The following is a 56,513-nucleotide window of genomic DNA, read 5'->3' as shown; positions in this document are numbered from 1 at the left end:
TCCGACCCCCGTTAGTAGTTAGACAGAGAAAAAATTTCCTTAGCGTAGGGAATGTTTGCGGCTTACACTTCGTTAACCCTGTACAAGGAGAAACACTGACGAAGGGAGAAGCCCCATGCGCTTCGAGATTCTGCGCCTGGACGACGTCGACGGATCTGCCGTGGACAGCACCGTCGTGGACGCGGCCTCCGTCAACCGGATCGTGCAGCAGGCCGCGGCCGTAGGCCAGCGCATCCTGATCCGACCGGCTGAGACCGTGTCCAACTGACCGCGTCCACCTATTCGCCGAACGCCCCCGCACCGATCCCGGTGCGGGGGCGTTCGCATGCGCGGCGGGTGGCGCTACGAGGTGTGGATCACCTGGAGCACGCCGTTGATGATCTGCTGGACGGCGATCGCGGACAGCATCATGCCCGCCAGGCGCGTCACGAGGACCACGCCACCGTCCTTGATCACGCGGATGATGACGAGCGAGTAGCGCATCACCACCCACAGCACGATGTGCATCGCGATGATCGCGGCCCATACCGAGACCTGCCCGGTGACCCCGTCGGCCTTCTGCACGGCCAGGATCACCGAGACGATCGCACCGGGCCCGGCGAGCAGCGGCATGCCGAGCGGGACGAGCGCGACGTTCACGTCCTTGGTCTGCTTCGGCTCGTCGGTCTTGCCGGTGAGCAGGTCGAGCGCGATGAGCAGGAGCAGCAGCCCGCCCGCGATCATCAGGGCCGGCACGGAGACGTGCAGGTAGTCGAGGATCTGCTGGCCGCAGATACCGAAGACCGCGATGACGCCGAAGGCGACGCAGACGGCCTGCCAGGCCATGCGGCGCTGCACCTTGGCGGGGCGGCCGGAGGTCAGCGCGAGGAAGATGGGCGTGATCCCCGGAGGGTCCATAATCACAAAAAGCGTGAGAAAGAGGGATCCGAAGACGGCGAAATCGAGCACAGTGATGCCTTGCAGGAGAGGGGTGTCACGAAAAAGAGGGGGCAAGCGAAGCAGAGGGGGAGGGGCGGCGGCAGCGGTCAGCCGCGTACGCGTCCGCCGGCGCCGGGGACCGGGAACGCCCCGGTGGCACGGCGGGTGATCTCGCCGTAGATCTCGGGGTCGGTCGTGTACTCCCCGAGGCGGCAGGTCTTGCGGCTGCCGTGGTAGTCGCTGGACCCGGTGGTCAGCAGACCGAGGTCGCCGGCCAGGCCGCGCAGGCGCGCGCGGGTGGGCTCGTCGTGGTCCATGTGGTCGACCTCGATGCCGTCGAGACCGGCCGAGGCGAGGGCGGCTATCGCGCTCTCGGGCACGCAGGTGCCGCGCTTGACGGCGGCGGGGTGGGCGAAGACGGTGACCCCGCCGGCCGCCTTGACCAGGCGGATCGCGTCGAAGGGGTCGAGCTCGTGCTTCTCTGCGTACGCGCGGCCGCCGTCGGCGAGCCAGTCCGCGGTGAACGCGTCCGACACGGTGCGCACGACGCCCAGCTCGACGAGCGCGGCGGCGATGTGCGGGCGCCCCACGGATCCCTCACCGGCGATCCGGGCCACCTGCTCCCAGGTGATGTCCACCCCGAGGTTCTGCAGCTTGCCGATCATGGCCTGTGCGCGGGGTGTGCGGTCGTCGCGTACGAGCTCCCGCTCACGGAAGAGCTCGGGCTCCTCGGGGTCGAAGAGGTACGCCAGCATGTGCATGCCGATGCCGTCGAGGCGGCAGCTCAGCTCGGCGCCGGTGACCAGGGTCAGCCCCTGGGGCAGCGCGGCGATGGCCTCGCGGTACCCGGCGACGGTGTCGTGGTCGGTCAGCGCCACCACGTCGAGCCCCGCGCCTGCGGCATTGCGCACCAGCTCGGCGGGGGTGTCCGTACCGTCCGAGGCCGTGGAGTGGGCGTGCAGATCGATGCGCACAGCCGGACTCCAGGGTTCACACGCGGACGGGGGACGCTCCAGGATACCGTCCGCATTTCCCCGTACGGGCCCTCTGCACGGGGCAGCCTGTGCCGGGGCTGCCGGGACCGCCCGCGCCCCGCGCCGCCGGACGGAGTCCGGCGCAGCGCCGCGAAGCCGGGGAGGCCCGCCAGGGCCGAGCCGCGCGAGCGGCGCGTCAAGAAGGCCTGCGGCGCGTCAGGAGGACAAAATGCGGGGGCTCAGGGCGCCGCAGGGCAGCAGCTCCACCTCGGCTCCCGCGTCGCGCAGGTCGGTCAGGACCAGCTCGTCGTACATCAGCAGGCCCGACTGCTCCGGCCAGACGATCGCCCACAGCCACAGCCCGCGCGCCTCGCCGGCGAAGACGGCCCGGTCCTCGGGGACGCCGGTGACGTGCCAGAGGGGTGTCGGGCGCCCGGCGGCGACCACCTTGGCGTGCGGCGGCGCGGAGACGTTCATGTAGCGGCCGGGGTCGGGGGCGTCGAGGCCGGCGAAGCGCGCGCCCAGGCCGACGCCCAGCTCCTCGGCGATCAGCAGCAGCTCGCCGATGCCGCCGAGCGGGCCGGGACCCGAGCAGGCCACGGCGGTGGCCCGGCCGCCGCTGCGGTCGTCACCGGCGGAGGCGACTCCGGTGAACAGCCAGCCGACGGGCAGCGGCCAGGGCATCCAGACCGGTACCTGCGCCCGGTTCACCACCACGCCCAGGCCTTCGACGCTCGGCGGGATCACGGGCTGCAGGGGATGGACGGTGCCGTGCACCGCACACTGCCAGGAGTCGGCGAAAAGACCGGGCGCCCTGACCCGGCCACCACACTTCGGGCAACTCGGTTCGCCCCTCATAAGAAGCCACGCTCCTCCCCGCCGCGCGCCCCGTCAAGACGCGCTCACCCGTCCGGGCGGCCGGGCGGCGGCCGGATGCTCAGTCCAGTGCGACTGCCGTACGCAGAGGGTCCCGCAGATCGGTGCCGCGCGCGAGCCAGCGTTCCTGCAGGGCGGCGGCGCCGTGGACCCTCTTCCACGCCGCCTCGTTCGCCGTCATCGGCAGGAGCGGGAAGAACGAGACGGGGTCCATGGGGTCGTCCAGGGCGAGGTCCTCCACCAGACCGCCGGGCTCCGCCACGAGGACGGAGGTGAACGGCGCCCCCTCCCAGAGGGGTTCGCCCACGTCCAGTGAGGCGCCGGGCGCCACGATGAGCCCTTCCACCTGGGGCGAGGCCGCCAGTACGGCCAGCGGCCGCAGCAGCCTGTCGGTGGGCGCCAGCCCGCCCCGTACGGTCAGGACGAGCTCCGCCCGCGGGCCGCGGACGGGGTCGGAGACCACCGCCGTCGGATCGGTCATGGGCTGGGCGGACATGCCGAGGGTCGCGTACCGCACGAGGTCGCCCTCGGTGAAGCGGAGGACTTCGAAACGGTCGGTGCCCAGGAAGGTGACGGCGGCGCGGGCATCGGGTTCGCCGAGGGCGGCGCGCAGCCGGGCTTCCACAAGGGCCAGAATTTCTGCCATGGACCGAGCATAGAACTCGTATCAGCCGGGTAAAGAGCGGCTCTTGACCATCCGTCGGCTGATATCGTTGACCGCTGGTCGGGGACGCTCTCAGAAGAGAAGTTTCAGTGCCCCGGCGACAGGACGTCCCTTACGGGGGACCGGCCGGAGGAGGTGGGGCTGCGGTGCATCGAAGTCGATCGCACAGTACGTGCGGTACCTCTCGCTCTTCCACTTCGCCGACGGGCGCGCCGCGCCCCCTTTGATCCGCGGGTCTTTGGATCCACACGCCGGATCGGTCGAAGAGCGACGGAAGAACTGTGTCCTCCCGTCCTGATCCTTCCGCCTGCCCGCCCGGACTGCCGACCGGGTGAGCGTGCCGTCCGGAAGGACCTCCCACCCGTACGGTCCGCAGCCGTGCGCGCGAAGGAGCCTGCCATGTCGATGCTGCCCTACCTCCGTGCCGCCGTCCGCCCCGCGCTGCGCAGGTCCACTCCGGCCCAGCCCGGCTACGACACCACCCGCGACCCGTCCGCGAACAGCGCGGTGGTCGACTGCGCCGTCTACCGGGACGGGCGGCGCGCCGTGCGTGCGCAGGGGGCCTCCTGCCTGACGCCCCGTGAGGCGCTGCGCGAGGTCCGCGAGGACGGCGGTTTCGCGTGGATCGGTCTGCACGAGCCGACGGAGGCCGAGTTCGCCGGGATCGCCGCCGTGTTCGGGCTGCACCCGCTCGCGGTGGAGGACGCGGTGCACGCGCACCAGCGGCCGAAGCTGGAGCGCTACGACGACACCCTCTTCACCGTCTTCAAGACGATCCACTACGTCGAGCACGCCGAACTCACCGCCACCAGTGAGGTGGTGGAGACCGGCGAGGTGATGTGCTTCACCGGCCCCGACTTCGTCATCACCGTCCGGCACGGCGGCCACGGCTCCCTCAAGGGCCTGCGGCACCGCCTGCAGGACGACCCGGCGCTCCTCGCCAAGGGGCCGTCCGCCGTCCTGCACTCCCTCGCCGACCACGTGGTCGACGGGTACATCGCCGTCGCCGCGGCCGTGCAGGACGACATCGACGAGGTGGAGAGCGAGGTCTTCGCCGCCCCCGCCAAGGGCGCCGCGCGCGGCGGCGACGCCGGCCGCATCTACCAGCTCAAGCGCGAGGTGCTGGAGTTCAAGCGGGCCGTCTCCCCGCTGCTGCGTCCCATGGAGCTGCTCAGCGAGCGCCCGATGCGGCTGGTGGAGCCCGACATCCAGAAGTACTTCCGCGACGTCGCCGACCACCTGGCCCGCGTGCACGAGCAGGTCGTCGGCTTCGACGAGCTGCTGAACTCCATCCTCCAGGCCAACCTGGCGCAGGCGACCGTCGCGCAGAACGAGGACATGCGCAAGATCACCTCCTGGGCGGCGATCATCGCCGTGCCCACGATGATCTGCGGGGTGTACGGGATGAACTTCGAGCACATGCCGGAGCTCCAGTGGCGCTACGGCTACCCGATGGTGATGGCCGCCATCGCCGGGACCTGCTTCACCATCCACCGTGCCCTGCGCCGCCACGGCTGGCTGTGAGCGTGCGGGGGGCGCTGGCTACCCTGTGCGCATGACTCTCAGCGCGCTCGATCTGGCCCTCGTCGAGGAGGCCACCAAGAAGTCCGGCCTCATCTGGGTCCGCGGCTCCGGGGCCGACCGCGGCCTGTGGCACGCCTGGGTGGACGGCGCGGCGCACGTGCTCGGCGACGGGCCCGGGGAGCAGCCGTTCCCGGGGCTCGCGGACGGGGCGGCGGCCGAGGTCACCGTGCGCAGCAAGGACAAGGGCGGCCGGCTCGTCGCGTGGACGGCGACCGTACGCGAGCTCGTGCCCGGCAGCGAGCCGTGGGAGGCCGCGGTGGCCGAGCTCAAGGGCAAGCGGCTCAACGCGCCCGACTCCGCCGAGATGACCGAACGCTGGGCGCGGGAGTGCCGGCTGCTGCGCCTGGAGCCGGAGGCGGTCCGGGCCGCCCTCCCCGAGGGTTCGCTTGCGGCGGCTCCGCTGGGCTCCCCCGCGACGACCCGCCGGCCCATCCCGGCCGGGCTGCCGAAGCTGCTGCTGAAGCGGAAGAAGAAGGCGTCCCGCTAGGGACCGTGGCCCGCCGGGGAGGGCGGCCTAGCCCTGAGGGTTCGCGCCCTGCCCCGAGCCCTGGCCGGTGCCGCCCGCCTGCTCCTTGGTCGTGGGCAGCTCGGAACCGTAGTCCACCGTCTGGTCCGGCGCGGGCGCGGTCAGCTCGACCGGTGCGCCCCATTCCGCGAGGGTCACCCGGCCGGCGCCGCCCGCGCGTTCCATGAGGAGCGGGTAGGGAGTGCCCTCCAGGGAGACCGAGAGTTTGCCGCCCTTGCCCTTGTCCGCCGAGACCTGGACGGCCCGGGTGGGCCCGACCTTGGTGTAGTCCTCGCCCTTGGTGAGCTTTCCGTCGAGCCCGAGCAGCCCGTCGAGCATGACCTGCATGTCGGTGAACCCGCGGAACTGCTTGTACGAGGGGTCGCCCTCGGGCACCTTGACGAACTTGTCGCCGAGCTTGCCGGCCGCCTCGGACTGCCCCCAGAACGCGGCGCCCGCCTTGAGGTAGAGCTGCTCCCCGACCCGCAGCAGCTGGAAGGTGGTGTCGTCCTGGGACTTCACCTCGCCGGAGCCGCCGTCCGCCCCGAGCCGCATGTCCAGCGTGAAGGACTTGCCGCCGCTGACGAGCGTGCCGGAGAGGTGGACCGACTGGGCCCCGGTGACGGCCGACTTCGCCTTGTCCTCGATCTGGTCGGCGGAGAGTTTGCCGACCCCGTTCGTCCCCTCGTCGGGGTCCGCCCCGCACCCCGTGCCGACGACGGCCAGGCCCGCGCAGAGGGCACTGACGAAGGCGGCCCGGCGCAGCCGCGGGGCGGGGAAATAGGCGGTCACGGGCAGGTGCCCCTCTCGTTGCGTCGGCGAGCAGCTGGCAGCGTACCCGCCCGTACGCGGGCCTCCGCGCGGCGCCCGTGCGGAGCTCGTGGGGACGCGCGTACGGAGGGCGCGGGGGCACCGCGGGGGCACCGCGCGGACGCCGGGGGGTGCACGGGGGGATGCGGGGGGGATGCCCGGGCGGACGGCCCCACCAGGAGGTTGCGTGCGGTACGGGCTAACCTGAGGGCGGCAGTACCGGTGATCGACGGATGACGCAGCTCGTAGGAGGCGCTCGGATGGCGGCAGGCGCCCCACGGATCTTCGTCTCGCATCTGTCGGGTGTGCCCGTCTTCGACCCCAACGGCGACCAGGTGGGCCGGGTACGCGACCTCGTCGCGATGCTGCGCGTGGGCGGGCGGCCGCCCCGGCTGCTCGGTCTGGTGGTGGAGGTCGTCAGCAGGCGGCGGATCTTCCTGCCCATGACCCGGGTGACGGGCGTCGAGTCCGGCCAGGTGATCACCACCGGCGTGGTCAACATGCGGCGCTTCGAGCAGCGCCCCACCGAGCGGCTGATCCTCGGCGAACTGCTGGACCGGCGGGTGCGCCTGGTCGCGGACGACGAGGAGGTCACCGTCCTGGACGTGGCCATCCAGCAGCTGCCGGCCCGCCGCGACTGGGAGATCGACCGGATCTTCGTACGGAAGGGCAAGTCGGGCGCGCTGCGGCGGCGCGGCGAGACCCTGACCGTGGAGTGGTCGGCGGTGACGGGCTTCTCGCTGGAGGAGCACGGGCAGGGCGCCGAGAACCTGGTCGCCACCTTCGAGCAGATGCGTCCCGCGGACGTGGCGAACGTCCTGCACCACCTGACGCCGAAGCGGCGTGCCGAGGTGGCGAGCGCGCTGGACGACGACCGGCTCGCGGACGTCATGGAGGAACTGCCCGAGGACGAGCAGGTGGAGATCCTCGGGAAGCTGAAGGAGGAGCGCGCGGCCGACGTCCTGGAGGCGATGGACCCGGACGACGCGGCCGACCTGCTCTCGGAGCTGCCGGAGGACGACAAGGAACGCCTGCTGACGCTGATGCGGCCGGACGACGCCGCCGACGTGCGGCGCCTGCTGTCGTACGAGGAGAACACCGCGGGCGGTCTGATGACCACGGAGCCGATCGTGCTGCGGCCCGATGCCACGGTCGCGGACGCGCTGGCCCGCGTACGGCAGTCGGACCTGTCGCCGGCGCTGGCGGCGCAGGTGTACGTGTGCAGGCCGCCGGACGAGACCCCGACGGGCAAGTACCTGGGCACGGTGCACTTCCAGCGGCTGCTGCGCGATCCGCCGTTCACCCTGGTCAGCTCGATCGTGGACACCGGGCTGGCGCCGCTGCGGCCGGACGCCTCGCTGCCGGTGGTGACCAGCTACCTGGCCGCGTACAACATGGTCGCGGTCCCGGTGGTCGACGAGAGCGGCTCGCTGCTGGGCGCGGTCACCGTCGACGACGTACTGGACCACCTGCTGCCGGACGACTGGCGGGAGACGGACTTCCACTCGGAGGGCCCCGGCGGTCCCGAGGATTCCGAGCGTGCGGAAGGGGCCCTCCGTGGGAACTGAGCGGGGGCGCGGCGAGCAGCCGCGCGAGCGGCGCAAGGAGCAGATCCGGGAACGGCGCGAGCAGGCGCGGGCGCAGGCCCGCGAGTACGGGCTGGCGGAGGCGGCCGCGGAGCGGGCGGAACGTTCCTCTTTCGAGCGCGGCGAGCGGGCGAAGGCCGGCCAGTCGACAGGGTCGAGCGCGCTGTCGCGCTCGCGCACCCGCCTCGACCTGCCGCGCCCGGCCCGCCGCCGGCTGCTGCCCGAGTACGACCCGGAGGCCTTCGGGCGGCTCTCGGAGCGGGTCGCGCGGTTCCTCGGCACGGGCCGGTTCATCGTCTGGATGACCGTCGTCATCATCATCTGGGTGCTCTGGAACATCTTTGCGCCGGAGAGCGTGCGCTTCGACCAGTACCCCTTCATCTTCCTGACCCTGATGCTGTCGCTCCAGGCCTCCTACGCGGCCCCGCTGATCCTGCTGGCGCAGAACCGCCAGGACGACCGGGACCGGGTCAACCTGGAGCAGGACCGCAAGCAGAACGAACGCTCGCTGGCCGACACCGAGTACCTGACCCGGGAGATCGCGGCGCTGCGGATGGGTCTGGGAGAGGTCGCCACACGCGACTGGATCCGGTCCGAGTTCCAGGATCTGATCAAGGAGATGGACGAACGGCGGCTATTCCCGCTCGAGAGTGACGAAGGCGACCGCTAGCGGGCTTTCCTGAGGCCCGCCACCGCGCCGTACCATCGGGGCATGGCTACCGACACAAGCTCCGCCGACGCCGCCGCAGTGCCCGAGCAGGACGCGATCCTGGACGCGCTGGCGACGGTGAACGACCCCGAGATCCACCGGCCCATCACCGAGCTGGGCATGGTCAAATCGGTGGAGATCGGTGAGGGGGGCGAGGTCGCCGTCACCGTGTTCCTGACCGTGTCGGGCTGCCCCATGCGCGAGACCATCACCAACCTGGTCACCGAAGCCGTGCGGGGCGTCCCCGGCGTCACCTCGGTCGCCGTCACCCTGGACGTGATGAGCGACGAGCAGCGCAAGGACCTCGCGGCGACCCTGCGCGGCGGCACCGCCGAGCGCGAGGTCCCCTTCGCCCAGCCCGGCTCGCTGACCCGCGTCTACGCGGTCGCCTCCGGAAAGGGCGGCGTCGGCAAGTCCTCGGTCACCGTGAACCTCGCGGCGGCGATGGCGGCCGACGGCCTCAAGGTCGGCGTCGTCGACGCCGACATCTACGGCCACAGCGTGCCGCGCATGCTCGGCGTGGAGGGCCGCCCCACCCAGGTCGAGAACATGATCATGCCGCCGTCGTCGCACGGTGTGAAGGTCATCTCCATCGGCATGTTCACCCCGGGCAACGCCCCCGTGGTGTGGCGCGGTCCGATGCTGCACCGGGCCCTCCAGCAGTTCCTGGCCGACGTGTACTGGGGCGACCTGGACGTCCTGCTCCTCGACCTGCCGCCGGGCACCGGTGACATCGCGATCTCCGTGGCCCAGCTCGTGCCGAACGCCGAGATCCTCGTCGTGACCACCCCGCAGCAGGCGGCGGCCGAGGTCGCGGAGCGGGCCGGCTCGATCGCCGTGCAGACCCACCAGAAGATCGTCGGCGTCGTCGAGAACATGTCCGGGCTGCCCTGCCCGCACTGCGACGAGATGGTCGACGTGTTCGGCTCGGGCGGTGGCCAGAAGGTCGCCGACGGCCTGACCAAGACGGTCGGCGCGGCGGTACCGGTGCTGGGCTCCATCCCGATCGACGTCCGCCTGCGCGAGGGCGGCGACGACGGCACCCCGGTCGTCCTGTCCGACCCCGACTCCCCCGCCGGCGCGGCCCTGCGCGCCATCGCGGGCAAGCTCGGCGGCCGCGCCCGCGGCCTGGCCGGCATGTCCCTGGGGATCACCCCGCGCAACAAGTTCTGACGCACACGAAAGGGGGGCTCAGCGAGGGAATTCCCTCGCTGAGCCCCCCTTTTTTCGTGTCCTGCTCTCGTGTCCTGCTCTCGTGTGCCGCTTGGGCGTCCTACTCGTACGCCGCCAGGTCCCCGATCACCGAGAAGCCGAGCCCGTACGCGCTCATCCCGCGCCCGTACGCACCCAAGTGCACCCCGCTCCCGGTCGAGCCGGCGAGGACCCACCCGAACTCCGACTCGCGGTAGTGGAACGGCGTCGGCTCCCCGTCCACCGGCAGCGACAGCGTCGACCAGTCCGGCCCCGCGAGGTCGTCCGCGAGTTCCCACGCGGCCTCGGTCTGCTGGTCGAGCCAGTCGTCGCGCAGGCTGTGGTCCATCTGCCCCGGCCAGCTGTAGGCCAGCAGCCCCGAGCCGGCCAGCCAGGCCGCCGAGGAGACCGAGGTCGCCTCCAGGACGCCGGTGCCGTCGGCGGTGCGCCGCAGCGGGTTGCTGGCCACGGTCACGACCACCGCGAAGCGCTCCTTCTCCCCGGTGGCGATCTCGCCGCGGGCGGAGGGCTCGTCCCCATGACCGGTCGAGCCGTGTTCGACGCTCCCGTCGGCGCCGGCGGCGACCTGCATCAGCCAGCGGGGGCCGGTGAAGGCACCGTCCAGCCCGTACCAGGGGAAGTCGGCCCGCAGGTACCCCTCGGCCGCCCGGCGGGCGGCAGGGACGGGCGGGGCGGCCGCGTCCGGGGAGTGCGCAGGGTCTGCTGCCAGTGCGGGGGCTGGCGTCTGTGCCTCGGCGGGCTGTGTGCCTACCCGGCTACTGCTCGTCGTCTCCATCTGAGCGGCCTCTCGTTCCGTGGGATCCGGAACGGCCCACCCCCCTCGGGCGTCCTGGGTCCGGACTCAAAGGAGGATAGCCATCCGACCGCGGTTCACCGGGCAGGCAGGCGCGCGCGTGGTCCCGGGTGGCGTCAGGTCGCGTCGGCGTCGAAGCGCGTGAGCTGCTCCTGCGCCGGGGTCGCGGGCTTCTTGAGCATGTCCGGTCCGGCGCCCGGCGTGGCGGCCGGGAGGGCCCCGCCGGCGGCGGCCGCGTCGGACTCCTTGCCGTTGACCGCGTCGGTGACGTCGTTCAGTTCCTTGCGGAGATCGAAGCTGCTCCGGATCTCCTTCAGGTCCTCGTTCTCGGTCAGCTGCTTGCGGATGAAGTTCTTCGGGTTCAGGTCCTCGAACTCGAAGTCCTTGAATTCCGGGCCGAGCTCGGAGCGGATGTCCTGCTTCGCGCTGTCGGAGAACGCGCGGATCTTCCGGATGACGCCCGTGACGTCCTGGATGACCTTGGGCAGCTTGTCCGGGCCGAAGATGAGAATGGCGAGCACCACGATCGTGACCAGCTCGAGTGCGCCTATGTCGTTGAACACCTTGCCCCGCTCCTCGGCTCTCTTCACGTCAGGCCTGTCACACGGTACCCGGCCCGGTCCGCAGGCCAATACACCAGGACCGGCTGATGACCGGACGGATTCGGCTTTCACCCGCCCGTCACGATCCGTTCGCCGATCCGAGGACCACTTCCAGCGTGCGCTCCCGGCCCTCGCGCAGCACGGTGAGGGTGAGCCGGTCGCCCGGCCGGTGGGCGCGGATCTTGATCACCAGCTCGTCGCCGCCGTGCACCCGTACCCCGTCGACCTTGGTGATCACGTCGCCCGGCCTGATCCCCGCACGGGCCCCGGGCCCGCCCGCGGTGACGGTCGGCTTCCCGTCCTCGCCCTTCTTCTCCCCCACCCGGGCCCCGTCTCCGGGGTAGTCCATGTCCAGGGTGACGCCGATGACGGGGTGGGTGGCGCGGCCGGTGCGCATCAGCTCCTCGGCGACGCGCTTGCCCTGGTTCACCGGGATGGCGAAGCCGAGGCCGATGCTGCCGCGCTGCTGTCCGGAGCTGTCCCCGCCGTCGCCGCCGCGGATGGCGCTGTTGATGCCGATGACCTGGGCCTTGGCGTCGAGGAGGGGTCCGCCGGAGTTGCCGGGGTTGATGGGAGCGTCGGTCTGGAGGGCGTCGACGTAGCTGACGTCGCTGCCGTCGCCCTTGTCCCCGCCGGCGGTGATGGGGCGGCCGGTGGCGCTGATGATGCCGGCGGTGACGGTGTTGGACAGGTCGAAGGGGGCTCCGATGGCCACGACGGGGTCGCCGACCTCGACGTTCTCGGAGTTGCCGAGCGCGAGCGGCCGCAGGCCCCGTACTCCGTCGACCTTGACGACGGCCAGGTCGTATCCGGTGTCGCCGCCGACCAGCTCGGCGGCGACGCTCTCGCCGGTGCTGAAGGTGACCGTTATGCTCCGGGCCCCGTTGACCACGTGGTTGTTCGTGAGGATGTGGCCCTGCCCGTCGAGGACGAAGCCGGTGCCGGTCGAACTGCCCTTCGCGCCGTTGACGTGCAGGGTGACCACGCCGGGCAGCGCGGTGGCGGCGATCCCGGCGACGCTCTCGGGAGCACGGCCCCGGTCGGCCCGGGCCGCCTGCGGGAGTTCGAGGCGGGTGCCGGCCTGCCGCTCGGCGAGGACGCCGGCATAGCCGCCGATGCCCCCGGCCAGGAGCGCGGTCCCCAGAGCGAGGACGATGCCCTGACGCAGCCGGACCCGGCGGGACCCCGCCCGGCCGCGGTCCACCGCCTGGAGCGGCCGCGCACCCCACGGGTCGTACCGCGGCTCCGCGTCCGCATCCGTGTCCGTGTCCGGCTCGGTCCGCGGGGGCGGTACGGATCCCTCGTGCGCGCCGACGGGATCCGCGGGGCGGCTCCACCACTGGGGCACCGGGGCAGGGGCCGGCGCGGCCACTGGATCCGTGTCCGTGCCCGGGGCCGGATCCGGGTCCGCGGGCGGCTCGGCCCGCGGGGCCGGTACGGATGCCTCGTGCGCGCCGACGGGATCCGCGGGGCGGCTCCACCACCGGGGCAGGGGGCCGGGAACCGGATCCGCCGCCGGATCGGTCTGCTGACTGTCGGACATGGGTGCTCCCCGCCTGCCTGTCGCTCTCCGCCGACCGCCCGGGGCGGCGCATCTGGCGGAGATTCAACCAGGTCGCCCGCGCCGCCCGCCCCGGCGGGCCGTACAGGCGGGACCGGGGCAGCACCGAACAGCACGCAGCAGCACGAAGGCAGGACCGACAGGCGGGCCGGCCCAAGATCCGAAAGGGACGGCCTGGACGGCCCGGGGCCCGTCGGCTAGCGGTACAGGGACACCGGGCGCGTGGAGCCGGCCGGACGGGAGGGCGTCGGGGACGCCGCGAGGGGGGTGACCGAACGGAGCGTCGGGACGGTGCCCGGCTTCGGCAGCCGGTTCTCCCGGACCACCGCGTCGGCCACCGGGACCACGGGTCCCGTGCGCGCGGCCGGGGCCTCGCCCCGGGCGTTGGGCTCGACCGCTTCCATCGGCAGCGAGCCGCCCAGCGCGATCGCGGCGAGCGACACCGCTCCCGCGGCCACGACCGCGAAGCGGCGCCGCTGCCGGCCCACCTCGTGTATCCGGAAGCCCTGTTGCTGCGGCGCGGCGGCCGCCGCGGGCGACGCGTAGCCGAAGGACCCGAAGGGGTCGGCTCCCGCCGGCGGGCCGAAGGGACCGGAAGGCCCTGACGGGCCATCGGAGCCGCTTCCCGGCAGCCCCTGCAACCGCGCCAGCAGCCCGGCCGACAGCGGAGGCGGCGCGCTCTCCACGAACATGGTCTTCAGGCGCCGCTGCGCATCGGCCTCGGCCTTGCACTTGGGACACGTCGCCAGGTGCGCCAGCACCCGCTCGCGCGCGTCGTGGCCCAACTCCCCGTCGACGAGGGCGGCGAGCCGGTCGCCCAGATGCTGTTCGGCGGAGGAAGCCTGTTCGGCGGGCGACGGGGACGGACTGATCCCGCTCACTCGGCTCCGCCCTCTCCCCCGGCGCCGGGGGCGCCCACGGCCACACCGGCCAGCGCGCGCTGCTCGGCACGGGCCTCGGGAGACCGGTGCTTGAGCGCCTTGCGCAGGTGCGAACGGCCCCGGTGGATACGGCTGCGCACGGTGCCGAGCTTCACGCCGAGCGTGGCGGCGATCTCCTCGTACGACAGGCCTTCGATGTCGCAGAGCACCACGGCCGCGCGGAACTCCGGCGCGAGGGTGTCCAGCGCCTGCTGCACGTCCGCGTCGAAGTGGGTGTCGTGCAGCACCTGCTGCGGGGAGGGCTCCCGGCTCGGCAGCCGCTCGGCGGCGTCGTCGGCGAGCGCGTCGAAGCGGATGCGCTGCTTGCGGCGGACCATGTCCAGGAAGAGGTTCGTGGTGATCCGGTGCAGCCAGCCCTCGAAGGTGCCGGGCGTGTACGTGGACAGCGAGCGGAAGACGCGGACGAAGACTTCCTGCGTCAGGTCCTCGGCGTCGTGCTGGTTGCCCGTCAGCCTGTAGGCGAGACGGTAGACCCGCGCACTGTGCGTGCTGACGATCTCCTCCCACGAGGGAGGGGTCCACGCCTGGGAGCCCGCATCGGCGGCGAAGGTCGCGGTGGTTGCGGTGTCTACGGTGCGGAAACGGTCAGCAATGTTGGTCACGGATTTCGGCTCACCGGCCGACCAGAAGAGGCGTCGGAGGACACCCCCACGATCCACAGGCGCAGCCGCACCTCCCCTGTCGGCTCTGGTGGTGTCCAGCGGAATCCCTACCATAGCCACCCCTCCCGTCAGCTCTGGATAAGCTTTTTTGCAGTAACTTTGCACGGGTCCTGGGCCCCGGGCCGCTCTTGCGTCTCTACTGCTCTCAACGCCCGGTCCCATCTGCGGGTTCCCGACTCCAGCGGATACAGTCACCGTTGCGCCAACTATGGGGACAGGAGAGGGTCATTACCGGCAACCGGCAGACGAGCTGGGCGTTCGCCGACGCGTTTGTCGCCGAAGACGACGCTCTGCGATGGGCCCGAGACCGGTCCAGGGAAGCGGGACTCCGTTCCGTATCCCCCGGCACCGGGGCCGCGCTGCGCCTGCTCGCCGCCACCGCGGACGCGAAGGCGGTCGCCGAGATCGGCACCGGAACCGGCGTGTCCGGCATCCACCTCCTGCACGGAATGCGCGCCGACGGGGTCCTGACCACCGTGGATCCCGAAGCGGACCGGCAGGCCTTCGCCCGCCAGGCCTTCCGCGCCGCCGGCTTCGCGGGCAACCGCGCCCGCTTCATCCCCGGCCGCGCTCTGGACGTACTGCCCCGGCTGGCCGACGGCGGGTACGACCTCGTCTTCTGCGACGGGGACCCGTCCGAGTCCCTCGACTACCTCGCTGAATCGTTGCGCCTGCTCCGCCCCGGCGGCCTGGTCTGCTTCGAGGGAGTCTTCTCCGACGGCCGTACGGTCGACTCCGCGGCCCAGCCGGTCGAGGTGCTCCGCGTCCGCGAGCTGCTGCGCACCGTCCGCGAGACCCCGGCCCTGGAGGCCGCCCTGCTCCCGGTGGGCGACGGCCTGCTGTGCGCGGTCCGGCGCTGAGCCCACACGGGGTCACCGCACTGCCCGAAGGTCACCGCACTGCCCGAGGGTCACCGCACTGCCCGAAGGTCACCGCACTGCCCGAGGGTCACCGCACTGCCCGAAGGTCACCGCAGCAGCGCGAAGGTCAGCGCGGCCGTGGCGCCCAGCACGCTTCCGGCGAGGATCTGCGCGGTGGTGTGCGCCTTCAGGACCAGCCGGGACCATCCCGTGCCTGCGGCGACCAGCACCGCGGGGAGCAGCGCCGGGCCGAAGACCAGCAGCAGGATCATCACGGTGCCGCCGGCCACCGACATGTGGATGGATATCTGCCAGCCGACCGTCACCAGCAGCGACGAGACGAGGCCGACGAGCATCGCGACGACGAGCGCGAAGACGTCGGCCGGGGCTCCGAGCACGCGCAGGAGGGCGATCCCGGCGAGGACCGAGACCAGGCTGAGCCCCATCGGGACGACCCGCTGGCGCCGGACCCGGATGTGCTGGTCGGTCAGCGCCCCGCGCCGGACGCCGAGCAGGACGATGGCGATCGGGACCGCTCCGCAGAACAGGGCACCGAGCAGTCCCCAGCCGAGACCCGCCCACGACCCGGTGCTGTGCCAGCCGATCAACAGGAGCTGGGCCACCACCAGGTGCGCCGGTGCCAGGACCTCCGTGAGGACCCGGGCCGCCTTCTGGCGGGGCGTGCAGTCGGCGAAGGCCGGCGGAGCGGGCGGGGAGAAGGTCACGGCGCGGCTCCGGCGATCACGGTCCGGGGGCGGGGTCCCGGGGACACAACACTGCCCCGACCGCAGATCGCGGCCGGGGCAGTGCAGAGAATGCAGCGAAAGTACTGTCAGCGCCCCTGGGGGATCAGCCGACGACCTTCTTCAGGGCGTCACCCAGGGCGTCCGCCTCGTCCGGAGTCAGCTCGACGACGAGCCGACCGCCGCCCTCGAGCGGTACGCGCATGACGATGCCCCGCCCCTCCTTGGTGACCTCGAGCGGGCCGTCGCCCGTCCGCGGCTTCATGGCCGCCATGCTCGTTCCCCTTCCTGAAACCAGTTCATCGTCAGCCGACGGCTCCATTCAGGCGCCTAGTACCCGGCATCGAACACATTGCTTCCAGGCCATTATCCCGCATGTCAGGACCCGATGACCAACATCGGCTGGGAACGCTTGTGCAACGCGCTTGACCAAAACCACTCATTTCGGGGACACGCCTGCGATACTTCGCCGCCGCGCCACGCGTATGCCCTTCCGTTTATTTGACGCACATCACATGTCCGACCCCGGTCCGGTCCGCCATGCTGACCTTTGCACCGGCCGGTACCGGCCGGTAGCCAGCCCGCGACGAAGGGGGACCCCCGCCATGGCCGACAGCGTGCTCTACGAAGTGACCGACGGACTCGCGACCATCACGATCAACCGTCCCGAGGCAATGAACGCCATGAACACCGAGGCCAAGGTCGCCCTGCGCGACGCGGCCCGGGCGGCGGCCGCGGATCCGGCGGTACGGGCGGTCCTGCTCACCGCGGCCGGCAACCGGGCGTTCTGCGTGGGCCAGGACCTCAAGGAACACGTCGGGTTCCTCGCGGCCGACCGCGAGCACGGCTCCTCGCTGACGATGAACACCGTCGCGGAGCACTACAACCCGATCGTCCGGGCGCTGACGGAGATGCCCAAGCCGGTGGTCGCGGGAGTGAACGGCGTCGCGGCGGGCGCGGGCTTCGGCTTCGCCCTGGCCGCGGACTTCCGCGTGGTCGCGGACACCGCCTCCTTCAACACCTCCTTCGCGGGGGTCGCCCTGACGGCCGACTCGGGCGTCTCCTGGACGCTGCCCCGCCTCATCGGCGGCTCGCGCGCCTCCGATCTGCTGCTCTTCCCGCGGTCCGTGAAGGCCCCGGAGGCACTGGAACTCGGCATCGCGAACCGCGTCGTCCCCTCGGAGGAGCTGGCGTCCGAGGCGCTGGCCGTGGCCCGGCGGCTGGCCGAGGGCCCCACGGTCGCCTACGCGGCGCTGAAGGAGTCCCTGGCGTACGGGGCCTCCCGGTCGCTCTCCGACGCCCTGGACCGTGAGGACGTCCTCCAGGCCCGGGCAGGGGCCTCCGAGGACCACGGCATCGCCGTGGAGGCCTTCCTCGCGAAGCAGGCTCCGCGGTACCTGGGCCGCTAGCGGCTCCGCCGGGCGGGTACGGGTGCGGCTGCGCGGCTGGCGGGTACCGCCGCGCGGGGCGAGGTCTCCTACCCGCCCTTCGCCCGTTCCCCGGGCTGTGCCCGGACCCCTCCCGGGGCTCCGCCCCGGACCCCGGTCATCAAACGCCGGACGGCTGAAAAAGGCGGAGGAGCCGAGCCCCGGGGAACGGTGGAAGGGCGGGTGGGTGACTTCGCCCCACCGGTCCGGTCCGTTCAGGTCCGGTCCGTTCAGGTCCGGTCAGGGCAGGTCGCGGGCCATGCAGCGGGCCAGGTGGTCGTTGACCAGGCCGCAGGCCTGCATCAGGGCGTAGGCCGTCGTGGGGCCCACGAAGCGGATGCCCGCCTTCTTCAGGGCCTTGGCCAGGGCCGTGGACTCCGGAGTCACCGCCGGAATCTCGGTGGTGCTCTTCGGAGCCCGCCCGGGCGCCGGGGCGTGGGACCAGATCAGGGCGTCGAGTTCCCCCGCCTCCCACCCGGCCAGGGTCTTGGCGTTGGCGAGGGTCGCCTCGATCTTGGCCCGGTTCCGGATGATCCCCTCGTCGGCGAGGAGCCGTTCCGCGTCCGCCGCCCCGAACTCCGCCACCTTGGCGATCTCGAAGCCCGCGAAGGCCTTCCGGAACCCCTCGCGGCGGCGCAGGATCGTCAGCCAGGACAGCCCCGACTGGAAGGCCTCCAGGCACAGCCGCTCGTAGAGCGCGTCGTCCCCGTGGACCGGACGGCCCCACTCCGTGTCGTGGTACGCGATGTAGTCCTCGGTGGCCAGCCCCCAGGGGCACCGCAGGCTCCCGTCGGGGCCGGCGAGCACTCCGCTCACTGCTCGGCGCCCTTGGTCAGGTCCACGGAGCCGTCGGCGGAAGCGGAAGCGGGCCCGGAAGCGGACACGGAGGCGGGTGCGACCGCAGCAGTCAGCTGGGCGATCCGCGCGTCGCGCTCCGCCAGCTCCGCCGCCAGCCGCTCCAGTACGTCGTCCACGTCGGCCATCCGGTAGCCCCGCGGGGCCACGGGCAGACGCAGCTCGTCGATGTCCGCCCGGACGACGGGACGGTTCTCCGGCAGGGCGTCGGACAGCCGGTCGGGCTCGGCCTCCGGCAGCACGGCCTCGGACCCTCCGCCGGCCACCGCGAGGGTGACTCCGGCGACGACCACGACCAGCGCGATGAGCAAGAACGCGAACACGATCAACTCCCCTGAGAGACTCCGGCCACCAGGTTAAGGTCGCTGGCGAGGCGCAAGGGTCGCCGAAGGAGGAAAGAGCAGGATGCTGCGACTGGGCAGGCGCGAGTTCGACGACCACGAGCCGGTGATCATGGCCATCGTGAACCGGACCCCTGACTCCTTCTACGACCAGGGAGCGACCTTCCGCGACGAGCCGGCCCTGGACCGGGTCGAGCAGGCGGTGGCCGAGGGCGCCGCGATCATCGACATCGGCGGGGTGAAGGCCGGTCCCGGCGAGCACGTGGACGCGGCGGAGGAAGCCCGGCGCACGGTGGGCTTCGTCGCCGAGGTCCGCCGCCGCCACCCCGACGTGGTGATCAGCGTCGACACCTGGCGGCACGAGGTCGGCGAGGCGGTCTGCGAGGCCGGGGCCGATGTGCTGAACGACGCGTGGGGCGGGGTGGACCCGAAGCTCGCGGAAGTCGCCGCGCGCCACGGCGCGGGCATCGTCTGCACCCACGCGGGCGGGGCCGAGCCGCGGACCCGGCCGCACCGGACCGAGTACGAGGACGTGATGGCCGACATCCTGCGCGTCACGGTCGGTCTGGCCGAGCGCGCGGCGGCCCTGGGCGTCCCCCGCGAGTCGATCATGATCGACCCGGGCCACGACTTCGGGAAGAACACCCGCCACTCCCTGGAAGCCACCCGCCGCCTCTCGGAGATGGCGGAGACGGGCTGGCCGGTCCTGGTCTCCCTCTCCAACAAGGACTTCGTCGGCGAGACCCTCGACAAGCCCGTGAAGGAGCGCCTCCTGGGCACCCTGGCCACGACGGCCGTCTCGGCCTGGCTGGGCGCCCAGGTCTACCGCGTCCACGAGGTCGCGGAAACCAAGCAGATCCTGGACATGGTCCGCTCGATCCAGGGCCACCGGCCCCCGGCGGTCGCCCGCCGGGGACTGGCCTGACAGGACGGTCCGACCAGCCGGAGGCCGGTGCCGCCTCCGGCGGGGTGCGCTACCTGCCGACTTCCTTCGTCACGAGCGCGATCGCCTCGTCCACGTCGTCGGTGACGTGGAAGAGGTAGAGGTCCTTCTCCGAGGCCTTGCCCTGGGCGATGACCGTGTTCTTCAGCCAGTCGATGAGCCCGCTCCAGTACGCCGTGCCGAACAGCACGATCGGGAAGCGGGTGATCTTCTGCGTCTGGACCAGGGTCAGGGCCTCGAACATTTCGTCGAGGGTGCCGAGGCCGCCCGGCAGGACCACGAAGCCCTGGCTGTACTTCACGAACATCGTCTTGCGGACGAAGAAGTACCGGAAGTTCAGCCCGAGGTCGACGTGCTCGTTGAGCCCCTGCTCGAAGGGGAGCTCGATGCCCAGGCCCACCGAGAGGCCGTTCGCCTCCCGCGCGCCCTTGTTGGCCGCCTCCATCGCACCCGGACCGCCGCCCGTGATCACCGCGAACCCGGCCTCCACGAGCGCGCCGCCGATCCGCACGCCGGCCTCGTACTCCGGCGAACCCGCCGGCGTCCGCGCGGAGCCGAACACGCTGATCGCGGGCGGCAGCTCCGCCAGGGTGCCGAAGCCCTCGATGAACTCCGACTGGATGCGCAGGACCCGCCACGGATCGGTGTGCACCCACTCGGAGGGCCCGGCCGAATCCAGCAGCCGCTGGTCCGTCGTGCTGCCGGCCTGCACCTGGCCCCGCCTCCTCAGCACCGGCCCGAGCTGCTGCTCCTCGGGCCGACGACGAGCGGACCCTTCAGGGTTGCCCATGATGTGCTCCCTCCTGCTGATCGTTGGATCAGGTTAGGCGCACAAAGGTGACGAGAAGCGGAATTCAGGAGGTCAGCCAGGCGCGGAGTCGTTCCTCGCAGTGGAGGATCGCCTTCGTTTCGACCCGCTCGTCGGCCTTGTGGGCCAGCAGGGCGTCGCCCGGGCCGTAGTTGACCGCCGGGACGCCCAGCGCACTGAAGCGGGAGACGTCCGTCCAGCCGAACTTCGGCATGGCGTGTCCTCCGACGGCCTCCATGAAGGCCGCGGCGGCCGGGTGGGAGAGTCCGGGGAGGGCGCCGGGCGAGAGGTCGTCGATGACGAACTCGTCGATGTCGCAGTCCGCGAAGACCTCGCGGACGTGGGCGATGGCCTCGTCCGTGGTCCGGTCGGGCGCGAAGCGGAAGTTGACCGTGACCGTGCACGCGTGCGGGATGACGTTGTTGGCGACGCCGCCGTCGATGCGGACCGCGTTGAGGCCCTCGTGGTACTCCAGGCCGTCGATCACGGGCTTGCGGGGCTCGTACGCCGCCAGCGTGGCCAGGATCGGGCTCGCCGCGTGGATGGCGTTGGAGCCCATCCAGCTGCGCGCGGAGTGGGCGCGCTCGCCGGCCGTGCGGAGCAGGACGCGCAGGGTGCCCTGGCAGCCCCCCTCGACCTCGGCGTTGGAGGGTTCGAGGAGGACGGCGAAGTCGCCGGTCAGCCAGTCGGGGTGGGCTTCGGCGACCTTGCCGAGGCCGTTGAGGTCGGCGGCGACCTCTTCCTGGTCGTAGAAGACGAAGGTGAGGTCGCGGTTGGGCTCGGGGACCGTGGCGGCGATGCGCAGCTGTACGGCGACGCCCGACTTCATGTCGGTGGTGCCGCATCCCCACAGGACGTCGTTCTCGTCGAGGCGGGAGGGCACGTTGTCGGCGATCGGCACGGTGTCGAGGTGCCCGGCGAGTACGACGCGTTCGGCGCGGCCCAGGTGCGTTCGCGCGACCACGTTGTTGCCGAAGCGGTCCACGGTCAGGTGCGGGAGGCCGCGCAAGGCGTGTTCCACGAGGTCGGCGAGTACCTTCTCGTCGCCGCTCACGGAGGGGATGTCGACGAGCCGGGCGGTCAGCTCGGCGGCGTCCAGGGTGAGGTCCAGCTCGGATTCGGACATGGAGCTGACCCTAACGCCCCGGACTGCGGCGAAGCCTTGTCCGTCCGGCCGATGGACGCGTCGTATGGCTCAAGTACGGTGGGCCGCGTGCCGCAGACCGATCGCCCCCGCCCTCGTCGCCGCCGTCGCCCGATCCGTTGGGCCGCGGGCTTCCTGGTGCTGGTGGCGGTCGCCGGGTACTTCGTGGTGCAGCGCGAGTCGAACGACAACGGCGGCGTGCCCTACTGCATGGCTTCGGCCGACGGGAAGAGCGTCGCGAAGGGCTCCGGCCAGTTCGACGAGATCTCCCCCGAGCAGGCCTCGAACGCGGCGACGATAGCCGCGGTCGGGGTTTCCAAGGGGATGCCCGACCGGGCCGTGACCATCGCGCTGGCGACCGCCATGCAGGAGTCGGCCCTGCGCAACCTCGACCACGGCGACCGCGATTCGCTGGGCCTGTTCCAGCAGCGGCCCTCGCAGGGCTGGGGCACCCCGGACCAGATCATGGACCCCGTGTACTCGGCCGGGATCTTCTACGACCGGCTGGCCGAGATCAAGGGGTACTCGCGGCTCCCGCTGACGGTGGCGGCGCAGAAGGTGCAGCTGAGCGGTTTCCCGCAGGCCTACGCGAAGCACGAGCCGGAGGCCACCGTGCTGACCTCCGCCTTCACCGGCGGCGGCCACCTGACCTGCATCGGGCCCGCGCCCGCCCGGTCCGGCGATCCTACGAAGGTCCGGGCGGAGCTGACCCGGCTGCTCGGCAAGAACCCCCTGTACACGCTGCCCGCTGATGCGGGTGATCCGGGCGATCCGGGCGATCCGGCGTCCGGCAAGGGTGCCGGGGAGGACGCGGGGGCGCCCGCCGGGTCCGAGGTGACCCTGGTGGCGAAGCCCGGCGGCGGAGACCGGGCGGCGCGGACCGGTCAGGTGCTCGCGCAGTGGGCGGTGGCCGGCTCCCGCGAACTGGGGATCACGCGCGTCTCGTACGGCGGCAAGTCCTGGGTCGCGGGCAAGGAAGGCGACCGGTGGCGGGAGCGAGGCGCAGCGGGTGCCGGGAACGGCGCCGGGGACGCCGGCGCCGCGGGTCCGGGCCGGGTGCGGATCTTCCTGCACGGCTGAGTCACCGGTGGACGGGCGTACGACCCGTCCCCCGTACGGGGGTGACCCGTACGGCGGACACGGGGCTTCCGGCGGGCGGACAACCGCAGGTCGGCGCCGGTTCCGAGCGGTCGGCACGGAAGCCGATTAAACGATCCGTTACTGATCCTTTACCCACCGGCTCCGCAACTCGCGCCCCCCTCCGAGCGGTTGTCACGGCGTACTCAGCCGCTACCGCTTAGGAGCAACATGTCCCTCCCCCTGACCCGTCGGATCGCCCGTGCCGCGCTGCTCCTCGCAGCCGGGGCAGCGCCCGTGGTCGGTGCGGCCGGCGCGGCCAGCGCCGCGGGCCTGGAGTCCGTGCCGCAGCTGGGCGCGCTCACCTCGCCGGACGCGACGGTCGCCGCCGCGGGCGACACCGCCGCCGAGGCCGCGCCCGACGCCTCCACCCTGCCGGCGCCCACCGACGAGGTGACCGGCGCCGCGGGCAGCCTGCTGGCGGGCCTGCCGCTCGCCGGCGGCGGACTGCCGGGCGGCGGACTGCCGGGCGGCGGACTGCCGGGCGGCCTGCCCGGCGGTCTCCCGGGCGGGCTGCCCGGTCTCGGCTAGCAGCCGCCGCCACGCACGCCGAGGGGCCCGGGAGCACGAACTCCCGGGCCCCTCGGGCTGTCCGCGCAGCCCTCGCGAGCGCAGGCGGACCGCGGACCGGCTACGGCGCCAGCCGCTTGGCCGCCGCCCCGACGCGCTCGTCCGTGGCCGTGAAGGCCACGCGGACGAAGTGCGCGCCCGCCTCGCCGTAGAAGTCGCCGGGCGCGACCAGGATGCCGAGCTCGGCCAGGTGGGCGACCGTGTCCCAGCAGGGCTCGTCCCGGGTCACCCACAGGTACAGGCTGGCCTCGCTGTGCTCGACGCGGAAGCCGTGCGCCTGAAGGGCCGTGCGCAGCACCTCTCGGCGGGCCGCGTAGCGCACCCGCTGCTCCTCGACGTGCGCGTCGTCGCCCAGGGCCGCCACCGTGGCCGCCTGCACGGGGGCCGGGGTCATCATGCCGCCGTGCTTGCGGATCTGGAGCAGCTCGCCCAGGACTTCGGCGTCACCGGCGATGAAGGCCGCCCGGTAGCCGGCCAGGTTGGACCGCTTGGAGAGCGAGTGGACGGCGACGATGCCCTCGTACGAGCCCCCGCAGACCTCGTCGTGCAGGACGGAGACGGGCTCGGCCTCCCAGCCCAGTTCGAGGTAGCACTCGTCGCTGAAGATCAGGATGCCGTGCTCGCGCGCCCAGGCCACGATCCGTACGAGCTCCTCCTTGGGGAGGACCCTGCCCGTGGGGTTGGACGGGGAGTTGAGCCACAGCAGCTTCACGCGGGCCGGGTCGAGATCGGTGGTCGGGTCGTCGTAGACCACCGGCTCGGCGCCGCACAGCCGCGCGCCGACCTCGTACGTCGGGTAGGCGAGCCGGGGGTAGGCCACCTGGTCGCCGGCGCCGAGGCCGAGCTGGGTGGGCAGCCAGGCCACCAGTTCCTTGGAACCGACGACCGGCAGGACGTTGCGGTGTCCGGCGGCGCTCGCGCCGAGGCGGCCGCGCACCCAGCCGGTGATCGCGTCGCGCAGGGCGGGGGTGCCCCACACCGTGGGGTAGCCCGGGGAGTCCGCGGCCTCGATCAGGGCGCGCTGGATCAGCTCCGGCACCGGGTCGACCGGGGTGCCGACGGAGAGGTCGACGATCCCGTCCGGGTGGGCCGACGCCGTCGCCTTGTACGGCTCCAGCTTGTCCCAGGGGAAGACGGGGAGGCGGGCTGAGACTGCGGCCACGATGCGTGCTCGCTTTCCGGGTGTTCCGTGCTTTCCAGGATTTTCGTCGTCAAAACACCTCGGTCCCGTGCGGCTGCGAGCCGTACGGGACCGAGGGACGCGCATGGGGCGGTACCCGACCGTCAGTGGCTCGGGTTGATGTCCGCCGGAAGCGCTGCGATGAAGGGGTGGTCGCGCTCGATCAGGCCGAGCTTGGAAGCACCACCGGGCGAACCGAGCTCGTCGAAGAACTCGACGTTCGCCTTGTAGTAGTCCTTCCACTCCTCCGGAGTGTCGTCCTCGTAGAAGATGGCCTCGACCGGGCAGACCGGCTCACACGCACCACAGTCGACGCACTCGTCCGGGTGGATGTACAAGGACCGCTGGCCCTCGTAGATGCAGTCGACGGGGCACTCTTCGATGCACGCCTTGTCCTTGACGTCGACACAAGGCTCCGCGATGACGTAGGTCACGCTCTCGTTCCTCCTCATAAGGGCTGTCCATATCGCGCGGGAGCGCGGCGTCGTCGATGCCCGCCTCTAGTATCTCCGTTCCCGGGCACGATCCGAACAGGAGGGGCGGACAGAGCTGTGGAAATCACTGCCGGTGGACGGCTGGAGATCCGGATTACACCCGCTGACGTGGGTAAACGTGTCTCTGTGCGACGGGTGGAGCACGGCTCGACCGGAGCCCCCTGTTTCACGGACACCGTAGGGGTTCTCACATCCTGGAACTCGGGTGTGGTGACGATCACACGAAAGTCCGGCGAGTCCGTCCGCATCGCGGAATCCTCGCTGGTGGCGGGCAAGGTCGTACCGTCCGCTCCGGCCCGGCGCAGGGGGCCCGCGGCCTCCTTCGAGGAGCTCGCGCGGGTCTGCGCGCGGGCCTGGGTGCCGCTGGAGAGCGAGCCGCTGGGCGAGTGGACGCTGCGCGCGGCGGGCGGATTCACCCGCCGGGCCAACTCCGTGCTGCCGCTCGGCGATCCGGGGACCCCGCTGGAGGATGCACTCGCGCGAGTGACCTCCTGGTACGCGCAGAGGGATCTTCCGGCCTACCTCCAGACCGCCACGGGGGCCGCGGGCACGCAGGAGCTGCTGTGCGCGGAGCTGGAGGACCGGGGCTGGATCCGCGAGGTGTCGGCGGAGGTCCGGGTCGGCGCTCTGGCGGCGGTCGGGGACCTGACCGTGGACGAGTCCGTGGTCGCGGGCGTACGGCTGACCCGTACTCCGGACGAGGAGTGGCTCTCCCGCTACGGGCGGGTGAAGGACCCCGGGACCGCCCGCCTGGTGCTGACGGCGGGACCCTCGGTCTGGTTCGCGGCGCTGCCCGGCCGGGCGATCGGGCGGCTCGTGGTGGACGGCCGGTGGGCCGGGTTCGCGGCCGTCGAGGTCGACCCGGAGCACCGGCGCCGCGGCCTCGCCTCGGCCGTGATGGCGGCGCTGGCGCGGCGGGCGCTGGAGGAGGGCGCCTCGGCCGCCTGGCTCCAGGTGGAGAGCGACAACACCGGGGCCCGGGCGCTGTACGAGGGGATGGGATTCGGTACGCACCACTCCTACCACCACTACCGCCGGGCGGCGGCGTGACCTCGCTCTGGCGGGAGCGGTTCGCCGCCGAGGCGCGGGCGGAGCGGCCCGACCTGGCCGTGCTGTGCCTGCTGCTGGCCGCGGAGGGGGACCCGGAGCTCGACGAACGGGCCATGGACTGGGCGCAGATCGAACTGGACCGGCTGGCGGGGATGCTGCCGTACGGGCTGCGGGGCGCTCGCGCGTGGGCCTCGGCGGTGTCCGAACTGCTCGGCGGGAGGATGGGTTTCCACGGCACCCCGGCCGACTACGACCGGCTCTCGTCCTCGCTGCTGCACGAGGTGCTGCGGCGGCGCCGGGGGCTGCCGATCCTGCTGTCCGTGGTGTGGCTGGAGGTGGCCCGGCGGGCCGGGGCTCCGGTGTACGGGCTGGCCCTGCCGGGGCACTTCGTGGTGGGCTTCGGGGACCCGGAGGAGGGTGTGGTCGTCGATCCCTTCGCGGGGGGCGCCTCGCTGGGCGCGGGTCCGGCGGAGCTGGCGGCGGGGCCGCGGACCGCTGCCCGCACGATGGACATCGTGCTGCGGATCCTGAACAACATCCGGGCGTGGGCCTCGTCGCGGCCCGAGCACTCGGGGGTGGCGCTGTGGGCGCTGGACCTGGCGCTTCTGCTGCCCTCGCATCCTGCGGCGTTGCGGTACGAGCGGGCGAAGCTGCTGGTGGAGCGGGGGGACTTCGCGGCGGGGGCGACGGAGATGGAGTCCTACGCGGTGGTCGTGGACGTGATCGATCCGCCGTCCGCGGTGCGGATTCGTGCCGAGGCGATGGCGGCGCGGGCCCTGTTGAACTAGCCCGTCGGCCCGGCTTCCGCCGCGCGGGGCGAAGTGCCCGCGGCGACCCTCGCCGCTGCGCGGGGCACGTCCCCCACCCGCCCTTCCCCCGTTCCCCGGGCTGTGCCCGGAGCCCCTGCCCCTGGTTCGGGGAGGGGCTCCGGGTCGGGGCTGCGAGGGGTCAGCTCGGGTTGGTGGCGATGACCGCGGTGCGTTCGGCGGTGGTCTTGCCGCGCAGGGCCTTGCCGAGGACTCCGGCGACGTCCTGCGGGGTGACGGCGGTCTTCTCGCCGGTGCCGCGCATGATGAGGACTCCGTCGAAGGTGTTCCCGTAGGCCGTCTTGAGGGCTTCCAGGTCGTACTTCTCGACGAGGTGGCCGTCCACGACCTGCATGCTCAGGATCTTCGGCAGGGACTTGGCGCCGAGCGGGATGGACTTGGCGCCCGCCTTGACGAGGACCGGTGCCGACATCGCGGGCTGGGCGAACTCCTTCATGGCCCGGTCCAGTTCGGCCTGGTCGACGACCGGGTCCTTGGTGGCGACCGGGAGGACGACGGGGGCGCCCTGGACGCCGGCGACCATGTCGCTGAAGGCCTTGGTGACCAGGGCGACGGAGGCGTCCACATCGAGCGTGGAACCGGGCTTGCCGGGGACGGCGAGGGCCTTGCCGGTGTCGAAGGTGATGGTGCCCTCGCTGACGGAGCCGGCGGTGCCCGCGAGCTCCTGGAGGGCGACCCGCAGCTTCTCCTCGTCGGTGGGCAGGACGGCCTCGGCCTTGCGCTCGCTGCCGAACAGCGAGCCGATGACCGTGACGGGGTTGTAGTCGCTGCCCGCCGCGTTGCGGACGGTGGTCTGGCTGTCCAGGCTCAGGCCGGCCTTCTCGGGCTTCAGCTCGACCGGCTTTCCGCCGACGGTGAGCCGGAGCGGGGTGGCGGCGCGGTTGCCGAAGGACGTCTGGAGCTTGGCGACGGCTTCGTCGCGGCTGCCGCTGATGTCGACGCCCATGACGGTGGTGCCCTTGGGGACGTCGGAGTGGTTGAGGAGCAGACCGGCTCCGTAGGCCACGCCGAACAGCGCGAAGAGGGCTCCGCCGACCAGGACCAGCTTGTTGCGGCCCTTCTTGGCGGGCCGCGCCGGAGCCGGCGCGGGGGCCTTGGCCCTGTTCGCGGGCACCGGCGCGGGCGCGGGCTGCGGATGTCCGGCGGAGTCCAGCTCGGGGCCGGGCCAGCTCGGCTCCGGTACGGAGCCCAGCGCGGGCCCGCCGGTCGGCCCGTCCGGGTTCCGGCCGGGACCGGTGCCGGGCCAGGCCGGGGCGGGCGGGACGGGGGTTCCCAGGGCCTGGGCGACGGGGCCGGAGCCGGGACCGTAGGCGGCTCCGGGGCCGGGAGGCGGCACGGGCGGCCCGGCGGGACCGGCACCGGGACCCTGCGCGGGGCCCGCGGGGGCACCCGTACGGGGGCCTCCGGGTCCGGCGGGCGGTGCGGGGTAGCCGGCGCCCTGTCCGGGGCCGCCGACACCGGGGCCGCCGGGGCCGGGGCCCATCGGCGCACCGGGGCGCGGCCCGGGGGGACCCTGTGCGAAGCCCTGCTGCGGGGGGCCGTCGAAGCGCGGGCCGCCGGCCTGGGCCGGGGCGGGGGCGGGGCCGGGACCGCCGGGACGGGGGCCCATCGGGGCGCCGGGGCCGGGGCCCATCGGCGCGCCCGGGCCGGGGCCCATCGGCGCGCCCGGGCCGGGGCCCATCGGCGCGCCCTGGCGCGGCCCGGCCGGGCCCTGGGCGAAGCCCTGCTGCGCGGGCCCGTCGAAGCGCGGGCCGCCGGCCTGGGCCGGGGCGGGTCCGCGCGCCGGGGGCGGTGCCTGCGCCGGGGCGGGCGCGGGCGTGGTGCCCGCCTTGCGCGGTGCGAACCAGTTGCTGGTCGGGTCCTCGGCCGGAGCCGGCTCCGGCGCGGCCGGCGGGGCGGCCGCGGGCTCGGGCGCCTGCCCGGCCTCGGCTTCGGGCATGGTCTGGCGTACGACCACGGGCGGAATCGGCCGCGAACCCGGGATGTTGATCCGGATCCGGGTCGTCAGCTGGGTCTCCGTCTTCGGCCCGTCGGAATCGGGTGTGGACGGCTTCGCGGGCGGTGCGGTCACTGAACTCTCCTCCGGGATGGTCGCCGCGCCCTGACCGGGGGGCACTGTCGTGGACGGATACTGGCCTGATCCGTACGGCGGCGCACCCGAGGGGTGGGCCGCCGTTCCGGGCCCGTTGGGCCCGGAGGACGGACTGTCAGTTTCACGGCTCAAGGCAGGTTCTCCCGATCGGCTCCGCCGCCCGTCATAGCGTGCGCGGGCAGCTCGGCGGCCGGTCCACCATACTGGCCACCGCCCTCGCGCACCCGGCCGCCGGGAACGAAGGCTTCCCCTTGATCTCCTGCGCGCCCCCGGCGCGCACCCCCTGAGCGCCTGTCGCCCGGCTGCCGGGGGTCCGCGCAGGCACCGTCCGAGCGGCTCGTCAAGGCGTCGTGCGCGGCCGACGCCGCGTCACCTGGCGTTGCCGGCGGCCGAAAGCGGCCGGTCCCCCGAGATGTTCATCGTGGCGCACATCACAGCGAGCACCACTCCACCCAAAAGGTAGGCGTACATGCTGATTCCGGACGAACCGAGCAGGAAGTCCCCCTCCGCCCGGGGCACGCCGAGGATCACGTAGGAGAGGAACCAGCCCGCGGTGGCCGCCCCGACTCCGATGCCGGTGCCCAGCGCGACGCGGGCGCCGAGGAACAGGCCGAAGAGCGCGAGGAGCGCGAGCACCAGTCCCCCCGGGAACCACAGGTCGACCACGAGCCAGCCGGCCGCGCCGGTCAGTGCCCCGGCCGCCAACAGGCCCAGCAGGGCGGCGATCCGCCCCGCGTTCCACGTACCGGTCATGCCCGGACCCCCGCGAAGAGGTCGCGCTCGCGCTCGCCCGCCGGGACGCCCGGCCGGCCCGCGGCCAACTCGTAGTACTCGTGGGTGAACAGCGGCTGCGCCAGGTCGTTGGAGAGTGCGAAGAAGGGCCCGTCCACCGCGATCTGGGTGGCGTGGGCGCGCATCGCGGCCGTCTTGGCGGCCACGAACGCCTGCTCCGCGGCCTCGTCCCCGCCGATCTCGGCGGTGATCCGCTCGTCGTCCACCACGCCCGGCACGTCCTCCGGCGCGGCCGGCGCGGGGAAGGGCACCTCGCTCCCGGCCTCGCGCAGCCGGGCGAAGCCTTCCTCGACGACCGTGCGCGGGACGCGGTTCCAGTAGAACTTCTCGATGGTGTGCGGTGCGCCGAAGTCCCGGCGGTACGTGGGCTCCGCGGCCAGTTCGGCGGCGCGGGTGGCGACGCGGTGGGCCTGGATGTGGTCGGGGTGGCCGTAGCCGCCGTCCGGGTCGTAGGTGACGAGGACCTGGGGGCGCAGTTCGCGGATCACCTCCACGAGGTACCCCGCTGCCTCGTCCACGTCGGCGGACCAGAAGGCACCGGGCCGGCGGTTCTGTTCGGCGCCCATCATCCCGGAGTCGCGGAAGCGGCCGGGGCCGCCGAGGAAGCGGTGGTCGGCGACGCCCAGTTCCTTCATGGCCTCGGCGAGCTCTCCGACGCGGTGGGCGCCGAGGGTGTCGTCGCGGTCGGCCGTCAGGTGGGCGAGGTCGGGCGGGATGACCTCACCCTCCTCGCCGAGGGTGCAGGTCACCAACGCGACATGGACGCCCTCGGCCGCGTACTTGGCCATGGTGACGCCGTTGTTGATCGACTCGTCGTCCGGGTGCGCGTGCACGAGCAGGAGCCGACGGGCGGGAAGACCGTTCATGGGGGTAACCCTACGAGAAACGGCGGCCCGGCCCGCGGACCCGGAACGCCGCTAGAACTTGAGGCCGCTGATCATGCTCGCCACATTGTTGGTCAGCTGGGAGAGCGTCGGAGCCACGGTCGAGCTCGCCAGATAGAAGCCGAGCAGTACACAGACCACTGCGTGACCCGCCTTCAGGCCCGAACGCCGGACCAGCAGGAAGACGACGACTGCCAGCAGCACCACGGCCGAGATCGATAGTGCCACGGCGTTTCACCTCCACGTCGAGCGGACATCGGGTTCGCGTACTCGCAACTCGGTGCTCGGCAGAGTCATACCCACCGTGCGCTACGGATCATAACTATCCGTACCGCCACATCGATCGATTCCGGCAGCACGAGGGGCGCACGCCGCGCACGTCCGGGGTCACAGGAGTGCCGGCCGGGGAAGCTGTACGCCTCCCCGGCCGGCTGTCGGCACCCGCACGGCCGCACGAATCCAGGCTGCCCGGCCCAGATCTCGGGACAGAAACGGTCAAGTTGCCTGCATGTAAACCGAGTTGTGAAGGAATCGTGGTGCCGTTCACAGCTGTGGCGAAAAATGAGCGGTCCTGGAGGCCTTCAGCTCACTCCTTGGCCGGCGATTGCGGCTGTGATCCCGACGGCGGTGCGGGCGGCCGTCCCGGCGGAAGGACGGCCCGCTCGGATGCGAAATGACAGGCCGAGGGGTGGGCCGTCGGGCCGCCGGGGAGGAAGGCCGGGATCTCCAGGAGCGGGACCTCCGAAGCACAGCGCGCCTCGGCCTTCCAGCAGCGGGTGCGGAAGCGGCAGCCCGAGGGCGGGTTGGCCGGGGAGGGGACGTCGCCGGAGAGGATGATCCGGTCGCGGCCCGCGCGGGCCTCCGGGTCGGGGACCGGAACGGCCGAGAGCAGCGCCTGGGTGTAGGGGTGGGTGGGGTGGTCGTAGATCTGGGTGTCGGTGCCGATCTCGACGATCCGGCCCAGGTACATGACGCCGACCCGGTCGGAGATGTGCCGGACGATCGAGAGGTCGTGCGCGATGAACACGTAGGAGAGGTTGAACTCGTCCTGGAGGCGCTCCAGGAGGTTGACCACCTGGGCCTGTACGGAGACGTCGAGGGCGGAGACGGGCTCGTCGGCGACGATGATCTCGGGCTGGAGGGCGAGGCCGCGGGCGATGCCGATGCGCTGGCGCTGGCCGCCGGAGAACTGGTGCGGGTACCGGTTGATGTACTCCGGGTTGAGGCCCACGACGTCCAGGAGGTCCTGGACCTTGCGGCGCCGGTCTCCCTTGGGGGCGACCTCGGGGTGGATCTCGTAGGGCTCGCCGATGATGTCGCCGACGGTCATGCGCGGGTTCAAGGAGGTGTAGGGGTCCTGGAACACCATCTGAATGTTGCGGCGCACGGCCTTGAGGGCCTTGGCGGAGAGCTTGGCGAGGTCCTCGCCCTTGTATCTGATCGCGCCCGCCGTCGGGCGTTCCAGGTTCACCAGCATCTTGGCGACGGTGGACTTGCCGCAGCCCGACTCCCCGACGATGCCGAGGGTTTCGCCGGCCCGCAGGTCGAAGGAGACCCCGTCGACGGCCTTGACGGCGCCGACCTGCTTCTTGATGAGGATGCCCTGGGTCAGCGGGTAGTGCTTGACCAGGTCCTCCACCACGAGGATGGACTCAGCCACCGAGGCACTCCTTCCAGAAGAAGCACGCACTGGCGCGGTCGGGTCCGACCTCGGCCAGCGGCGGTACGTCGGTGCGGCAGACGGCCCGGGCCATCGGGCAGCGCGGGTTGAAGGCGCAGCCGGGCGGGATGGCGAGCAGGTTGGGCGGCAGGCCCTTGATGGCGTACAGCTCCTGGCCCTTCTGGTCCAGGCGCGGGATGGAGTCCAGCAGGCCGCGGGTGTACGGGTGGGCGGGGCTCTTGTAGATCTCGTGGACGGGGGCCGCCTCGACGATCCGGCCGGCGTACATGACGGCGATCTTGTCGGCGACGTCGGCGACCACGCCGAGGTCGTGGGTGATCAGGATCAGACCCATGTTGAGCTCGCGCTGGAGCTCCGCGAGGAGGTCCATGACCTGGGCCTGGACGGTGACGTCCAGGGCGGTGGTCGGTTCGTCCGCGATGATGAGCGAGGGTTCCAGGGCCATCGCCATGGCGATCATGATGCGCTGGCGCATGCCGCCGGAGAACTGGTGCGGGTAGTCCCCCACCCGCTCGCGCGCCGCCGGGATCTTCACCCGGTCCATCAGCTCGACGGCCTTGTTCCGGGCGTCCTTGCGGGACATCCCGCGGTGGACCTCGTACATCTCGCCGAGCTGCGCGCCGACGCTCAGGACCGGGTTGAGGGAGGACAGGGCGTCCTGGAAGATCATGGCCATCTCGGCGCCGCGGACCTTCCTGCGCTCCTCCTCCTTCATCTTCAGCAGGTCTTTGCCCTTGAAGAGGATCTCGCCGCCCGCGATGCGGCCCGGCGGCATGTCGAGGATGCCCATGACGGCCTGGGCGGTGACCGACTTGCCGGAGCCGGACTCGCCGAGCACGGCGAGGGTTTCGCCTTCGGCCACGGAGTAGTTGACCCCGTTGACGGCCTTGGCGACTCCGTCCCGCGTCTTGAATTCCACGTGCAGATCGCGCACTTCGAGCAGCATGTGCGGGGCTCCTCAGCGCAGCTTGGGGTCGAGGGCGTCGCGCACCGCGTCGCCGAGCATGATGAACGCGAGCACGGTGATGCTGAGCGCGCCCGCCGGGTAGAGCAGCATGTGCGGGGCGTTGCGGATCTGTGAGGCGGCGTTGGAGATGTCGATGCCCCAGGAGACCGTCGGCGGGCGCAGGCCCACGCCGAGGAAGGACAGGGTGGCTTCCAGGGCGATGTAGGTGCCGAGCGCGATGGTGGCGACGACGATGACGGGCGCGATGGCGTTGGGCGCCACGTGCCGCAGCAGCATCCGGCCGTTGCCGGCGCCGAGCGCCCGCGCGGCCTGGACGTAGTCGTTCTGTTTGGCGGTGATGACCGAGCCGCGGGCGATGCGGGCCAGCTGGGGCCAGCCGAGCAGCACGATGAAGCCGACGACGGGCCAGACGGTGGTGCTGGTGACCACGGACAGGAAGACCAGGCCGCCGAGCACCACGGGGATGCCGAAGAAGATGTCGGCGACCCGGGAGAGCAGCGCGTCGCCCCAGCCGCCGAAGAACCCGGCGAGCCCGCCGAGCGCGGAGCCGAGGAGGGCGGCGCCGAGGGTGGCGCAGATGCCGACGGTGATGGAGGCGCGGGCCCCGTAGACGGTCCGGGTGTACACGTCGCAGCCCTGGGTGTCGTAGCCGAAGGGGTGGCCCGGGGAGGAGCCCTGCTGCGATTTGGACAGGTCGCACTGGAGCGGGTCCCCGCTGGCGATGAGCTGGGGCCAGATGGAGATGACCACGAGGAAGAGGATCAGCAGGGTGGAGACGAGGAAGACGGGGTTGCGGCGCAGCTGGTGCCAGGCGTCGGACCACAGGGAGCGGGCCTTCTCCTGGGGGCCTGCGGGGGCTCCCCCGAGTTCCTTCTCCAGGGACTCCCCCTCTTCCAGGGCGAGATCCATGGCCCCGCCCTGGCCGGTGGGGGCGATGGACTCGTGGGGGCCGGGCCCCAGCGGGTCGTAGGCGGCGCGCTCGGGATCGGGCTCAGGCATAACGGATCCTCGGGTCCAGGACCGCGTAGAGCAGGTCGACGAGCAGGTTCGCCAGCAAGAAGACGATCACGAGGATGGTCACGAAGCCGACCACCGTCGGGGAGTTGTTGCGCAGGATCCCCTGGTAGAGCTGGTAGCCGACGCCGTGGATGTTGAAGATCCGCTCGGTGACGATGGCTCCGCCCATCAGGGCGCCGATGTCGGTGCCGATGAAGGTGACCACGGGGATCAGCGAGTTGCGCAGCAGGTGGCGGGTGATGACCCGGCGTCTGGGCAGGCCCTTGGCCACGGCGGTGCGGACGTAGTCGGCCTTGACGTTCTCGGCGATGGAGGTCCGGGTGAGGCGGGTGACGTAGGCGAGGGAGACCAGTGCGAGCACGATGCCGGGCAGGATCAGCTCGCTGAACGGGGCGTCCGGGGAGACCGTGGGCCGTACCCAGCCCCACTTGACGCCGAAGACGTACTGGAGGAGGTAGCCGGTCACGAAGGTGGGCACCGAGATGACGACGAGGGTGAGCACCAGCACGCCGCTGTCGATGGACTTGCCGCGCTTGAGGCCGCTGATCACGCCGAGGGTGATGCCGACGACGATCTCGATGGCGATCGCGACGATGGTCAGGCGGAGGGTCACCGGGAAGGCCGAGGCCATGAGTTCGGTGACCTTCTGGCCGTTGAAGGCGGTGCCGAAGTCGCCCTGGAAGATCTGGCCCATGTAGTGGAGGTACTGCTTCCACAGGGGCTGGTCGAGGTAGAGGTCCTTGCGGATGCGCGCGGCGGTGGCGGGGTCGGGGGCCTTGTCTCCGAAGAGGGCGGCGACCGGGTCACCGAGCGCGTACACCATGAAGAAGATCAGGAACGTGCTGCCGATGAACACGGGGATCATCTGGAGCAGTCGCCGGATCACATAACGTCCCATGGACTGCTCCAGGTTCGATCCGAGGGCGGGTCAGCTGACCTTGATCTGGTCGTACACCGGAACGCTGAACTGGTTGAGCTTCACGTCCGAGACGCGCTCCCCGTAGCCCGCGCTGCCGTTCTGGTACCAGAGCGGGATCGACGGCATCTGCTCGGCGAGGATCTTCTCGGCGTCCTTGAAGAGGCCGGTCGCCTTGGCGGCGTCGCTCTCGCGGTTCGCCGCGTCGACGAGCTTGTCGAACTCCGGGTTGCTGAACTTGCCGTAGTTGGAGGACGCGCCGGTGTAGTAGAGCGGCTCCAGGAAGTTCTGGATCAGGGGGTAGTCGGCCTGCCAGCCGGAGCGGAACGGGCCTGTCAGCTTGAAGCTGCTCTGCTGGTTGCGGAAGTCGGCGAAGGTGCCGATCGGGTTCACCGTGCAGACCGGGCCCTCGCCGAGCGCGTTGTTGACGCTGTTGCAGACGGCGTCCATCCACTCGCGGTGCGAGCCGGTGTCCACGTTGGAGGTCAGCGAGACCTTCCCTCCGGGCAGGCCGCCGCCCTCCTGGATGAGCTTCTTGGCCTCGGTGGGGTTGAAGGAGCAGGCCTCGCCGCAGGCGGTGGCGGAGAACCCGCCCTTGTCGCCGAGGGCCGGGGAGGTCCAGTCCTTGGCCGGGGTACGGGTCTCGCGGAAGATCTGCTTGGTGATCTCGTCGCGGTTGATCGCCATCGAGATGCCGCGGCGGACCTTGTCCATGCCCTCCTTGCTCCACTGCGGGTCGTACAGCGGGAAGGTGAGGGTCTGGATGATGAGGGCCGGCTGGTTGATGTAGCGGTCGCCGAGGTCGTTCGCGACGTTCTTCAGCTGCTGCGCCGGGACGTCGTCGACCAGGTCGAGGTTGCCGGAGATCAGGTCGGTGTAGGCGGTGTTGTTGTCGGTGTAGACCTTCAGGTCCACTCCGCCGTTCACCGCCTTGTCCTCCCCCGTGTAGGCGTCCCACTTGCGCAGCTTCATGCCGGTGCCCTTGGTGTACGAGTCCACCGTGTACGGGCCGTTGCCGACGGGCTTCTTCAGCCAGGCCTCGTGGTCGGTGAAGAAGGCCTTGGGCAGGGGGGAGAACGCCTGGTAGCCGAGGGTCTCGGGCCAGGTGGAGAACTTCTCCTTGAGGGCGACCGTGAAGGTCTTGGGGTCCTTGACGACCAGGCCGGACATGGTCTTGGTCTTGGGGTCGCCCTTCTCGGGGTGAACGTCCGCGTAGCCGACGATGTCGGAGAAGAAGGGCGAGTTGTTCTGCTTCTTGGTGACGTCCGCGCCGTAGTTCCAGGCGTCCACGAAGGACTGCGCGGTGACCGGCTCGTCGTTGCTGAACTTCCAGCCGTCCTTCAGCGTGATCGTGAAGTTCTGGCTGTCGGTGGTCTCGATCTTCTCGGCGAGGAAGTTCTTCGCCTCACCGGTCTCGGGGTCGTACCGCTTGAGCCCCCGGAAGATCATGTCGAGGACCTTGCCGCCCTGGACCTCGTTGGTGTTGGCGGGCTCCAGCGGGTTCTGCGGGTCGCCCCACGAGGAGCTGACGATGCCGTCCGCGCCGCCTCCGCCGCTGTCGCTTCCGCCGCCGCAGGCGGTCGCCGCGAGGGCGACGGCCGCCGCACATGCGGCCCACTTGGCGTGGGTGGCTCCGCGCATGGAGTGCCTCCTACTGGATCCCAAGACTCACTTAGGGCCCAATGTCACCCTATGTGGGGTCCCGCACACTCCTCGTTGGACCGATTGCACCCTCGCGCCGCCCGCCTGTCACCCCTGCGAGTGCAAAGCGAGCTGCCAGGTGTTCACCGCGTAGTGCATCGTCATGCCGTGCGCCTCGTACAGCGCGAGCGCGCCGGTCTCGTTGGCCGTGTCCACGCCGAGCCCCACGACGGTCCGGCCGCGGGCGGCGTAGGCGGCGAATCCGTGGCGCAGCAGGAAGCCTCCGACACCCCGGCCGCGCACGGTCTCGGCGACGCCGATGTGGCTGAACCATCCCATGCTGGTGCGGTCGTCCCGGGTCAGCAGGACGCCTACGTCGCCTTCCCCGGGCAGTGCGGCGATCCACACGAGGGACCAGTCCAGGCCCCGGCCGTCGATGTGGTCGAGCCAGGGCTCGTACGGACGGTCCACGTGCCCGAAGTGCGCGGCGAAGGTCTGCTCGATCAGGGCGTGGGCGCGGCGGCGCTCGCTCTCGTCGCCGTCGCAGGGGCGAAGGGTGAGACCCGCGGGAGGGGCCGGGGGCGGGTCGGCCGGGTCCAGTGCACGGGTCATCACCTGGTAGCGGCGCACCGTGCGATAGCCGCGGCCGGACAGCAGGCCTACGTCGAGGGTCGGCCGGGCGTTGAGCTGGAGGCGCAGGACGGCGTCCGGAGCGCCGGCGGCCAGCTCGCGGGCCCGGACCTCCATCAGGTCCAGCAGCCGGACGGCGGCCGCGCCGTGTCCCGGCAGGACGTAGTGCTCGGAGTCGACGCGGCCGGGGCCGGAGTCGGCCCACACCAGGGCGTAGGCGAGGAGCCGGCCGCCTTCGAAGGCGAGCCAGGAGTCCTTCGCCAGGTCGACGTCGGGATGGTGCAGATCGGCTTCGACGGCGCCGAGGTCGGTTTCCGGGCGGCCGATCTCCAGCAGGTCGATGGCGTTGAGGAGAGCGCAGATGTCCTCGGCGTCTCCGGGCCCGGGGCGTACGGTCAGCATGTCGGTCATCAGATCACTGTCGGAGCCACCGGGGCGGGCCCGCAACCGGCTTTCCGTGCGCGGCGGTTGCGCGACGGCTGCGCGAACGGCGGAGCGCCCGCCGCCGGGGAGATCCGGTGACGGGCGCTCTGTGGTGTCGCCGCGGGAGGTCAGACGGCCAGGACGGCCTTCTCCTCCGCGAAGTGGCAGGCCGACTCGTGCGCGGCCAGCGACTTGACGCCCTGGAAGCGCTCCGGGATGGCGAGCAGCGGCTCCTCGACGGAGCACTTCTCCTCGGCCTTCCAGCAACGGGTGCGGAAGCGGCAGCCCGACGGCGGGTTGGCCGGCGAGGGGACGTCACCGGTGAGGATGATCCGCTCGCGGCCCTCGCGGGCGGCCGGGTCCGGCACCGGCACCGCGGAGAGCAGCGCCTGGGTGTACGGGTGGGTCGGGTGCTCGTAGATCTGCTCGTCGGTGCCGATCTCGGCCATCTTGCCGAGGTACATGACACCGACGCGGTCCGAGATGTGCCGGACGATCGACAGGTCGTGCGCGATGAAGATGTAGGAGAGGTTGAACTCCTCCTGCAGCTTCTCCATCAGGTTGATGACCTGGGCCTGCACCGATACGTCGAGCGCGGAGACCGGCTCGTCGCAGATGATGATCTCCGGGTTGAGCGCGAGGCCGCGGGCGATGCCGATGCGCTGGCGCTGGCCGCCGGAGAACTGGTGCGGGTACCGGTTGATGTACTCCGGGTTCAGACCGACGACGTCCAGGAGCTCCTGCACCTTGCGGCGCCGGTCGCCCTTGGGGGCCACCTCGGGGTGGATGTCGTAGGTCTCGCCGATGATGTCGCCGACCGTCATGCGCGGGTTCAGCGAGGTGTACGGGTCCTGGAACACCATCTGGATGTTGCGGCGGACGGCCTTCAGGGCGCGGCCGGACAGCTTGGTGATGTCCTGGCCCTTGTAGAAGACCTCGCCGGCGGTGGCGCGTTCCAGGTTCATCAGCAGCTTGGCGACGGTGGACTTGCCACAGCCGGACTCGCCGACGATGCCCAGGGTCTCGCCCTGGTACAGGTCGAACGAGATCCCGTCGACGGCCTTGACGGCGCCGACCTGCTTCTTGAACAGGATTCCCTGGGTCAGCGGGAAGTGCTTGACCAGGCCGCGGACCTGGAGGATCGGCTCCCGTGCGGGGGCGTTGGTGAGCTCAGCCATGGAGCTGCTCCTTCCAGAAGTGGCACGCGCTGTGACGGCCGGCCAGTTCGGTGCCGTCCTGCTCGCTGACGGGCTGCAGGGCGGGGACCTCCGACCGGCAGACGTCCTGCGCGGCGATGCAGCGCGGGCTGAACGAGCAGCCGGACGGCAGGCGCAGCAGGTTCGGCGGCAGGCCCTTGATCGCGAAGAGCTCCTGGCCCTTCTGGTCCAGGCGCGGGATCGAGTCCAGCAGGCCGCGGGTGTACGGGTGCGCCGGGCGCTTGTAGATCTCGTGGACCGGAGCGGTCTCGACGATCCGGCCGGCGTACATGACCGCGATCTTGTCCGCGACGTCGGCGACCACGCCGAGGTCGTGGGTGATCAGGATCAGGCCCATGTTGAGCTCGCGCTGGAGCTCCGCGAGGAGGTCCATGACCTGGGCCTGGACGGTGACGTCCAGGGCCGTGGTCGGCTCGTCCGCGATGATCAGGTCGGGCTCCAGCGCGATCGCCATGGCGATCATGATGCGCTGGCGCATACCGCCGGAGAAGTGGTGCGGGTAGTCGTCGACCCGCTGCTTCGCCGCCGGGATCTTGACCTTCTCCATCAGCTCGATGGCCTTGAGCCGGGCGTCCTTCTTCGACATGCCCTCGTGGACGCGGAACATCTCGCCCAGCTGGTAGCCGACGGTGAGCACCGGGTTCAGGGAGGACAGGGCGTCCTGGAAGATCATGGCGATCTTCCGGCCGCGCAGCTTGCGCCGCTCCTCGAAGCTCATCTTGAGCATGTCCTGGCCGCGGAAGAGGATCTCGCCCTGCGGGATCTTGCCGGGGGGCATGTCGAGGATGCCCATGATGGCCTGGGCCGTCACGGACTTGCCGGAGCCGGACTCGCCGAGCACGGCGAGGGTCTCGCCGGCGCTCACGCTGTAGTTGACGCCGTTGACTGCCTTGGCCACACCGTCGCGGGTGTGGAACTCGACGTGCAGGTCGCGCACCTCGAGGAGCGGCGTCTGCGGGTCCCCGTCACGCGGGGAGGGAAGGCTGGAGGTGTTGTCCATGGTGATCACTTACGCCCTCCTCAGCGCAGCTTGGGGTCGAGGGCGTTGCGGACCGCTTCGCCGAGCATGATGAAGGCGAGGACGGTGATGCTGAGCATGATCGAGGGGTACAGCAGGATGTGCTGGGCCACTCGGATCTGCGAAGCACCGGCGGAGATGTCCACGCCCCACGAGATGGTCGGCGACGCGAGGCCGAGACCCAGGTAGGACAGGGTGGCCTCCGCCGCGATGTATCCGCCGAGCGCGATCGTGGAGACCACGATCACCGGGGCCATGGCGTTCGGCAGGATGTGCCGGAACAGGATCCGGGTGGTGCCTGCGCCCAGCGCCTTGGCGGCGTGCACGTAGTCCGCCTGCTTCACGGTGATGACCGCTCCGCGCATGACGCGGTTGATCTGCGTCCAGCCGAGGAAGGCCAGGGCGAAGACGACCGTCCACACGGTGCGGTCGGTGAAGGCCTGGAGGACGACCATCGCGCCGAGCAGGAACGGGATGCCGAAGAAGATGTCGGTGACGCGCGACATGATCGCGTCGGTCACGCCGCCGAAGTAGCCGGCGATCATGCCGGTGATGCCGCCGAGCACGGTGACGATCGCGGTCACGGAGATCGCGACGATGACCGAGGCGCGGGTGCCGTAGACGAGGCGCGCGTAGACGCTGCGTCCCTGGCCGTCCCAGCCGAGCCACTCGGGAGAGCCGACCTTGCCCAGTTCCGGCTTGCCGAGGAAGTGGTGGACCAGGTCGCCCTTGGTGGGGTCGATGCTGGTGAACCAGCCCGGGAAGGCGGCGATCACGAGGAGCACGAAGATCAGCGCCGAGGAAATGACGAAGTACGGGTTGCGACGCAGGTCGGCCCAGGCGTCGCCCCAGAGGCTGCGGGCCTTCTCGGCCTTCACCGGCTCCACCGGGGCGCCGGGCGCCGCCGAGGTCTCGGCCGCCACGATGTCGGTCTTGGTCAGATCAGGCATACCGGATCCTCGGGTCCATGACCGCGTAGAGGAGGTCGACGAGCAGGCTGGCTATCAGGTAGACCACGACGAGGACGGTGACGACACCGACCACGGTCTGGCCTTCGCGGCGGACGACCGATTCGTAGATCAGACCGCCGACGCCGTGGACGTTGAAGATGCCTTCGGTGACGAGGGCACCGCCCATCAGGGCGCCGATGTCGGTGCCGAGGAACGTGACCACGGGGATCATCGAGTTGCGCATGAGGTGCACACCGATGACGCGGCGCTTGGGCAGGCCCTTGGCCACGGCGGTGCGGACGTAGTCCGCGCGCAGGTTCTCGGCCATCGAGGTGCGGGTCAGGCGGGCCACGTAGGCGAGCGAGAGCGAGCCCAGCACGATGGCCGGCGCGAGCAGTTCGCCCCAGGTCTCGTCGTTGCTGACGTTCGGCTCGATCCAGCCGAGCTGGAAGGCGAACACCGACTTGACGATGAAGCCGAGGACGAACACCGGCATCGAGATGATCAGCAGGGTGAGGACGAGGATCAGGTTGTCGGCCCACTTGCCGGCCTTGAGACCGGCGACGATCCCGAGGGCCAGGCCCAGGACGATCTCGATCGCGAAGGCCAGGAAGGCCAGGCGCAGGGTGACCGGGAACGCGGCCCCGACCACTTCGGTGATCTCACGTCCACTGCGGATCTGGGATCCGAAGTCGAAGTGGAACAGGATGCCGGTGATGTAGTTCCAGTACTGCTGCCAAAGCGGCAGGTCCAGACCGTGCTGGTGACGCAGGGCGGCCAGCGTTGCGGGGTCGGTGCCCTTGTCCCCGAAGAGTCCGGCCACGGGGTCGCCGGGCAGGCTGTACACCATCAAAAAGATGAGCAGGGTCGTCCCGAAGAAGACCGGGATCATCTGGAGCAGTCGTCGTGCGACATAGCGCCCCATCATGCCTCCGTAGAAGATGCGGCAGGCGCAGCCGGACGGGCCCTTTCGCCACGCACGCGCGTGACGGTTCCGTCACTGCGTCGCGAAAGGGCCCCCCGGGCGCTGCATGTAGGCCCGGATGTGGGCCGGCTCCCCGCCGGCCCACATCCGTCGAAAGGAATTACGCGGTAGGACTTACTTCTTCTTGACCTCGACCTGGTCGAGGATCGGGTCGCCGTCCTGGGCGTACTTCACGTTCTGGACCTTCTCGGAGTAGCCCGCGTTGACCTTGTAGTACCAGAGCGGGATGGAAGGCATGTAGTTGACGAGTTCCTTCTCGATGGCCTGGTAGGCCTTCACGGACTCGTCGAGGGTCGCGGCGCTGTCGGCCGCGGCGATCTTGGCGTCGAGCTCGGGGCTGCTGAAGCCACCCTGGTTGCCGCCGGCGCCCGTACGGAACAGGTCGCTGATGAAGTTGGCGTTCACCGGGTAGTCGAGGACCCAGCCGGAGCGGTAGATCGACTTGACCTGCTTGGACTTGCGGGCCTGGAGGTCGGCCTGGAAGTCCGGCTTGGCGTCACCGGTGCACTTGACGCCGGTGGCCGAGGTGATGCTGCCGCAGACGGCCTCGACCCATTCCTTGTGACCGCCATCCGAGTTGAACTGGATGAAGATCTCGTTGTTCGGGACGCCGCCGCCCTCGGCGATGAGGGCCTTGGCCTTCGCCGGGTCGAACTTGGTGACGTCACCGGAACCGGTCGGCGTGTAGCCGAGGACGCCCTTGGCGACCCAGCCGGTCGCCGGCTCACGGGTGCCCTGGAGCACGGTCTTGGTGATGGTGTCGCGGTCGATCGCCATCGACAGGCCCTGGATGACCTTCGGGTCGACCTTCTTCGGGGTCTTCCACTGGTCGGCGTAGTACGCGATGGCCAGCGTCTGGACGGCGGAGTACGCCTGGTCCACGGCGCGGTCACCGAGGTCGGCACGGTAGACCGGGAGGTCCTTCGGGCTGATCTGACGCAGGACGTCGACGTTGCCCGACTTCAGGTCCTCGTAGGCGGTCTCGAGGGTGGTGTAGTTCTTGAGAATCACACCACCGTTCTTCGCCTTGTCCGCGCCCTTGTAGTCGTCGAAGCGCGTGAGCTCGATCTGCTTCTTGTGCTCCCACGACTTGAACTTGTACGGGCCGTTGCCGACCGGCTTCTCACCGGCGGCCGCGGGGTCCGCGTAGAACGAGGCGGGCAGCGGGGAGAAGACCTCGTAGCCGAGCTTGTACGCGAAGTACGGCACCGCGTTGGCGAGCTCGATGGTGAAGGTGTTCTCGTCGACGATCTTCAGACCCTCGAGAGCGTCACCGGTGGGCTTGGCGCCCTCGGCCTCGGGGTGCAGGGCCTCGAAGCCCTTGATGTCGGCGAACCAGGACGCGTTGCCCTGCTTGTTGTTGATGTTCGCGGCCCAGTTCCACGCCTTGACGTAGGACTCGGCGGTCACCTTGGTGCCGTCGTGGAAGGTCCAGCCCGGCTTCAGCTTGACGGTCCACAGCTTGCTGTCCGTCGTCGTGACCGACTCGGCGTTCACGTTGACGATCTTGCCGTCGGCGTCGTAGTCGACGAGCTGGGCGAACAGGCCCGACATCGCGATCGAGCCGTTGGACTCCATCGTGTCGGCCGGCTGGAGAAGCTTCTCCGGCTCGCCAACCTCGATCGAGTAGATGCCGTTCGGGTCAACCTCACCCTTGGCGCCGGCTTCCTTGCCATCGCCGCCGCCACAGGCAGTCGCTGCCAGGGCGACGACAATCGCGCCCGCTACCCACTTGGCGCTCTTGGCACCGCGCATGGGTTTCCTCCTCATGAGTCCACTGTCTGATGTGAAGGACACAGGTGTGCTTCGCCGACACCCCTGACGGCGATAGGACCGGTGTCCCGAGTGTGCTCGTGAGTCGACGCTCCCCACAGCGTGTGACCCATTGACCCGAGCTCAATGGAGCCATCCTCAGGGACTGCCTGACCGTAAACCACACTTAAGTGGTCTCGTTTTCACAACATCGCACTACGGCTAAAACCCGAAATCCGGACAAACGGATAGGAGACAGACATGAACGAAACGGACTGTTAGCTCTTCTTCCGGAGTGTCACGGTCGGTATGCGGACACCGGACCGAAACAATCCGCTTGACAAAAGCGAACAGCCCCCTTCGTCACGGTGTACGTGACGGAGGGGGCTGTTCACTGAAGCCCGTACCGGGCAGGACCCAGGTGTGACCTAGGTCCTACGCGACTACTTGCCGGACTTGGCGCGCGACGCGGTGCGCGAGCGGTCCTTCTGGTCCAGGACGACCTTGCGGATGCGGACGGCCTCCGGGGTCACCTCGACGCATTCGTCGTCGCGGCAGAACTCCAGGGACTGCTCCAGGGAGAGCTTGCGCGGGGGCACCACGTTCTCCGTGTTGTCCGCGGAAGCCGCACGCATGTTGGTGAGCTTCTTCTCCTTGGTGATGTTCACGTCCATGTCGTCGGCGCGGGAGTTCTCGCCGACGATCATGCCCTCGTACACCTCGGTGCCGGGCTCGGTGAACAGGACACCGCGCTCCTGCAGGTTGATCATCGCGAACGGCGTGACCGAACCCGAGCGGTCGGCGACCAGCGAACCGTTGTTGCGGGTCACCAGCGGGCCGAACCACGGCTCCAGGCCCTCGTGGATCGAGTGGGCGATGCCCGTGCCGCGCGTACCGGTCAGGAACTCGGTACGGAAGCCGATGAGGCCGCGCGACGGGACGACGAACTCCATGCGGACCCAGCCGGAGCCGTGGTTCGACATGTTGTCCATGCGGCCCTTGCGGACGCCCATGAGCTGCGTGACCGCGCCCATGTGCTCCTCGGGGACGTCGACGGTCATGCGCTCGACCGGCTCGTGCACCTTGCCGTTGATCTCCTGCGTGACCACCTGCGGCTTGCCGATGGTCAGCTCGAAGCCCTCGCGGCGCATCTGCTCGACCAGGATGGCGAGCGCGAGCTCACCACGGCCCTGGACCTCCCAGGCGTCGGGACGCTCGGTCTCCAGGACGCGGAGCGAGACGTTACCGACCAGCTCGCGGTCCAGACGGTCCTTGACCTGGCGGGCGGTGACCTTGCGGTCCTTGACCGCGGACTTGGCGTCCGCGCCCTTGCCGCTGCCGCCGCGGCCGACCATCGGGGAGGTGTTCGTACCGATGGTCATGGAGATCGCCGGCTCGTCGACCGAGATCAGCGGAAGCGCGATCGGGTTCTCCGGGTCGGCCAGGGTCTCGCCGATCATGATGTCGGGGAAACCGGCGACCGCGCAGATGTCACCCGGGCCCGCCACCTCGGCCGGCTTGCGGGTGAGCGCCTCGGTCATCATCAGCTCGGTGATGCGGACGTTGGAGATGGTGCCGTCACGCTTGATCCACGCGACGGTCTGGCCCTTGCGGAGCTCGCCCTGCTCGACGCGCACCAGCGCGATGCGGCCGAGGAAGTTGTCCGCGTCCAGGTTGGTGACGTGGGCCTGAAGGGGGGCCTCCTCGTCGTACACCGGGGCCGGGACGTGCGCCAGGATGGTGGAGAAGAAGGGCTCCAGGCTGTCGCTGTCCGCGGGGACGGTGCCGTCCTCCGGCTTGGTCAGCGAGGCCACGCCGTCACGGCCACAGGCGTAGACGATCGGGAACTCGATCTGCTCCTCGTCGGCGTCCAGGTCGAGGAAGAGGTCGTACGTCTCGTTGACGACCTCGTCGATCCGGGAGTCCGGACGGTCCGTCTTGTTGATGCAGAGGATGACCGGCATCTTCGCCTGCAGGGCCTTGCGCAGGACGAAGCGGGTCTGGGGCAGGGGACCCTCGGAGGCGTCCACCAGCAGGACGACCGCGTCCACCATCGACAGACCGCGCTCGACCTCACCACCGAAGTCGGCGTGGCCGGGGGTGTCGATGATGTTGATCGTGATCGGGGCCGACCCGTCCTTCGGGTGGTACTTCACCGCCGTGTTCTTGGCGAGGATCGTGATGCCCTTCTCACGCTCCAGGTCGTTCGAGTCCATCATGCGGTCGTCGAGGTGCTGGTGGGCGGCGAAGGCACCGGCCTGCTTGAGCATGGCATCGACGATGGTCGTCTTGCCATGGTCGACGTGGGCGACGATGGCGACGTTACGGATGTCGTGGCGCGTGGGCACTTCGGCGCTTCTCCCGGGATCGTGGATGGCGACGCGTACGGTCCGGCACGCGCGCCTCGACCGGGCGGAAAACCTGCCACGGCCTTACCCCATCGTACGTCGGCTGGCGGGAACCGCCTGCCGGGGGGTCTGTCAAGAGGCCGGACGACTGAGCAAAGCGGGGTCCTGGGTGGGGGGACCCGACCATGGGTGGAGCCGGTAAACACGCGGGTCAACGGGTACGTACGACCTTGCCCGCCGGGCGAACCGGCGGGCAAGGGACTTGAGTCACATCTGAGCTTGAGACCTTCGAATCAACCCCGGATGCACCGCTTCGTCATCAGTTCTTCTTGTCGCTCTTCTTCGCCGCGGCCGTCTTCTTCCAGCCGATGTCCTGGTAGCGCGGGGCTCCGAGGCCGAAGGCGCCCGCGTTGGTGAGTCCGGGCTTCACGGCGACCAGCTCGGGGCGCTGGTAGAGCGGGATGGACCCGGCCGTCGCCCAGATCCGGGCGTCCGCCTTGCGCATCAGCTCGCGGGCGGCCGCCTCGTCCAGCTCGCCGAGCGCCTGGTCGAAGAGCTGGTCGATGTGGTCGGTGCCGACCCGGGTGTAGTTCTGTTCGACCAGCAGCGAGCCGTCGGCGGCCGGCTCCGGCTTGGCGAAGATGGGCCGGGCGTCGGTGGCCGGGTAGGCGGTCGCGGGCCACGAGTACAGCGCCAGGTCGTACTGACCCGAGGCGATGTGGTCCTTGAAGAAGCTCTCGTCGGCCACCTTGGTCAGCTCGGTCTGCACGCCGACCTTCTGGAGCATCTGCGAGATCCGCTCGCCGACCGTGCGCAGCGCCTCCGACCCGGGGCCGGCCGGCAGGACGAAGCGCAGGGTGAGCGGCTTGCCGTCCTTGGCGAGCACGTTGCCGGAGGTGCGTACGGCCTGCTTGGCGGGGGCGGGGGCGGCGCTCGCCTGGACCTCCGCCGGTTCGGCGGCGGCTTCGGCGTCCAGGGCCGGGCTGCGCTTGCCGTCGTCCACAGCATCGGCCTGGGCCTCGGCCTGGGTGCGCAGGGACTGCTCCTGGAGGGCCGCGAACGGGGCCGGTGCGAGCACCGGGGAGGGGCGGTTCTGCCCGCCCTCCGCGAAGGCGTCGGCGTCCACGATCTCGCCGTCCTGGGCGGGGCGGCCGTACCGGCCTTCGGGCACGTCCGTGCCGGCCGGGTCCTCGGGGCCTTCGGGACGGTCGTCGGGGTGGGCGGCGCGCAGGGCGGCGGCTCCGGCGCGGGCGGCGTCGCCGGGCTTGCCGTCGTCCTGGCCGACGATGTAGAGGCCGTCGTTCCCGGTGCCCGGGCCCGATGCCGGGACCGCCGGGGTCTTGGAGTCGTCCGTCCCCTTGGCGGCCTCGGAGCCCGCCTTCGCGCCCGCCGGCTCGGTGATCTTGCCGCCCCGGCGCCAGCCGGCGTCCGCGAGCAGGGCCTGCGAGGCCTGGGTGTCCTGGCCGCCGAGGGCGTCGCTGTTGTCGGCGTACGCCTGCTGCCCGGCCAGCGCGAGGTGGCTGCCCACCGGCTTCGCGGGCAGGTCCAGGGGCTTGAGGACGATGTCGGCGAGCGCCTGGCGGTCCAGGGCGCGGGCCACGGCGCGGCGTACCCGCTCGTCGGCGAGCGGGCCGCTCGCGCCGTTCATCGCGAGCTGCGTGTAGGCGGGCTCCAGGGACTTGCGAACGGTGAATCCGCGCAGGGCGCTCTGCTCCTCGGCGTACCGCTTCACCGACTCCGCGTGCTTCTGGCGGGTGGCCTGCGCCTCCTTGGCCTTGTCCTCGTCCGCTCCGAAGGCGAGCGCCCACGACAGGGTGGCCTGGGCGGCCGTCACCGAGGCGGCCGGGCCGTGGGCCCCGTCGGCCTTGGCGGCCGCGCGGCGGGCCAGGGCGATCCGGTCGGCCCCGGTGCGGTCGATCTCCGCCAGGTCGAGCTTGCCGGCGGCCAGCGCGGCCGGGCGTTCGGAGCGGGGCACCGCGGTGAGGACCAGGGTGTCCAGCTTGGCGGGGCTGCCCCACCAGCGCGGGTTGCGGGTCAGCGAGGCCGTACCGGTCTTCTTGTCGATGGCGCCCAGGCCGAACGGTCCCGCGGTGACCTTCAGGGCGCCCCGGGCCCCTTCGTTGAAGCTCTCCGGGGTGCCGGTGACCTGCTTGGGATAGAGGGGGCTGAAGAGGGAGCGCCAGTCGGCGTACGGCCTGACGAAGGTGACCTTGACCTCCAGGTCCGTCTTGCCGCGCTCGATCTTCTCGATCCGGTCGTAGCCGGCGTTGCGCGCCGTCCAGTACGCGGAGTCCTTGCCGTTCAGGGCCCGCCACTGGGCGACGAAGTCGGCGGCGCCGATCTCGCGGCCGTCGCTCCAGACCGCCTGCTGGTTGAGCTTGTAGAGGACGACCTGCTTGGGCTCCCGCTCGACGACCTCGGCCTTCTCCAGGTAGTCGGGGTTGGCCACCGGCCGCCCCTTGCCGTCCAGCACGAACAGCTGGGGCAGTACCGCCCCGGCGATCCGGTTGGTGGTGGCGTCCGCATCGGCCTGGAAGGCATTGAGGGTCCCCGGCATGGAGTCCACGGCCCACCGCAGCACCCCGCCGTCGGCGACCTTGTCGCGGGTGGCGGCCGCGATGTCCTGCCCCGCGGCGGCCGGGCCGCCCTCGTCTTCACCCGCGCCGCAGCCCGCGAGCAGCGGCAGTGCAAGAACTCCCGAGGTCAGGAGCGCCAAGGACCTGCGCCTTCTCTGGGACATGGGTGGTACCTCCGGGACGGGGCGTGGGGGAGCCGTGAAAGGGGATGTTTTGATCACGTTCGGCGGTATATGGAGCTGATCACACTGGGTGCCGAAACCCACTGAAATCGACACCCCGCCACACCCGCCGCAGCCGACCCCCGCCACGCCGCGAACCCCACCCGTGCGGACCAATCCGGCTTGCTTTCCGGGCGGGCGTTCCCCCGTAAGAGGGACGGAAACGGGGGCAGGGAGGGCGCACGGTTCAGGCCTGCGCGCCCGCAATCGCTGCACGTCCCTTCACAACGGGGGACGGGAGGCGCGACACTCGCAGGCGCACATGAGCGTTGCCACCGCACGTCAGCGGAAGTGAGGGCAAATCATGTCCCTGCAAGACGATGTGACCGCCGTACGGCGCAACCTGAACGAGCTGGTCCGCTCGGTGGAGCAGCTGGAGCGGGACGTCGCGAACACGGCCCGTCAGGCACCGGCCGCCCCCCGGCCCCCCGGCGAGGGCGCCATGGTCAGCGTCCCCGACACCCCGTACGACAGTGCGCTGTGGACGGACGTCGACGACGAAGGCGTCGGCGCCCGCGACCGCCGCGCTCCCTGACCCGCCTCGCCCGCGACCCGCCCCTCCCGCACACCCCACCCGCCCCACCGGATCCGGTCACCCGCAGCGACGGGCGGACGGGCCTCTTGGGCACCCCTCATCACTCCACCCGGAGTCCCTCTTGGCCACAGGCACCCAACCATCCCCACAGCGGCCCGGCGGCGTCCACGACGCCTCGCGGGCCGCGATCGAGGCCCGGCACCTGCGGACCGACCGGTGGTGGCTCTCCCCCGCCGGCACCGCGGCCGGGCTGCTCGCCTTCATCGTGTACTCGACCTGGCGGGCCTTCGCCAACGCCGACTACTACGCGGCGCCGTACGTCTCGCCCTTCTACTCCCCGTGTCTCGCGGAGAACTGCGAGGAGATGCGCGGAGGCCCGAACCTCGACCTCCTCGGCAGCTGGTGGGGCCTGTCCCCCGCGCTGCTGATCCTGGTCTTCCCGCTCGGCTTCCGGCTGACCTGCTACTACTACCGCAAGGCCTACTACCGGGGCTTCTGGGCCTCGCCACCGGCCTGCGCCGTCGCCGAGCCGCACGGCTCGTACAGCGGCGAGACCCGCTTCCCGCTGATCTTCCAGAACATGCACCGGTACTTCTTCTACGCGGCGCTGCCGGTCGCGGGCATCCTCACGTACGACACCGTGCTGACCTTCCGCGACGAGAACTACGCGTGGGGCCACATGGGCCTCGGAACCCTGCTGTTCCTGCTCAACATCGGGCTGATCTGGGCGTACACGCTGTCCTGCCACTCCTGCCGGCACATCATGGGCGGCCGCCTCAGGCACTTCTCCAAGCACCCGGTCCGCTACCGCCTGTGGGGCTGGATCAGCCGCCTCAACTCCCGTCACATGCAGCTGGCGTGGGCCTCGCTGATCAGCGTGGCCCTGTGCGACTTCTACGTGTACCTGCTGGCCAGCGGCGCCTTCACCGACCCGAGGATCTTCTAGATGACCCAAGTGGAACGGCAGCAGTGGGACGTGGTCGTGGTCGGCGCGGGCGGCGCCGGCCTGCGGGCCGCCATCGAGGCGCGCGAGCGGGGCTCCCGCACGGCCGTGATCTGCAAGTCCCTCTTCGGCAAGGCCCACACCGTGATGGCGGAGGGCGGCATCGCCGCCTCCATGGGCAACGTCAACGAGGGCGACAACTGGCAGGTGCACTTCCGCGACACCATGCGCGGCGGGAAGTTCCTGAACCAGTGGCGGATGGCGGAGCTGCACGCCAAGGAGGCCCCGGACCGGGTCTGGGAGCTGGAGACCTGGGGCGCGCTCTTCGACCGCACGCCCGACGGGAAGATCTCGCAGCGCAACTTCGGCGGGCACGAGTACCCGCGGCTCGCCCACGTCGGCGACCGGACCGGGCTGGAGCTGATCCGCACCCTCCAGCAGAAGATCGTCCAGCTCCAGCAGGAGGACTTCAAGGAGTACGGGGACTACGAGGCCCGGCTCAAGGTCTTCCAGGAGTGCACGGTCACCCGCGTGTTGAAAGACAGCAGTCTGAAGGACGGGGAGAGGGTCTCGGGCACCTTCTGCTACGAGCGCGAGACCGGGCGGTTCTTCGTCCTGGAGGCCCCGGCGGTGGTGCTCGCCACGGGCGGGATCGGGAAGTCCTTCAAGACCACTTCCAACTCCTGGGAGTACACCGGCGACGGCCACGCGCTGGCCCTGCTCGCCGGGGCCCCGCTGCTGAACATGGAGTTCGTGCAGTTCCACCCGACCGGCATGGTCTGGCCGCCCTCGGTGAAGGGGATCCTCGTCACCGAGTCGGTGCGCGGCGACGGCGGGGTGCTGCGCAACAGCGAGGGCAAGCGGTTCATGTTCGATTACATCCCGGACGTCTTCAAGGAGAAGTACGCGCAGTCCGAGGAGGAGGGCGACCGCTGGTACGAGGACCCGGACCACAACCGGCGCCCGCCCGAGCTGCTCCCCCGCGACGAGGTGGCCCGCGCCATCAACTCCGAGGTCAAGGCCGGGCGCGGTTCCCCGCACGGCGGGGTGTTCCTCGACGTGTCCACCCGGATGCCGGCCGAGAAGATCAAGCGGCGGCTCCCGTCGATGTACCACCAGTTCAAGGAGCTGGCGGACGTGGACATCACCGCCGAGCCGATGGAGGTCGGCCCGACCTGTCACTACGTGATGGGCGGCATCGCGGTCGAGTCCGATACGGCCGCCACCCTCGGGGTGCCGGGCCTGTTCGCCGCCGGTGAGGTCGCGGGCGGGATGCACGGCTCGAACCGGCTCGGCGGGAACTCCCTCTCCGACCTGCTGGTCTTCGGCCGCCGCGCGGGACTGCACGCCGCCGAGTACGCGGCGCGCGACGCCCCGGCCGTGGGCGGGCGGCCCGAGGTGTCCCAGGCGCAGATCGACGCGGCGGCCGCGGAGGCGCTGGCCCCGTTCCATGCCGCCGAGGGCGCGGAGAACCCGTACACACTGCACCAGGAGCTCCAGACGGCCATGAACGACCTCGTCGGGATCATCCGCCGCGAGGGCGAGATGGCCCAGGCACTGGAGAAGCTCGCGGCCCTGCGCGTACGGGCCTCCCGGGCCGGGGTCGAGGGGCACCGGCAGTTCAACCCGGGCTGGCACCTCGCCCTGGACCTGCGCAACATGCTGCTGGTCAGCGAATGCGTGGCCCGCGCCGCCCTGGAACGCACCGAGAGCCGGGGCGGGCACACCCGCGAGGACTGCCCGGCGATGGAGCGGTCCTGGCGGCCCGTGAACCTGCTGTGCCGGCCCGTCGACCCCGCGCCCTCGGATCCGGCCGCGGACCGGATCGAGCTGACCCGGGTGCGCACCGATCCCATCCGATCCGACCTGCTCGCGCTCTTCGAGAAGGAAGAGCTGGTCAAGTACCTCGCCGAAGAGGAGCTCTACGAGTGAGTAGCTACGATGCCGCGTTCCGGATCTGGCGGGGCGACGCGGAGGGCGGTGAGCTGCGCGATTTCACCGTGGAGGTGCACGACGGGGAGGTGGTCCTGGACATCGTCCACCGGCTCCAGGCCACCCAGGCCTCCGACCTCGCGGTGCGGTGGAACTGCAAGGCGGGCAAGTGCGGTTCGTGCAGCGCGGAGGTCAACGGACGGCCGCGGCTGATGTGCATGACGCGCATGTCGACCTTTTCCCGCCAGGAGACGATCACCGTGACCCCGCTGCGCGCCTTCCCGGTCGTTCGCGACCTGGTGACGGACGTGTCCTTCAACTACCAGAAGGCGCGCGAGGTGCCCGCCTTCGTGCCGCCCGCCGGGGTGGCGCCGGGCGAGTACCGGATGCAGCAGATCGACGTGGAGCGCTCGCAGGAGTTCCGCAAGTGCATCGAGTGCTTCCTGTGCCAGGACACCTGCCACGTGGTGCGTGACCACGAGGAGAACAAGGTGGCCTTCGCCGGTCCGCGCTTCCTGATGCGGGTGGCGGAGCTGGACATGCACCCGCTGGACGCGGCGGCCGAGGCGGGCCTGGACCGCAAGCGCACGGCGCAGGAGGAGCACGGGCTCGGCTACTGCAACATCACCAAGTGCTGCACGGAGGTCTGCCCCGAGGGCATCAAGATCACCGACAATGCCCTGATCCCGCTGAAGGAGCGGGCCGTGGACCGCAAGTACGACCCGCTGGTGTGGCTGGGGAACAAGATCGGCCGTCGCTCCGGTCAATAGCCGCCCCCAATCGTTCACTCGGCAGGACAGAATGCCCCCTGAGCAACGTCGTTGACGTGACGTCAGGGGGCATTCGCGGTGCGGGTGGGGGATGAGCTGGCGGGCCGGTACCGCCTCGAGCAGCGGCTCGGCCGGGGCGGCATGGGCGAGGTGTGGCGCGCGCACGACACGGCGCTGGACCGGGCCGTGGCGGTCAAGCTGGTGCTGGAGGCGATGGCGAGCGAGCAGGTGGTCGTACGCTTCCGGCGCGAGGCCACCATCGGGGCGCGGCTCCAGCACCCCGGCATCACGGTCGTGCACGACGTGGGCCAGGAGGACGGACAGCTCTTCATCGTGATGGAGCTCCTCGTGGGCGAGGACCTGGCCGCCACGCTGTCCCGGTCACCGGGCGGGCTGCCGGTGGAGTCCGCGCTGGAGCTGGCCGCCCAGACCGCCGAGGCCCTCGCCGTCGCGCACGAACAGGGCGTCGTCCACAGGGACCTGAAGCCGGCCAACCTCTTCCTGCTGCCCGACGGCCGGCTGAAGATCTGCGACTTCGGCATCGCACACTCCGCCGACGCCACGGCCGGCTGGACGGTCACCGGCGGATGGCTCGGAACCGCCCCCTACATGGCCCCCGAGCAGTGGCGCGGTGAACACGTCGACGCGCGGTGCGATCTGTACGCCCTGGGGTGCGTGCTGTACGCCCTGCTGATCGGGCATCCGCCCTTCGGCCAGGCCGGGGGGAACCTCGCGCTCCTGCGCCGGCACCTCGAGGACCCGCCGCTCCCGCTGCGCGAGGCCGGGGTGCCGGTCGCGCCGGAGGTGGACCGGCTGGTGCTGCACCTCCTGGCCAAGGCCCCGGCGGACCGGCCGGAGTCGGCGGCCACGGTGGCGAAGGCGCTGCGGGGGCTGGCGGGGCCCTCTCCCGCGGCTTCCGCGGCCCGGCCGGAGCCGGCCCCCCGTGCGCCGGCCGATCCCCCGCACTCGTCCGCTCCGGGGGCCCAGGCCACCCCGGCTGCCCCGGCTGACGCTCCTGCCGCCTCGTCCGGGCCGGTGTCCGCGTCCGCTGCCGGGACGGAGGCGGTTCCCGCCGCCGTACGGGAGTTGGTACGGGAGTTGCTGCGGGACGCCGAGAGCGCCCTCGGGGGCACCCCGCCGGGCGACGGGTCGCGCGTCGAGGTGCTCGCCGTCGCCGCCGACGCCGCGGCCCGCTTCGACGCGGAGCTCGCCGGCCGGCTGCTGGCCGAGGCAGAGCTCGCGGCGTGGAGCGAGTGCGCCCATCAGGACGATTCGCTGCCCGCGTGGGCCGACGGGGCCCAGGTGGCCCGGCGGCTGACCGATCTGGCCGCGGCCACCGCCGCGCACGCCCCGGCGCGGGCGCGGCGGCTGCTGACGGACGCGCAGCAGGCGCTGTTCACCGTGCCTGCGGCCGGCCGCGCGGGCCCGCTGGGAGCCGTGGCCCAACAGCTGGCCGGGCTCGCGCCCGAACAGGCCGCACGGATCGCCGAGTACCACTTCTCGGGAGGTCCGGCCGGGAAGCGGCTGCACGCCCGCATCGACACGGCTCTCGCGGCGGCCGATCCCGTCGAGGCCGAGCTCCGGCTGGCCGCCATCGCGGATCCCGCCCTGCGCGGGGCCGCCACCTACGACCTGGTGCTGGCCGTCGCCCCCGGCGACCTGGCGGCGGCCCTGCGCCTCAGCGAACGGATCGGCTCCGCCGGGGGCCGGCTGCTGGCGCTGTGCCAGGTGGCGCACGACCGCGCCGAAGCCGGGGACGCGGTGGCCGGGGCCGTGGCCCTGGAGCAGGCCGAGGAAGAGCTGCCCCGGTTCCTGGAGGAGCGGGCGGCCTGGCTGCGCGAGGAGTCGGCGCACCACACCGAGCAGGGGCGGCTCGTCCAGGCAGAACGGCTGCGCACCCGGGCCGCGAACCTGCTGGGCCGCCACCCGCGGACGGCCGACGACGAGAAGGCCGGGCACGCGCTGGACTCACTGGCGCGGGCCCGGGCCGCCGTCGAGCAGGTCTCCCGTCCCCCGCTCGCCCCCGAAGCGGCACGGGAGCGCGCGGACCTGGCCCGGAGCTTGCCCGAGGCGGCGGACCGGGCCCGCGCGCTGGCCCGTATCGCCCGGGAGTGCGTGGCGACGGGCCGAGCACCCTGGCTCGCGGAGCTCTCGGCCGACCCGGGGAGCCCGCCACCGCCCGGGACGGCGGTCCTGGGCGTACCGGACACGGTGAGCGTGATCGCGCACGGGGAGGGCCTCTTCGCCATCCAGTCCAACCCGTCCTTCTACGGGCCCGGCCGGACCATCTCCGCGGCCGCCCGGTCCCTCTCCATCGGGTCTGGCCGGCCCGTTGCCGACCCCTCCGCCGACTCGGTCCCCGTGCCGCCCGCGCGCCGGCCCTCTCCCGGGGTGCGGGCGTGGCAAACGGGCGCGGTACCGGAGACCCTGCACGCCGCCGGCGCCCATGTGGTGTGGCAGGCGGGCACGGAGGTGGGCTGCGTAAGGACCGACGCCGGCCTGACCCGCTGGACGGCCCACGCCGACGAGGGCGCGGCCGCACCGCCGCTGCCCGGGACCGACCCGGTGGCGGTGTCCGCCCTGGCGGACACCGCCACGGTCTACGTCCAGGTGAAGCGGCGCGGCGCGCACGAAGTGAGGCTGCTGGCGCGCGAGCCGCGCGACGGGCGAGTGCGGTGGTGGCGGGACCTGCCCGGCGGATCACTGATGCGGGCGCTCGGGCCGGTGCTCGTGCACGGAGGTTGGGGCGTCGTGACCGGAGTGGCGGCGATGACGGGCGAGACCCTGTGGCAGCGCTCGACAACGATGGGCGGCGGGGTGGTGGCGGACACGGGAGACGGCCTGGTCATCACCGACGGTGAATACCTGTGCGCACTGGATCCGACCACCGGACGGTCGCCGTGGGCCCAGCTCCGGGGCGGGGAGGCCTTCGAGCGCACCCCACTGGGGCTCGTGCACGTGCTGGACGGCAGGGTCGTACGGGCCCTGGACCGCGGCACGGGTCTGGAAGTGTGGCAGGTCAACCTGTACGAAGACCCGGACCCCAGCCGCGCATGGCCCGTCGTGCTCGTCGGGCACGGCACGGTCTTCGCGTCCGTCCGCCGGCGGAGCGGGTACGACGTGGTCTACGCGCTCGACGCCGAGACAGGGACACGGCGCTGGCAAGCCCCTCTCGAACTGCTGGGCCTGCGGCCCGGCGGGCTGTACGTCAACGTGCCCCTCGGCCGTCGGCGCGGACTGCTGAACCGCTCGACGGGTCCCTCCATCGCGGTTCTCGACCCGATGACGGGCAAGATCCGCCGACGGTGGGAGCACCCGCACATCACGGCCGGCGGCAGCGTCCTGGCCGGCGACCACCTCGTCCTCTCCCGCCCGGAGCTCACGGCGTACGGCCTGCCGTAGCCGGGCCGGTGGCCTCCGGGTGCGGGGGCACTGAACCACCCATAC

The 56,513-nt window shown here is 71.3% G+C and carries 54 protein-coding genes (1 of these 54 cut by a window edge); 19 read left to right on the top strand and 35 right to left on the bottom strand.

The features are described 5' to 3' along the window. Both ACFYM0_RS19340 and ACFYM0_RS19335 read left to right on the top strand, forming a co-directional pair. Positions 1-22, top strand: partial view of an alpha/beta fold hydrolase gene (locus ACFYM0_RS19340; protein ID WP_388502798.1) — the final stretch only. Its footprint begins 890 nt before the window's first position; 22 of the gene's 912 nt are visible here — the last part of the coding sequence; its start codon lies beyond the left edge, outside the window; it ends in the stop codon at positions 20-22. Positions 23-115: 93 nt separating this feature from the next. Further along, complete coding sequence (locus ACFYM0_RS19335; protein ID WP_243335969.1) at positions 116-268, top strand: hypothetical protein; 153 nt, start codon at positions 116-118, stop codon at positions 266-268. 74 nt (positions 269-342) lie between these two features. On the opposite strand, the gene ACFYM0_RS19330 is transcribed toward ACFYM0_RS19335, so the two are convergent. The 4 genes from ACFYM0_RS19330 to ACFYM0_RS19315 form a co-directional block, all read right to left on the bottom strand. Continuing rightward, positions 343-948 carry a MarC family protein gene (locus ACFYM0_RS19330; protein ID WP_388502796.1) on the bottom strand — a complete coding sequence of 202 codons (606 nt, stop codon included), beginning with the start codon at positions 946-948 and terminating at the stop codon, positions 343-345. 77 nt (positions 949-1,025) lie between these two features. Then, positions 1,026-1,892 carry a PHP domain-containing protein gene (locus tag ACFYM0_RS19325; protein WP_388502793.1) on the bottom strand — a complete coding sequence of 289 codons (867 nt, stop codon included), beginning with the start codon at positions 1,890-1,892 and terminating at the stop codon, positions 1,026-1,028. Between the two features lie 216 nt (positions 1,893-2,108). Continuing rightward, the gene (locus tag ACFYM0_RS19320) at positions 2,109-2,750 is read right to left on the bottom strand and encodes a DUF6758 family protein (protein WP_266904792.1); all 642 of its coding nucleotides are present in this window, start codon (positions 2,748-2,750) and stop codon (positions 2,109-2,111) included. 79 nt (positions 2,751-2,829) lie between these two features. After that, complete coding sequence (locus tag ACFYM0_RS19315) at positions 2,830-3,414, bottom strand: suppressor of fused domain protein (RefSeq protein WP_388502789.1); 585 nt, start codon at positions 3,412-3,414, stop codon at positions 2,830-2,832. A gap of 417 nt (positions 3,415-3,831) precedes the next feature. Between ACFYM0_RS19315 and ACFYM0_RS19310 the strand changes: the two genes are divergently transcribed. Both ACFYM0_RS19310 and ACFYM0_RS19305 read left to right on the top strand, forming a co-directional pair. Continuing rightward, entirely contained in the window at positions 3,832-4,956 is a 1,125-nt protein-coding gene (locus ACFYM0_RS19310; protein WP_388502786.1) for a magnesium and cobalt transport protein CorA, read from the top strand. 31 nt (positions 4,957-4,987) lie between these two features. Further along, positions 4,988-5,503, top strand: a complete 516-nt coding sequence (locus tag ACFYM0_RS19305; protein WP_388502783.1) for a hypothetical protein — start codon at positions 4,988-4,990, stop codon at positions 5,501-5,503. Positions 5,504-5,530: 27 nt separating this feature from the next. Here ACFYM0_RS19305 and ACFYM0_RS19300 read toward each other — a convergent pair whose 3' ends face one another. Then, on the bottom strand, positions 5,531-6,313 hold the full coding sequence (locus ACFYM0_RS19300; protein ID WP_388502780.1) for a hypothetical protein: 783 nt from the start codon (positions 6,311-6,313) through the stop codon (positions 5,531-5,533). 278 nt (positions 6,314-6,591) lie between these two features. On the opposite strand from ACFYM0_RS19300, the gene ACFYM0_RS19295 reads away from it, so the two are divergent. The 3 genes from ACFYM0_RS19295 (at position 6,592) to ACFYM0_RS19285 (ending at position 9,799) form a co-directional block, all read left to right on the top strand. Continuing rightward, positions 6,592-7,899: a magnesium transporter MgtE N-terminal domain-containing protein gene (locus ACFYM0_RS19295; RefSeq protein ID WP_327254807.1), complete on the top strand. Its 1,308-nt coding sequence runs from the start codon at positions 6,592-6,594 to the stop codon at positions 7,897-7,899. A gap of 181 nt (positions 7,900-8,080) precedes the next feature. Further along, positions 8,081-8,587, top strand: a complete 507-nt coding sequence (locus ACFYM0_RS19290) for a DUF1003 domain-containing protein (RefSeq protein WP_388503044.1) — start codon at positions 8,081-8,083, stop codon at positions 8,585-8,587. Between the two features lie 42 nt (positions 8,588-8,629). Next, positions 8,630-9,799, top strand: a complete 1,170-nt coding sequence (locus ACFYM0_RS19285) for an Mrp/NBP35 family ATP-binding protein (protein WP_388502777.1) — start codon at positions 8,630-8,632, stop codon at positions 9,797-9,799. 100 nt (positions 9,800-9,899) lie between these two features. On the opposite strand, the gene ACFYM0_RS19280 is transcribed toward ACFYM0_RS19285, so the two are convergent. The 5 genes from ACFYM0_RS19280 to sigE all read right to left on the bottom strand — a co-directional run bounded on the left by ACFYM0_RS19280 (position 9,900) and on the right by sigE (position 14,451). Next, positions 9,900-10,613 carry a hypothetical protein gene (locus ACFYM0_RS19280; protein ID WP_388502775.1) on the bottom strand — a complete coding sequence of 238 codons (714 nt, stop codon included), beginning with the start codon at positions 10,611-10,613 and terminating at the stop codon, positions 9,900-9,902. 134 nt (positions 10,614-10,747) lie between these two features. Next, positions 10,748-11,194 carry a sec-independent translocase gene (locus ACFYM0_RS19275; protein WP_388503041.1) on the bottom strand — a complete coding sequence of 149 codons (447 nt, stop codon included), beginning with the start codon at positions 11,192-11,194 and terminating at the stop codon, positions 10,748-10,750. A gap of 118 nt (positions 11,195-11,312) precedes the next feature. Then, positions 11,313-12,776, bottom strand: a complete 1,464-nt coding sequence (locus tag ACFYM0_RS19270; RefSeq protein WP_388502773.1) for a S1C family serine protease — start codon at positions 12,774-12,776, stop codon at positions 11,313-11,315. A gap of 215 nt (positions 12,777-12,991) precedes the next feature. Then, on the bottom strand, positions 12,992-13,675 hold the full coding sequence (locus ACFYM0_RS19265; protein ID WP_388502770.1) for an anti-sigma factor family protein: 684 nt from the start codon (positions 13,673-13,675) through the stop codon (positions 12,992-12,994). After that, complete coding sequence (gene sigE / locus ACFYM0_RS19260; protein ID WP_243335949.1) at positions 13,672-14,451, bottom strand: RNA polymerase sigma factor SigE; 780 nt, start codon at positions 14,449-14,451, stop codon at positions 13,672-13,674. Before sigE ends, ACFYM0_RS19265 begins: the two co-directional genes overlap by 4 nt. Positions 14,452-14,594: 143 nt before the next feature. Between sigE and ACFYM0_RS19255 the strand changes: the two genes are divergently transcribed. Continuing rightward, positions 14,595-15,257 carry an O-methyltransferase gene (locus tag ACFYM0_RS19255; protein ID WP_250741749.1) on the top strand — a complete coding sequence of 221 codons (663 nt, stop codon included), beginning with the start codon at positions 14,595-14,597 and terminating at the stop codon, positions 15,255-15,257. Positions 15,258-15,364: 107 nt separating this feature from the next. Here the strand turns inward: ACFYM0_RS19255 and ACFYM0_RS19250 are convergent, their stop codons facing one another. Continuing rightward, complete coding sequence (locus ACFYM0_RS19250; RefSeq protein ID WP_388502767.1) at positions 15,365-15,982, bottom strand: hypothetical protein; 618 nt, start codon at positions 15,980-15,982, stop codon at positions 15,365-15,367. A gap of 124 nt (positions 15,983-16,106) precedes the next feature. Beyond that, a complete protein-coding gene (locus ACFYM0_RS19245; protein WP_003966491.1) occupies positions 16,107-16,274 on the bottom strand; it encodes a DUF3117 domain-containing protein in 168 nt (55 codons plus the stop codon). A gap of 331 nt (positions 16,275-16,605) precedes the next feature. Here ACFYM0_RS19245 and ACFYM0_RS19240 point away from each other — a divergent pair, with 331 nt between their 5' ends. Then, complete coding sequence (locus ACFYM0_RS19240; protein WP_388502765.1) at positions 16,606-17,409, top strand: enoyl-CoA hydratase/isomerase family protein; 804 nt, start codon at positions 16,606-16,608, stop codon at positions 17,407-17,409. 258 nt (positions 17,410-17,667) lie between these two features. On the opposite strand, the gene ACFYM0_RS19235 is transcribed toward ACFYM0_RS19240, so the two are convergent. Together ACFYM0_RS19235 and ACFYM0_RS19230 are read right to left on the bottom strand one after the other, a co-directional pair. After that, positions 17,668-18,243 (bottom strand): DNA-3-methyladenine glycosylase I, encoded by a 576-nt coding sequence (locus tag ACFYM0_RS19235; protein WP_388502762.1) that lies wholly within the window; start codon positions 18,241-18,243, stop codon positions 17,668-17,670. Beyond that, a complete protein-coding gene (locus ACFYM0_RS19230; protein ID WP_388502759.1) occupies positions 18,240-18,611 on the bottom strand; it encodes a DivIVA domain-containing protein in 372 nt (123 codons plus the stop codon). The genes ACFYM0_RS19235 and ACFYM0_RS19230 overlap by 4 nt, the downstream gene beginning before the upstream one ends. A gap of 76 nt (positions 18,612-18,687) precedes the next feature. Between ACFYM0_RS19230 and folP the strand changes: the two genes are divergently transcribed. After that, complete coding sequence (gene folP / locus ACFYM0_RS19225) at positions 18,688-19,548, top strand: dihydropteroate synthase (protein WP_388502757.1); 861 nt, start codon at positions 18,688-18,690, stop codon at positions 19,546-19,548. 49 nt (positions 19,549-19,597) lie between these two features. Here folP and ACFYM0_RS19220 read toward each other — a convergent pair whose 3' ends face one another. Next, positions 19,598-20,356 (bottom strand): TIGR00730 family Rossman fold protein, encoded by a 759-nt coding sequence (locus ACFYM0_RS19220; protein WP_388502754.1) that lies wholly within the window; start codon positions 20,354-20,356, stop codon positions 19,598-19,600. 64 nt (positions 20,357-20,420) lie between these two features. Beyond that, positions 20,421-21,500: a succinyl-diaminopimelate desuccinylase gene (gene dapE, locus ACFYM0_RS19215; protein ID WP_388502751.1), complete on the bottom strand. Its 1,080-nt coding sequence runs from the start codon at positions 21,498-21,500 to the stop codon at positions 20,421-20,423. Between the two features lie 87 nt (positions 21,501-21,587). Here dapE and ACFYM0_RS19210 point away from each other — a divergent pair, with 87 nt between their 5' ends. Beyond that, positions 21,588-22,598 carry a hypothetical protein gene (locus tag ACFYM0_RS19210; protein ID WP_388502748.1) on the top strand — a complete coding sequence of 337 codons (1,011 nt, stop codon included), beginning with the start codon at positions 21,588-21,590 and terminating at the stop codon, positions 22,596-22,598. Positions 22,599-22,826: 228 nt separating this feature from the next. Then, a complete protein-coding gene (locus ACFYM0_RS19205; RefSeq protein WP_388502746.1) occupies positions 22,827-23,186 on the top strand; it encodes an ATP-binding protein in 360 nt (119 codons plus the stop codon). Positions 23,187-23,286: 100 nt separating this feature from the next. Here ACFYM0_RS19205 and dapC read toward each other — a convergent pair whose 3' ends face one another. Continuing rightward, positions 23,287-24,387: a succinyldiaminopimelate transaminase gene (dapC, locus tag ACFYM0_RS19200; protein WP_388502743.1), complete on the bottom strand. Its 1,101-nt coding sequence runs from the start codon at positions 24,385-24,387 to the stop codon at positions 23,287-23,289. A 122-nt stretch (positions 24,388-24,509) separates the two neighbouring features. Next, positions 24,510-24,839 carry a ferredoxin gene (gene fdxA / locus ACFYM0_RS19195; protein WP_030868357.1) on the bottom strand — a complete coding sequence of 110 codons (330 nt, stop codon included), beginning with the start codon at positions 24,837-24,839 and terminating at the stop codon, positions 24,510-24,512. A gap of 117 nt (positions 24,840-24,956) precedes the next feature. On the opposite strand from fdxA, the gene ACFYM0_RS19190 reads away from it, so the two are divergent. Continuing rightward, positions 24,957-25,949 (top strand): GNAT family N-acetyltransferase, encoded by a 993-nt coding sequence (locus ACFYM0_RS19190; RefSeq protein WP_388502739.1) that lies wholly within the window; start codon positions 24,957-24,959, stop codon positions 25,947-25,949. Continuing rightward, positions 25,946-26,737: a tetratricopeptide repeat protein gene (locus ACFYM0_RS19185; RefSeq protein ID WP_388502736.1), complete on the top strand. Its 792-nt coding sequence runs from the start codon at positions 25,946-25,948 to the stop codon at positions 26,735-26,737. Before ACFYM0_RS19190 ends, ACFYM0_RS19185 begins: the two co-directional genes overlap by 4 nt. Positions 26,738-26,897: 160 nt before the next feature. On the opposite strand, the gene ACFYM0_RS19180 is transcribed toward ACFYM0_RS19185, so the two are convergent. The 17 genes from ACFYM0_RS19180 to ACFYM0_RS19100 all read right to left on the bottom strand — a co-directional run bounded on the left by ACFYM0_RS19180 (position 26,898) and on the right by ACFYM0_RS19100 (position 48,829). Further along, positions 26,898-28,847: a hypothetical protein gene (locus tag ACFYM0_RS19180; protein ID WP_388502734.1), complete on the bottom strand. Its 1,950-nt coding sequence runs from the start codon at positions 28,845-28,847 to the stop codon at positions 26,898-26,900. 390 nt (positions 28,848-29,237) lie between these two features. Further along, positions 29,238-29,621, bottom strand: a complete 384-nt coding sequence (locus ACFYM0_RS19175; RefSeq protein ID WP_388502731.1) for a DUF6113 family protein — start codon at positions 29,619-29,621, stop codon at positions 29,238-29,240. Next, positions 29,618-30,526, bottom strand: coding sequence for an N-acetyl-1-D-myo-inositol-2-amino-2-deoxy-alpha-D-glucopyranoside deacetylase (mshB, locus tag ACFYM0_RS19170; protein ID WP_388502729.1), 909 nt, complete (start codon positions 30,524-30,526; stop codon positions 29,618-29,620). Before mshB ends, ACFYM0_RS19175 begins: the two co-directional genes overlap by 4 nt. 51 nt (positions 30,527-30,577) lie before the next feature. Continuing rightward, positions 30,578-30,772 (bottom strand): hypothetical protein, encoded by a 195-nt coding sequence (locus ACFYM0_RS19165; RefSeq protein WP_250741735.1) that lies wholly within the window; start codon positions 30,770-30,772, stop codon positions 30,578-30,580. A gap of 358 nt (positions 30,773-31,130) precedes the next feature. Further along, positions 31,131-32,204, bottom strand: a complete 1,074-nt coding sequence (locus ACFYM0_RS19160) for an ABC transporter ATP-binding protein (protein WP_388502726.1) — start codon at positions 32,202-32,204, stop codon at positions 31,131-31,133. Further along, positions 32,197-33,171 (bottom strand): ABC transporter ATP-binding protein, encoded by a 975-nt coding sequence (locus tag ACFYM0_RS19155; RefSeq protein WP_388502723.1) that lies wholly within the window; start codon positions 33,169-33,171, stop codon positions 32,197-32,199. Before ACFYM0_RS19155 ends, ACFYM0_RS19160 begins: the two co-directional genes overlap by 8 nt. A 12-nt stretch (positions 33,172-33,183) precedes the next feature. Beyond that, positions 33,184-34,191, bottom strand: coding sequence for an ABC transporter permease (locus ACFYM0_RS19150; RefSeq protein ID WP_388502721.1), 1,008 nt, complete (start codon positions 34,189-34,191; stop codon positions 33,184-33,186). Next, positions 34,184-35,107: an ABC transporter permease gene (locus tag ACFYM0_RS19145; RefSeq protein ID WP_327254786.1), complete on the bottom strand. Its 924-nt coding sequence runs from the start codon at positions 35,105-35,107 to the stop codon at positions 34,184-34,186. Before ACFYM0_RS19145 ends, ACFYM0_RS19150 begins: the two co-directional genes overlap by 8 nt. A gap of 30 nt (positions 35,108-35,137) precedes the next feature. Further along, positions 35,138-36,766 carry an ABC transporter substrate-binding protein gene (locus ACFYM0_RS19140; RefSeq protein WP_388502718.1) on the bottom strand — a complete coding sequence of 543 codons (1,629 nt, stop codon included), beginning with the start codon at positions 36,764-36,766 and terminating at the stop codon, positions 35,138-35,140. Positions 36,767-36,874: 108 nt separating this feature from the next. Then, complete coding sequence (locus tag ACFYM0_RS19135; protein WP_388502715.1) at positions 36,875-37,807, bottom strand: GNAT family N-acetyltransferase; 933 nt, start codon at positions 37,805-37,807, stop codon at positions 36,875-36,877. A 140-nt stretch (positions 37,808-37,947) separates the two neighbouring features. Further along, positions 37,948-38,997 (bottom strand): ABC transporter ATP-binding protein, encoded by a 1,050-nt coding sequence (locus ACFYM0_RS19130; RefSeq protein ID WP_388502712.1) that lies wholly within the window; start codon positions 38,995-38,997, stop codon positions 37,948-37,950. Next, entirely contained in the window at positions 38,990-40,036 is a 1,047-nt protein-coding gene (locus ACFYM0_RS19125; protein WP_388503038.1) for an ABC transporter ATP-binding protein, read from the bottom strand. The genes ACFYM0_RS19130 and ACFYM0_RS19125 overlap by 8 nt, the downstream gene beginning before the upstream one ends. A gap of 20 nt (positions 40,037-40,056) precedes the next feature. Then, the gene (locus ACFYM0_RS19120; RefSeq protein WP_388502710.1) at positions 40,057-41,004 is read right to left on the bottom strand and encodes an ABC transporter permease; all 948 of its coding nucleotides are present in this window, start codon (positions 41,002-41,004) and stop codon (positions 40,057-40,059) included. Then, complete coding sequence (locus ACFYM0_RS19115; RefSeq protein ID WP_327257651.1) at positions 40,997-41,929, bottom strand: ABC transporter permease; 933 nt, start codon at positions 41,927-41,929, stop codon at positions 40,997-40,999. The genes ACFYM0_RS19120 and ACFYM0_RS19115 overlap by 8 nt, the downstream gene beginning before the upstream one ends. 174 nt (positions 41,930-42,103) lie before the next feature. After that, positions 42,104-43,744: an ABC transporter substrate-binding protein gene (locus tag ACFYM0_RS19110; RefSeq protein ID WP_388502707.1), complete on the bottom strand. Its 1,641-nt coding sequence runs from the start codon at positions 43,742-43,744 to the stop codon at positions 42,104-42,106. A 440-nt stretch (positions 43,745-44,184) separates the two neighbouring features. Next, positions 44,185-46,089, bottom strand: coding sequence for a translational GTPase TypA (gene typA / locus ACFYM0_RS19105; protein ID WP_388502705.1), 1,905 nt, complete (start codon positions 46,087-46,089; stop codon positions 44,185-44,187). A gap of 319 nt (positions 46,090-46,408) precedes the next feature. Beyond that, positions 46,409-48,829, bottom strand: coding sequence for an ABC transporter family substrate-binding protein (locus tag ACFYM0_RS19100; RefSeq protein WP_388502702.1), 2,421 nt, complete (start codon positions 48,827-48,829; stop codon positions 46,409-46,411). Positions 48,830-49,190: 361 nt separating this feature from the next. On the opposite strand from ACFYM0_RS19100, the gene ACFYM0_RS19095 reads away from it, so the two are divergent. The 5 genes from ACFYM0_RS19095 to ACFYM0_RS19075 all read left to right on the top strand — a co-directional run bounded on the left by ACFYM0_RS19095 (position 49,191) and on the right by ACFYM0_RS19075 (position 56,468). Further along, on the top strand, positions 49,191-49,421 hold the full coding sequence (locus ACFYM0_RS19095) for a hypothetical protein (RefSeq protein WP_388502699.1): 231 nt from the start codon (positions 49,191-49,193) through the stop codon (positions 49,419-49,421). Positions 49,422-49,542: 121 nt separating this feature from the next. Further along, the gene (locus ACFYM0_RS19090; RefSeq protein ID WP_388502696.1) at positions 49,543-50,367 is read left to right on the top strand and encodes a hypothetical protein; all 825 of its coding nucleotides are present in this window, start codon (positions 49,543-49,545) and stop codon (positions 50,365-50,367) included. After that, on the top strand, positions 50,368-52,296 hold the full coding sequence (locus tag ACFYM0_RS19085; protein WP_388502694.1) for a fumarate reductase/succinate dehydrogenase flavoprotein subunit: 1,929 nt from the start codon (positions 50,368-50,370) through the stop codon (positions 52,294-52,296). Then, positions 52,293-53,066, top strand: coding sequence for a succinate dehydrogenase/fumarate reductase iron-sulfur subunit (locus ACFYM0_RS19080; RefSeq protein WP_388502691.1), 774 nt, complete (start codon positions 52,293-52,295; stop codon positions 53,064-53,066). The genes ACFYM0_RS19085 and ACFYM0_RS19080 overlap by 4 nt, the downstream gene beginning before the upstream one ends. Positions 53,067-53,144: 78 nt before the next feature. Beyond that, the gene (locus ACFYM0_RS19075) at positions 53,145-56,468 is read left to right on the top strand and encodes a protein kinase (RefSeq protein ID WP_388502690.1); all 3,324 of its coding nucleotides are present in this window, start codon (positions 53,145-53,147) and stop codon (positions 56,466-56,468) included. Positions 56,469-56,513: the final 45 nt, after the last annotated feature.

It is taken from the genome of Streptomyces sp. NPDC006487 (assembly GCF_042870555.1).
In the GTDB taxonomy this organism is placed as follows: domain Bacteria; phylum Actinomycetota; class Actinomycetes; order Streptomycetales; family Streptomycetaceae; genus Streptomyces.
Note: the sequence above shows the minus strand (reverse complement) of the source record. Positions and strands in the feature narration are given on the sequence as shown.

Excerpts from the sequence above, each read along its gene's own strand:
- ACFYM0_RS19310 (WP_388502786.1), top strand. The coding sequence starts at position 3,832 with ATGTCGATGCTGCCCTACCTCCGTGCCGCCGTCCGCCCCGCGCTGCGC.
- sigE (WP_243335949.1), bottom strand. The coding sequence starts at position 14,451 with ATGGTAGGGATTCCGCTGGACACCACCAGAGCCGACAGGGGAGGTGCG.
- ACFYM0_RS19335 (WP_243335969.1), top strand. The coding sequence starts at position 116 with ATGCGCTTCGAGATTCTGCGCCTGGACGACGTCGACGGATCTGCCGTG.
- ACFYM0_RS19150 (WP_388502721.1), bottom strand. The coding sequence starts at position 34,191 with ATGCCTGAGCCCGATCCCGAGCGCGCCGCCTACGACCCGCTGGGGCCC.
- ACFYM0_RS19205 (WP_388502746.1), top strand. The coding sequence starts at position 22,827 with ATGTCCCTCCCCCTGACCCGTCGGATCGCCCGTGCCGCGCTGCTCCTC.
- ACFYM0_RS19120 (WP_388502710.1), bottom strand. The coding sequence starts at position 41,004 with ATGCCTGATCTGACCAAGACCGACATCGTGGCGGCCGAGACCTCGGCG.
- ACFYM0_RS19220 (WP_388502754.1), bottom strand. The coding sequence starts at position 20,356 with ATGGGCAACCCTGAAGGGTCCGCTCGTCGTCGGCCCGAGGAGCAGCAG.
- ACFYM0_RS19100 (WP_388502702.1), bottom strand. The coding sequence starts at position 48,829 with ATGTCCCAGAGAAGGCGCAGGTCCTTGGCGCTCCTGACCTCGGGAGTT.
- dapE (WP_388502751.1), bottom strand. The coding sequence starts at position 21,500 with ATGTCCGAATCCGAGCTGGACCTCACCCTGGACGCCGCCGAGCTGACC.
- ACFYM0_RS19270 (WP_388502773.1), bottom strand. The coding sequence starts at position 12,776 with ATGTCCGACAGTCAGCAGACCGATCCGGCGGCGGATCCGGTTCCCGGC.
- mshB (WP_388502729.1), bottom strand. The coding sequence starts at position 30,526 with ATGAACGGTCTTCCCGCCCGTCGGCTCCTGCTCGTGCACGCGCACCCG.
- ACFYM0_RS19095 (WP_388502699.1), top strand. The coding sequence starts at position 49,191 with ATGTCCCTGCAAGACGATGTGACCGCCGTACGGCGCAACCTGAACGAG.
- folP (WP_388502757.1), top strand. The coding sequence starts at position 18,688 with ATGCTGCGACTGGGCAGGCGCGAGTTCGACGACCACGAGCCGGTGATC.
- ACFYM0_RS19280 (WP_388502775.1), bottom strand. The coding sequence starts at position 10,613 with ATGGAGACGACGAGCAGTAGCCGGGTAGGCACACAGCCCGCCGAGGCA.
- ACFYM0_RS19110 (WP_388502707.1), bottom strand. The coding sequence starts at position 43,744 with ATGCGCGGTGCCAAGAGCGCCAAGTGGGTAGCGGGCGCGATTGTCGTC.
- ACFYM0_RS19155 (WP_388502723.1), bottom strand. The coding sequence starts at position 33,171 with ATGCTGCTCGAAGTGCGCGATCTGCACGTGGAATTCAAGACGCGGGAC.
- ACFYM0_RS19125 (WP_388503038.1), bottom strand. The coding sequence starts at position 40,036 with ATGGACAACACCTCCAGCCTTCCCTCCCCGCGTGACGGGGACCCGCAG.
- ACFYM0_RS19240 (WP_388502765.1), top strand. The coding sequence starts at position 16,606 with ATGGCCGACAGCGTGCTCTACGAAGTGACCGACGGACTCGCGACCATC.
- ACFYM0_RS19285 (WP_388502777.1), top strand. The coding sequence starts at position 8,630 with ATGGCTACCGACACAAGCTCCGCCGACGCCGCCGCAGTGCCCGAGCAG.
- ACFYM0_RS19320 (WP_266904792.1), bottom strand. The coding sequence starts at position 2,750 with ATGAGGGGCGAACCGAGTTGCCCGAAGTGTGGTGGCCGGGTCAGGGCG.
- ACFYM0_RS19115 (WP_327257651.1), bottom strand. The coding sequence starts at position 41,929 with ATGGGGCGCTATGTCGCACGACGACTGCTCCAGATGATCCCGGTCTTC.
- ACFYM0_RS19315 (WP_388502789.1), bottom strand. The coding sequence starts at position 3,414 with ATGGCAGAAATTCTGGCCCTTGTGGAAGCCCGGCTGCGCGCCGCCCTC.
- ACFYM0_RS19175 (WP_388502731.1), bottom strand. The coding sequence starts at position 29,621 with ATGACCGGTACGTGGAACGCGGGGCGGATCGCCGCCCTGCTGGGCCTG.
- ACFYM0_RS19145 (WP_327254786.1), bottom strand. The coding sequence starts at position 35,107 with ATGGGACGTTATGTGATCCGGCGACTGCTCCAGATGATCCCCGTGTTC.
- ACFYM0_RS19130 (WP_388502712.1), bottom strand. The coding sequence starts at position 38,997 with ATGGCTGAGCTCACCAACGCCCCCGCACGGGAGCCGATCCTCCAGGTC.
- ACFYM0_RS19305 (WP_388502783.1), top strand. The coding sequence starts at position 4,988 with ATGACTCTCAGCGCGCTCGATCTGGCCCTCGTCGAGGAGGCCACCAAG.
- ACFYM0_RS19085 (WP_388502694.1), top strand. The coding sequence starts at position 50,368 with ATGACCCAAGTGGAACGGCAGCAGTGGGACGTGGTCGTGGTCGGCGCG.
- ACFYM0_RS19295 (WP_327254807.1), top strand. The coding sequence starts at position 6,592 with ATGGCGGCAGGCGCCCCACGGATCTTCGTCTCGCATCTGTCGGGTGTG.
- ACFYM0_RS19140 (WP_388502718.1), bottom strand. The coding sequence starts at position 36,766 with ATGCGCGGAGCCACCCACGCCAAGTGGGCCGCATGTGCGGCGGCCGTC.
- ACFYM0_RS19135 (WP_388502715.1), bottom strand. The coding sequence starts at position 37,807 with ATGACCGACATGCTGACCGTACGCCCCGGGCCCGGAGACGCCGAGGAC.
- ACFYM0_RS19245 (WP_003966491.1), bottom strand. The coding sequence starts at position 16,274 with ATGGCGGCCATGAAGCCGCGGACGGGCGACGGCCCGCTCGAGGTCACC.